The sequence below is a fragment of the Burkholderia mycopellens genome, assembly GCF_964265025.1.
Lineage (GTDB): Bacteria > Pseudomonadota > Gammaproteobacteria > Burkholderiales > Burkholderiaceae > Burkholderia.
This window is the reverse complement of sequence record NZ_OZ183804.1, coordinates 628,075-684,996: the sequence shown is the minus strand read 5'-3', so window position 1 is coordinate 684,996 and position 56,922 is coordinate 628,075. Positions and strand designations below refer to the sequence as shown.

52 protein-coding genes and 2 pseudogenes (2 of these 54 cut by a window edge) are annotated in these 56,922 nt (G+C 62.8%); 22 read left to right on the top strand and 32 right to left on the bottom strand.

Annotated features, from left to right (window positions below; translation table 11 throughout):
* The 8 genes from catA to ACPTTC_RS37020 all read left to right on the top strand — a co-directional run.
* Window positions 1-346, top strand: the end of a protein-coding gene (catA, locus tag ACPTTC_RS37055; protein WP_423396246.1) for a catechol 1,2-dioxygenase. Its footprint begins 599 nt before the window's first position; only the last 346 of its 945 coding nucleotides appear in the window; its start codon lies beyond the left edge, outside the window; its stop codon occupies window positions 344-346.
* A 113-nt stretch (window positions 347-459) separates the two neighbouring features.
* Entirely contained in the window at window positions 460-1,818 is a 1,359-nt protein-coding gene (locus ACPTTC_RS37050; RefSeq protein WP_423396245.1) for a Rieske 2Fe-2S domain-containing protein, read from the top strand.
* A complete protein-coding gene (gene benB / locus ACPTTC_RS37045) occupies window positions 1,815-2,303 on the top strand; it encodes a benzoate 1,2-dioxygenase small subunit (protein ID WP_423396244.1) in 489 nt (162 codons plus the stop codon). Before ACPTTC_RS37050 ends, benB begins: the two co-directional genes overlap by 4 nt.
* A gap of 40 nt (window positions 2,304-2,343) precedes the next feature.
* Window positions 2,344-3,366, top strand: a complete 1,023-nt coding sequence (gene benC, locus ACPTTC_RS37040) for a benzoate 1,2-dioxygenase electron transfer component BenC (protein WP_423396243.1) — start codon at window positions 2,344-2,346, stop codon at window positions 3,364-3,366.
* A 2-nt stretch (window positions 3,367-3,368) separates the two neighbouring features.
* Window positions 3,369-4,139 (top strand): benzoate diol dehydrogenase BenD, encoded by a 771-nt coding sequence (gene benD, locus ACPTTC_RS37035; RefSeq protein WP_423396242.1) that lies wholly within the window; start codon window positions 3,369-3,371, stop codon window positions 4,137-4,139.
* A 91-nt stretch (window positions 4,140-4,230) separates the two neighbouring features.
* Entirely contained in the window at window positions 4,231-4,629 is a 399-nt protein-coding gene (locus ACPTTC_RS37030; RefSeq protein ID WP_423396241.1) for a RidA family protein, read from the top strand.
* 230 nt (window positions 4,630-4,859) lie between these two features.
* Entirely contained in the window at window positions 4,860-5,672 is an 813-nt protein-coding gene (locus ACPTTC_RS37025) for a creatininase family protein (protein ID WP_175970524.1), read from the top strand.
* A 61-nt stretch (window positions 5,673-5,733) separates the two neighbouring features.
* The gene (locus tag ACPTTC_RS37020) at window positions 5,734-6,912 is read left to right on the top strand and encodes a hypothetical protein (RefSeq protein WP_423396240.1); all 1,179 of its coding nucleotides are present in this window, start codon (window positions 5,734-5,736) and stop codon (window positions 6,910-6,912) included.
* Window positions 6,913-6,974: 62 nt separating this feature from the next.
* On the opposite strand, the gene ACPTTC_RS37015 is transcribed toward ACPTTC_RS37020, so the two are convergent.
* Window positions 6,975-7,685: a response regulator gene (locus tag ACPTTC_RS37015; protein ID WP_423396571.1), complete on the bottom strand. Its 711-nt coding sequence runs from the start codon at window positions 7,683-7,685 to the stop codon at window positions 6,975-6,977.
* A 626-nt stretch (window positions 7,686-8,311) separates the two neighbouring features.
* On the opposite strand from ACPTTC_RS37015, the gene ACPTTC_RS37010 reads away from it, so the two are divergent.
* Entirely contained in the window at window positions 8,312-8,650 is a 339-nt protein-coding gene (locus ACPTTC_RS37010; RefSeq protein WP_423396239.1) for a hypothetical protein, read from the top strand.
* A 95-nt stretch (window positions 8,651-8,745) separates the two neighbouring features.
* Window positions 8,746-8,967 carry a hypothetical protein gene (locus tag ACPTTC_RS37005; RefSeq protein WP_175952133.1) on the top strand — a complete coding sequence of 74 codons (222 nt, stop codon included), beginning with the start codon at window positions 8,746-8,748 and terminating at the stop codon, window positions 8,965-8,967.
* Between the two features lie 67 nt (window positions 8,968-9,034).
* Here the strand turns inward: ACPTTC_RS37005 and ACPTTC_RS37000 are convergent, their stop codons facing one another.
* The 3 genes from ACPTTC_RS37000 to ACPTTC_RS36990 form a co-directional block, all read right to left on the bottom strand.
* On the bottom strand, window positions 9,035-9,574 hold the full coding sequence (locus tag ACPTTC_RS37000) for a GNAT family N-acetyltransferase (RefSeq protein WP_226201417.1): 540 nt from the start codon (window positions 9,572-9,574) through the stop codon (window positions 9,035-9,037).
* A gap of 354 nt (window positions 9,575-9,928) precedes the next feature.
* A complete protein-coding gene (locus ACPTTC_RS36995) occupies window positions 9,929-10,150 on the bottom strand; it encodes a hypothetical protein (protein ID WP_175952135.1) in 222 nt (73 codons plus the stop codon).
* A 63-nt stretch (window positions 10,151-10,213) separates the two neighbouring features.
* On the bottom strand, window positions 10,214-10,465 hold the full coding sequence (locus ACPTTC_RS36990) for an HPr family phosphocarrier protein (protein WP_423396238.1): 252 nt from the start codon (window positions 10,463-10,465) through the stop codon (window positions 10,214-10,216).
* A gap of 372 nt (window positions 10,466-10,837) precedes the next feature.
* Here ACPTTC_RS36990 and ACPTTC_RS36985 point away from each other — a divergent pair, with 372 nt between their 5' ends.
* Window positions 10,838-11,182 carry a zinc ribbon domain-containing protein YjdM gene (locus ACPTTC_RS36985; protein ID WP_423396237.1) on the top strand — a complete coding sequence of 115 codons (345 nt, stop codon included), beginning with the start codon at window positions 10,838-10,840 and terminating at the stop codon, window positions 11,180-11,182.
* A gap of 43 nt (window positions 11,183-11,225) precedes the next feature.
* Window positions 11,226-12,062 carry a spermidine synthase gene (locus ACPTTC_RS36980; protein ID WP_423396236.1) on the top strand — a complete coding sequence of 279 codons (837 nt, stop codon included), beginning with the start codon at window positions 11,226-11,228 and terminating at the stop codon, window positions 12,060-12,062.
* 32 nt (window positions 12,063-12,094) lie between these two features.
* Here the strand turns inward: ACPTTC_RS36980 and ACPTTC_RS36975 are convergent, their stop codons facing one another.
* Window positions 12,095-12,280, bottom strand: a complete 186-nt coding sequence (locus ACPTTC_RS36975; RefSeq protein ID WP_021158209.1) for a ribbon-helix-helix protein, CopG family — start codon at window positions 12,278-12,280, stop codon at window positions 12,095-12,097.
* A gap of 87 nt (window positions 12,281-12,367) precedes the next feature.
* Entirely contained in the window at window positions 12,368-13,126 is a 759-nt protein-coding gene (locus tag ACPTTC_RS36970; protein ID WP_423396235.1) for a YoaK family protein, read from the bottom strand.
* Between the two features lie 258 nt (window positions 13,127-13,384).
* Here ACPTTC_RS36970 and ACPTTC_RS36965 point away from each other — a divergent pair, with 258 nt between their 5' ends.
* Together ACPTTC_RS36965 and ACPTTC_RS36960 are read left to right on the top strand one after the other, a co-directional pair.
* On the top strand, window positions 13,385-13,735 hold the full coding sequence (locus tag ACPTTC_RS36965; protein ID WP_041492597.1) for a hypothetical protein: 351 nt from the start codon (window positions 13,385-13,387) through the stop codon (window positions 13,733-13,735).
* On the top strand, window positions 13,732-13,944 hold the full coding sequence (locus ACPTTC_RS36960; protein ID WP_006489184.1) for a twin transmembrane helix small protein: 213 nt from the start codon (window positions 13,732-13,734) through the stop codon (window positions 13,942-13,944). The genes ACPTTC_RS36965 and ACPTTC_RS36960 overlap by 4 nt, the downstream gene beginning before the upstream one ends.
* A gap of 193 nt (window positions 13,945-14,137) precedes the next feature.
* On the opposite strand, the gene ACPTTC_RS36955 is transcribed toward ACPTTC_RS36960, so the two are convergent.
* On the bottom strand, window positions 14,138-15,058 hold the full coding sequence (locus ACPTTC_RS36955) for an AraC family transcriptional regulator (RefSeq protein WP_423396234.1): 921 nt from the start codon (window positions 15,056-15,058) through the stop codon (window positions 14,138-14,140).
* A 139-nt stretch (window positions 15,059-15,197) separates the two neighbouring features.
* Between ACPTTC_RS36955 and ACPTTC_RS36950 the strand changes: the two genes are divergently transcribed.
* Window positions 15,198-16,163, top strand: coding sequence for an SDR family NAD(P)-dependent oxidoreductase (locus ACPTTC_RS36950; RefSeq protein WP_423396233.1), 966 nt, complete (start codon window positions 15,198-15,200; stop codon window positions 16,161-16,163).
* A gap of 266 nt (window positions 16,164-16,429) precedes the next feature.
* Window positions 16,430-17,647, top strand: a complete 1,218-nt coding sequence (locus ACPTTC_RS36945) for an acyl-CoA dehydrogenase family protein (RefSeq protein ID WP_423396232.1) — start codon at window positions 16,430-16,432, stop codon at window positions 17,645-17,647.
* A gap of 62 nt (window positions 17,648-17,709) precedes the next feature.
* Here ACPTTC_RS36945 and ACPTTC_RS36940 read toward each other — a convergent pair whose 3' ends face one another.
* From ACPTTC_RS36940 to ACPTTC_RS36930, 3 genes are all read right to left on the bottom strand, one after another.
* Window positions 17,710-18,897, bottom strand: a complete 1,188-nt coding sequence (locus tag ACPTTC_RS36940) for an LLM class flavin-dependent oxidoreductase (RefSeq protein ID WP_423396231.1) — start codon at window positions 18,895-18,897, stop codon at window positions 17,710-17,712.
* The gene (locus ACPTTC_RS36935; protein WP_423396230.1) at window positions 18,894-19,184 is read right to left on the bottom strand and encodes a hypothetical protein; all 291 of its coding nucleotides are present in this window, start codon (window positions 19,182-19,184) and stop codon (window positions 18,894-18,896) included. The genes ACPTTC_RS36940 and ACPTTC_RS36935 overlap by 4 nt, the downstream gene beginning before the upstream one ends.
* Window positions 19,185-19,299: 115 nt before the next feature.
* Window positions 19,300-20,484 (bottom strand): porin, encoded by a 1,185-nt coding sequence (locus ACPTTC_RS36930; RefSeq protein ID WP_423396229.1) that lies wholly within the window; start codon window positions 20,482-20,484, stop codon window positions 19,300-19,302.
* A 486-nt stretch (window positions 20,485-20,970) separates the two neighbouring features.
* On the opposite strand from ACPTTC_RS36930, the gene ACPTTC_RS36925 reads away from it, so the two are divergent.
* A complete protein-coding gene (locus ACPTTC_RS36925) occupies window positions 20,971-21,315 on the top strand; it encodes a DUF3088 domain-containing protein (protein WP_175220519.1) in 345 nt (114 codons plus the stop codon).
* A gap of 46 nt (window positions 21,316-21,361) precedes the next feature.
* Window positions 21,362-22,360, top strand: a complete 999-nt coding sequence (locus ACPTTC_RS36920; RefSeq protein WP_423396228.1) for an ABC transporter substrate-binding protein — start codon at window positions 21,362-21,364, stop codon at window positions 22,358-22,360.
* A 134-nt stretch (window positions 22,361-22,494) separates the two neighbouring features.
* Here ACPTTC_RS36920 and ACPTTC_RS36915 read toward each other — a convergent pair whose 3' ends face one another.
* A complete protein-coding gene (locus ACPTTC_RS36915; protein ID WP_423396227.1) occupies window positions 22,495-22,968 on the bottom strand; it encodes a hypothetical protein in 474 nt (157 codons plus the stop codon).
* Between the two features lie 272 nt (window positions 22,969-23,240).
* On the opposite strand from ACPTTC_RS36915, the gene ACPTTC_RS36910 reads away from it, so the two are divergent.
* Both ACPTTC_RS36910 and ACPTTC_RS36905 read left to right on the top strand, forming a co-directional pair.
* Entirely contained in the window at window positions 23,241-25,127 is a 1,887-nt protein-coding gene (locus ACPTTC_RS36910; RefSeq protein ID WP_423396226.1) for a tetratricopeptide repeat protein, read from the top strand.
* Between the two features lie 371 nt (window positions 25,128-25,498).
* Window positions 25,499-26,620 carry a DUF2827 domain-containing protein gene (locus tag ACPTTC_RS36905; RefSeq protein WP_423396225.1) on the top strand — a complete coding sequence of 374 codons (1,122 nt, stop codon included), beginning with the start codon at window positions 25,499-25,501 and terminating at the stop codon, window positions 26,618-26,620.
* 459 nt (window positions 26,621-27,079) lie between these two features.
* Here ACPTTC_RS36905 and ACPTTC_RS36900 read toward each other — a convergent pair whose 3' ends face one another.
* Complete coding sequence (locus tag ACPTTC_RS36900) at window positions 27,080-28,525, bottom strand: glycosyltransferase family 9 protein (RefSeq protein WP_423396224.1); 1,446 nt, start codon at window positions 28,523-28,525, stop codon at window positions 27,080-27,082.
* 617 nt (window positions 28,526-29,142) lie between these two features.
* Here ACPTTC_RS36900 and ACPTTC_RS36895 point away from each other — a divergent pair.
* Entirely contained in the window at window positions 29,143-30,627 is a 1,485-nt protein-coding gene (locus ACPTTC_RS36895; RefSeq protein WP_423392344.1) for an ISNCY family transposase, read from the top strand.
* Window positions 30,628-30,905: 278 nt separating this feature from the next.
* On the opposite strand, the gene icmH is transcribed toward ACPTTC_RS36895, so the two are convergent.
* From icmH to tssH, 20 genes and pseudogenes are all read right to left on the bottom strand, one after another.
* The gene (gene icmH, locus ACPTTC_RS36890) at window positions 30,906-32,171 is read right to left on the bottom strand and encodes a type IVB secretion system protein IcmH/DotU (RefSeq protein ID WP_423396223.1); all 1,266 of its coding nucleotides are present in this window, start codon (window positions 32,169-32,171) and stop codon (window positions 30,906-30,908) included.
* Window positions 32,172-32,189: 18 nt separating this feature from the next.
* Complete coding sequence (gene tssM / locus ACPTTC_RS36885) at window positions 32,190-36,254, bottom strand: type VI secretion system membrane subunit TssM (RefSeq protein ID WP_423396222.1); 4,065 nt, start codon at window positions 36,252-36,254, stop codon at window positions 32,190-32,192.
* A gap of 25 nt (window positions 36,255-36,279) precedes the next feature.
* The gene (gene tssL, locus ACPTTC_RS36880) at window positions 36,280-37,569 is read right to left on the bottom strand and encodes a type VI secretion system protein TssL, long form (RefSeq protein WP_423396221.1); all 1,290 of its coding nucleotides are present in this window, start codon (window positions 37,567-37,569) and stop codon (window positions 36,280-36,282) included.
* 2 nt (window positions 37,570-37,571) lie between these two features.
* Window positions 37,572-37,853, bottom strand: coding sequence for a PAAR domain-containing protein (locus ACPTTC_RS36875; protein ID WP_423396220.1), 282 nt, complete (start codon window positions 37,851-37,853; stop codon window positions 37,572-37,574).
* Between the two features lie 23 nt (window positions 37,854-37,876).
* Window positions 37,877-40,252, bottom strand: a complete 2,376-nt coding sequence (locus tag ACPTTC_RS36870) for a T6SS phospholipase effector Tle1-like catalytic domain-containing protein (RefSeq protein ID WP_423396219.1) — start codon at window positions 40,250-40,252, stop codon at window positions 37,877-37,879.
* Window positions 40,249-40,956 carry a DUF3304 domain-containing protein gene (locus ACPTTC_RS36865; RefSeq protein ID WP_423396218.1) on the bottom strand — a complete coding sequence of 236 codons (708 nt, stop codon included), beginning with the start codon at window positions 40,954-40,956 and terminating at the stop codon, window positions 40,249-40,251. The genes ACPTTC_RS36870 and ACPTTC_RS36865 overlap by 4 nt, the downstream gene beginning before the upstream one ends.
* Window positions 40,953-41,654 (bottom strand): DUF3304 domain-containing protein, encoded by a 702-nt coding sequence (locus tag ACPTTC_RS36860; protein WP_423396217.1) that lies wholly within the window; start codon window positions 41,652-41,654, stop codon window positions 40,953-40,955. The genes ACPTTC_RS36865 and ACPTTC_RS36860 overlap by 4 nt, the downstream gene beginning before the upstream one ends.
* Window positions 41,651-42,193: a DUF3304 domain-containing protein gene (locus tag ACPTTC_RS36855; protein ID WP_423396216.1), complete on the bottom strand. Its 543-nt coding sequence runs from the start codon at window positions 42,191-42,193 to the stop codon at window positions 41,651-41,653. The genes ACPTTC_RS36860 and ACPTTC_RS36855 overlap by 4 nt, the downstream gene beginning before the upstream one ends.
* Before the next feature lie 53 nt (window positions 42,194-42,246).
* Window positions 42,247-43,131 carry a DUF4123 domain-containing protein gene (locus ACPTTC_RS36850; protein ID WP_423396215.1) on the bottom strand — a complete coding sequence of 295 codons (885 nt, stop codon included), beginning with the start codon at window positions 43,129-43,131 and terminating at the stop codon, window positions 42,247-42,249.
* 9 nt (window positions 43,132-43,140) lie between these two features.
* On the bottom strand, window positions 43,141-45,675 hold the full coding sequence (locus tag ACPTTC_RS36845; RefSeq protein WP_423396214.1) for a type VI secretion system Vgr family protein: 2,535 nt from the start codon (window positions 45,673-45,675) through the stop codon (window positions 43,141-43,143).
* Between the two features lie 72 nt (window positions 45,676-45,747).
* A complete protein-coding gene (locus ACPTTC_RS36840) occupies window positions 45,748-46,083 on the bottom strand; it encodes a hypothetical protein (protein WP_423396213.1) in 336 nt (111 codons plus the stop codon).
* 70 nt (window positions 46,084-46,153) lie between these two features.
* A pseudogene (tssK, locus tag ACPTTC_RS36835) lies at window positions 46,154-47,125 on the bottom strand (type VI secretion system baseplate subunit TssK); the annotation flags it as partial.
* Between the two features lie 60 nt (window positions 47,126-47,185).
* Window positions 47,186-48,052 (bottom strand): IS21-like element ISBcen28 family helper ATPase IstB, encoded by an 867-nt coding sequence (gene istB, locus ACPTTC_RS36830; protein ID WP_124681121.1) that lies wholly within the window; start codon window positions 48,050-48,052, stop codon window positions 47,186-47,188.
* Complete coding sequence (gene istA, locus ACPTTC_RS36825) at window positions 48,049-49,305, bottom strand: IS21-like element ISBcen28 family transposase (RefSeq protein WP_423391356.1); 1,257 nt, start codon at window positions 49,303-49,305, stop codon at window positions 48,049-48,051. The genes istB and istA overlap by 4 nt, the downstream gene beginning before the upstream one ends.
* Window positions 49,306-49,429: 124 nt before the next feature.
* Window positions 49,430-49,816 (bottom strand): annotated as a pseudogene (tssK, locus tag ACPTTC_RS36820) (type VI secretion system baseplate subunit TssK); the annotation flags it as partial.
* Between the two features lie 31 nt (window positions 49,817-49,847).
* The gene (gene tssJ / locus ACPTTC_RS36815) at window positions 49,848-50,351 is read right to left on the bottom strand and encodes a type VI secretion system lipoprotein TssJ (RefSeq protein WP_226198164.1); all 504 of its coding nucleotides are present in this window, start codon (window positions 50,349-50,351) and stop codon (window positions 49,848-49,850) included.
* A gap of 80 nt (window positions 50,352-50,431) precedes the next feature.
* Window positions 50,432-50,917: an Hcp family type VI secretion system effector gene (locus tag ACPTTC_RS36810; RefSeq protein WP_204421213.1), complete on the bottom strand. Its 486-nt coding sequence runs from the start codon at window positions 50,915-50,917 to the stop codon at window positions 50,432-50,434.
* Between the two features lie 90 nt (window positions 50,918-51,007).
* Complete coding sequence (tssC, locus tag ACPTTC_RS36805; RefSeq protein ID WP_423396212.1) at window positions 51,008-52,501, bottom strand: type VI secretion system contractile sheath large subunit; 1,494 nt, start codon at window positions 52,499-52,501, stop codon at window positions 51,008-51,010.
* Window positions 52,502-52,528: 27 nt separating this feature from the next.
* A complete protein-coding gene (gene tssB / locus ACPTTC_RS36800) occupies window positions 52,529-53,071 on the bottom strand; it encodes a type VI secretion system contractile sheath small subunit (protein WP_423396211.1) in 543 nt (180 codons plus the stop codon).
* Window positions 53,072-53,110: 39 nt separating this feature from the next.
* Window positions 53,111-55,792, bottom strand: coding sequence for a type VI secretion system ATPase TssH (gene tssH / locus ACPTTC_RS36795; RefSeq protein WP_423396210.1), 2,682 nt, complete (start codon window positions 55,790-55,792; stop codon window positions 53,111-53,113).
* Between the two features lie 548 nt (window positions 55,793-56,340).
* Between tssH and ACPTTC_RS36790 the strand changes: the two genes are divergently transcribed.
* Window positions 56,341-56,922, top strand: the 5' portion of a protein-coding gene (locus ACPTTC_RS36790) for a TagK domain-containing protein (RefSeq protein ID WP_423396209.1). Its footprint extends 81 nt past the window's final position; 582 of the gene's 663 nt are visible here — the first part of the coding sequence; the start codon lies at window positions 56,341-56,343; the stop codon falls past the right edge of the window.

Genomic DNA, 56,922 nt, shown 5'->3' with positions numbered 1-56,922 from the left:
GGTCGGCTACGGCTGCCCGCCGCAGGGCGCGACGCAACAACTGCTGAACGGCCTCGGCCGCCACGGCAACCGCCCGGCGCACGTGCACTTCTTCGTCGACAGCCGCGACCACCGCAAGCTGACGACGCAGTTCAACATCGCCGGCGATCCGCTGATCTGGGATGACTTCGCGTACGCGACGCGCGAGGAGCTGATCCCGCCCGTGGTCGACAAGACCGGCGGCACGGCGCTCGGCTTGAAGGCCGACGCATACCAGGACATCGAGTTCAACTTCGTGCTGACGCCGCTGGTGCAGGGCAAGGACAACCAGATCGTCCACCGCCCGCGCGCAGCCGCGACGGCGTAACCGCCCGCCGGCGCGGTGCGAGTGCGCCGCCGCCGGCCGGGTTCCCCGAGATTCAACCGATTACCGATGCGAGCGTGCTTGCAGGACGCGGCACGCGCATGGGAGGAGCCAACATGTCCGCCACGATCGACCAGCCCACCGACCTGGATCACCTGCTCGCCACCGCCGTGCAGGACGACAAGGAAGCCGGCGTATTCCGCTGCCGTCGCGACATCTTCACGAACGCCGAGCTGTACGAACTCGAGATGAAGCACATCTTCGAGGGCAACTGGGTGTACCTGGCGCACGAAAGCCAGATCCCGGACAACAACGATTACTACACGACGTGGATCGGCCGCCAGCCGATCGTGATCACGCGCGACAAGACCGGTGAGCTGCACGCGGTGATCAATGCCTGCGCGCACAAGGGCGCGATGCTGTGCCGCCGCAAGCACGGCAACAAGGGCAGCTTCACGTGCCCGTTCCACGGCTGGACCTTCTCGAACACCGGCAAGCTGCTGAAGGTGAAGGACGAGAAGACGACCGAATATCCGGTGCAGTTCAACACGCACGGCTCGCACGACCTGAAGAAGGTCGCGCGCTTCGCGAACTATCGCGGCTTCCTGTTCGGCAGCCTCAGCGCCGACGTGCTGCCGCTCGAGGACTACCTCGGCGAAGCGCGCGTGATCATCGACCAGATCGTCGACCAGGCGCCGAACGGGCTCGAAGTGCTGCGCGGCAACTCGTCCTACATCTACGAAGGCAACTGGAAGATGCAGATGGAGAACGGCTGCGACGGCTACCACGTCAGCACCGTGCACTGGAACTACGCGGCGACGATGGGCCGCCGCAAGCAAGACGGCACCAAGGCCGTCGATGCGAACAGCTGGAGCAAGTCGGTCGCGGGCGTGTACGGCTTCGACAACGGCCACATCCTGCTGTGGACGCAGACGATGAACCCGGAAGTGCGGCCGGTGTATCGGCACCGTGAAGAGATCAAGGCACGTGTCGGCGACGTGCAGGCCGACTTCATCGTCAACCAGACCCGCAACCTGTGCGTGTACCCGAACGTGTTCCTGATGGACCAGTTCAGCACGCAGATCCGCGTGGTGCGGCCGCTGGGCGTCGACAAGACCGAAGTCACGATCTTCTGCTTCGCGCCGAAGGGCGAGAGCGAAGCCGACCGCACGACGCGCATTCGCCAGTACGAGGATTTCTTCAACGTGACCGGCATGGGTACCGCCGACGACCTCGAGGAATTCCGCGCGTGCCAGGCCGGCTACGCGGGCATCACGGCGATGTGGAACGACCTGTCGCGCGGCGCGCCGCTGTGGGTCGACGGGCCGGACGAGAACGCGCGGAAGATGGGGCTGAACCCGCGCATTTCCGGTGAGCGCAGCGAGGACGAAGGGCTGTTCGTGTGCCAGCACGAACACTGGGTGAACGTGATGCGCGATGCGCTGAAGAAGGAACGCGGGGAGGTGGCGGCATGAGCTTCGATTACCGGACCATTTGCGCCGCGCTGTATCGCGAAGCGCGCCTGCTCGACGATCGCCGGTGGGACGAGTGGCTCACCTGCTACACGGAAGACGTCACGTACTGGATGCCCGCGTGGGACGACGACGATCGGCTGACCGAGGATCACCAGAGCCAGATCTCGCTGATGTACTACCCGGACCGCGGCGGCCTCGAGGATCGCGTGTTCCGGATCAAGACCGAGCGCAGCGGCGCATCGACGCCCGAGCCGCGTACCAGCCACAACGTGACGAACGTCGAGGTGCTGGCCGAACGCGACGACGAGGTGGACGTGCGCTACAACTTTCACACGCTGAACCACCGCTACCGCGTGACCGATCACTTCTTCGGCACGATGTTCGTCACGTTGCGCCGTGCGGGCGACGCACTGCTGATCTCGTACAAGAAGATCGTGCTGAAGAACGACTACATCCGGCAGGTGCTCGACGTCTATCACGTCTGACACCCGTTGCTTTGTCATGAAAGGAAGGGGAGGTGACGCCATGTCCAGCTACAAGATTGCACTGAACTTCGAGGACGGGGTAACCCGCTTCATCGACTGCAAGGCCGGCGAGAAGGTGCTCGACGCGGCCTTCCGCGCGAAGATCAACCTGCCGATGGATTGCTCCGACGGCGTGTGCGGCACCTGCAAGTGCCGCGCCGAAAGCGGCCGCTACGATCTCGGTGACGACTACATCGACGATGCGCTCACCGAAGACGAAAGGGACAGCGGCCTCGTGCTGACCTGCCAGATGGTGCCGCAAGGCGATTGCGTGATCGCGGTGCCGACGTCGTCGGTCGCATGCAAGACGGGCCAGAGCGGCTTTGCCGCCACGGTGACGAAGGTCGAGCAGCACAACGACGCAGCCGTCGTGCTCGAACTCGACGTCGGCGCGGCCGCACCCGTGTTCCTGCCAGGCCAGTACGTGAACATCGTCGTGCCCGCGAGCGGGCAGCACCGGTCCTACTCGTTTTCGTCGGCGCCGGCCGATGCGAAGGTCAGCTTCCTGATCAAGAAGATCCCCGGCGGCGTGATGAGTACGTGGCTCGAATCGGCGCAGCCCGGCGACAAGCTGGAACTGCACGGGCCGCTCGGCAGCTTCTACCTGCGCGACGTGCAGCGGCCGCTGCTGTTCCTCGCGGGCGGCACCGGGCTTGCGCCATTCCTGTCGATGCTCGAGGTGCTGGCGCGCACCGGGTCGCGGCAGAAGGTGCACCTGATCTACGGCGTGACGCGCGATCTCGACCTGGTGCTGGTCGACGCGATCGAAGCCTACGCGGCGAAGTTGCCGAACTTCAGCTTCGCGACGGTCGTCGCGGATGCGGCGTCGAGCCATGCGCGCAAGGGCTGGGTCACGCAGCACATCCCGGCCGATGCGCTGAACGACGGCGACGTCGACGTGTATCTGTGCGGGCCGCCGCCGATGGTCGACGCGGTGCGCAAGTACTTCGACGACGAAGGCGTGAAGCCGCGCAGCTTCCACTACGAGAAGTTCACCCCCAACGTCACGGCAAAGGCGGCGTGATCATGCAACGATTCTCTGGCAAGGTCATCGTCGTCACGGGCGCCGCACAAGGCATCGGCCGCGGCGTCGCGCTGCGCGCGGCGGCCGAAGGCGGCAGGGTGCTGTTCGTCGATCGCGCGGATTTCGTCGCCGAGGTCGCGGCCGAAGCGATCGGTGGCGAGACGGCCGGCTTCGTCGCCGATCTCGAGACGTATGACGGCGCGCATGCGGCGATCGCGCACGCCGTGCAGACGTTCGGCGGCATCGACATCCTGATCAACGGCGTCGGCGGCGCGATTCGCATGCGCCCGTTCGCCGAATTCGAGCCCGCGCAGATCGATGCGGAAATCCGCCGTTCGCTGATGCCGACGCTCTATACGTGTCACGCGGTACTGCCGCACCTGCTCGCGCGCGGCGGCGGCACGATCGTCAACGTCTCGTCGAACGCGACGCGCGGCATCCGCCGCGTGCCGTACTCGGCGGCGAAGGGCGGCGTCAATGCGCTGACGGCGGCGCTCGCGATGGAATACGCGGCACACAACATCCGGGTCGTCGCCACCGCGCCGGGCGGCACCAGCGCGCCGCCGCGCCGCGTGCCGCGTAACGCGGCCGGCGACAGCGAACAGGAACAGGCATGGATGGGCGAGGCCGTGCGCCAGGTCACGGAATCGACGTTTTTCAAGCGCTACGGCAGCCTCGACGAGCAGATCGCACCGATCCTGTTCCTCGCGTCCGACGAGGCGAGCTACATCACCGGCACGGTGCTGCCGGTCGCGGGCGGCGATACGGGTTGAGCGACGTGTCGTGACGCCGCTTGCACGTGTTCAACCTGTGTTCATCGACAACCCACCGGCCGGCGCGAAGACGCCGGCCACGGAGACCTCCATGCTTGATCGCCAAGCCATCGTTCCGGCGGGAATGGAAGCGGTGTACGAGACAATCGGCTACGCACCGGGCCTGAAAGTCGGCGATACGCTGTACGTATCCGGGCAGATCGGCCGCGATGCGGCGATGCAACTGGTCGAAGGCCGTGAAGCGCAGATCGTGCAGGCGTTCGAAAATTTGAAGCACGTGCTGGAAGCCGCCGGCGCATCGTTCGACGACGTGGTCGACCTGACGACCTTCCATACCGACATGCGCGACCTGCCGTTGTTCATGCAGGTGCGCGACCGCTACCTCGATGCGCACCCGAGGCCGGCGTGGACGGCCGTCGGTGCGCACATGCTGGGCGGCGCGCCTGGCTATATCGTCGAGATCAAGGCGGTGGCCGTGTTGCCGGCGTGATGTGTGTCGACGGGAGGTTGGCGCGAGGCGCCGCAGCCCGTGCATCGAATCGGCTCGTCGTGTGCCGGCCCGGCGCGAGAGGCTTCGCGACGCAAGACGGAATCCTGACGAATTGCTTGCGCGCGAGCGCCGTCGTGAATCGTTGCGCGGCGTCAGCGACAAGTCGGGCGAGTTCGTTTATGGTGCGAGGGAACGCCGCGTCGTTTCTTTTCTTCCGTCGAGAATCCGCGATGAAATGCCTGCCACGCGCCATCTTCGCCGCCCTCGCTTTCACCGTCGCGCAAGCCGCGCTCGCTCAGGCGCCGGGAACGGTGCAACTCGAGGACATGACCTGGACCGAACTGCGCGACAGCATCCGGGCCGGCAGGACCACCGTCCTGATTCCGATCGGCGGGACCGAGCAAAGCGGCCCGTACGTCGCGCTCGGCAAGCACAACGCGCGGGTCAGGGTACTGTCCGAGCGGATCGCGGAAGGCCTCGGCAACGCGATCGTCGCGCCCGTCATCGCCTATGTGCCCGAGGGCGGCTATGCGCCGCCGACGTCGCACATGCGCTTCCCGGGCACGATTACCGTGCCTGACGACGTCTTCGAAAAGACCCTCGAATCCGCGGCCAACAGTTTCCGCGTCCATGGCTTCACGAACATCGTGTTTCTCGGCGACCACGGCGGCTACCAGAATGACATCAGGCAGGCGGTAGCGCGGCTCAACAAGTCGTGGGCCGGCACGGGCGCGCGTGCGTTCGTGCCGGCCGAGTACTACGGCACCAGTTCCGACGGTTATGACCAGATCCTGCGCGAGCACGGCGTGCCGGCCACGGATATCGGCACGCATGCGGGGCTGGCCGACACGTCGTTGCTGCTGGCGGTCGCACCGCGCATGGTCAGGGTCGACAAGCTGCGCAACGCCGCGAAGCCCGGCGCCGTCGACGGCGTCTACGGCGGCGATCCGCGTCATGCGAGCGTCGAACTCGGCCGGCTCGGCACCGACGCCATCGTGTCGCGCACCGTCGATGCGATCAGAAAGGAAATCGCCGGCCGCTGACGCAGCCGCGCCGTCGCGCTACCTTTGTCGTCGTTCCATTCAATCGGACAGGGACATCGTCATGCAGCCGCGCTTTCGTCGTCATATCCGCTTCTCCCGTTCCGCGATCGTCATCATGGCAGCGCTGGCCGGCTTCGGTGCCCACGGTGCGATCGCGGCGTCGGCCATCGCGGTCGTACCCGGCATGCCGCCCGTCATCCACCCCGACAACCTGTACAGCGAGGCGCAGGCCGGCCACATGAGCGCGGCGGTGGCGGGCGCGTTGCCGCGCATCTATGTGCCGAACCTGAGATCGAACGACGTCTACGTGATCGACCCGGCCACGTACAAGGTCGTCGACCGGTTCGCGGTCGGCCGCAGTCCGCAGCACGTCGTGCCGGCATGGGACCTGCAGACGCTGTGGGTCGCGAACAATGCGGAAGGGCGAACCGACGGCAGCCTGACGCCGATCGATCCGAAGACGGGCAAGCCGGGCCAGGAAGTGAGTGTCGACGACCCGTACAACATGTATTTCATGCCCGACGGCAAGGCGGCGATCGTGGTGGCCGAGGCGCATGCGCGGCTCGACTTCCGCGACCCGAAGACGATGGCGCTGAAGTCGAGCCTCGATGTGCCGCAATGCAAGGGCATCAACCACGCCGACTTTTCGATCGACGGCCGGTATGCGCTCTTCACGTGCGAGTTCGGCGGCAAGCTCGCGAAGATCGACCTGGTGAATCGCAAGGTGATCGGCTACCTTGAACTCGACCGGAAGGGGATGCCGCAGGACATCCGCGTGTCGCCGGACGGCAAGGTGTTCTATGTCGCCGACATGATGGCGGACGGTGTGTACGTCGTCGATGGCGACCGCTTCACGAAGATCGGCTTCATCCCGACCGGCGTCGGAACGCACGGGCTGTATCCGAGCCGCGACGGCACGAAGCTCTATATCGCGAATCGCGGCTCCAATCGCGTCCACGGGCCGCCGCACGGCAAGGGCAGCGTATCGGTGCTCGATTTCGCGACCCGCAAGGTGGTCGCAACCTGGCCGATTCCCGGTGGCGGCAGCCCCGACATGGGCAACGTCAGCGCGGACGGCAAGACGCTGTGGCTGTCGGGCCGCTTCGATGATGTCGTCTATGCGATCGACACCACGAGCGGCGCGGTCCGGTCGATTCCCGTCGGCATGGAGCCGCACGGCCTGACGGTGTGGCCGCAGCCGGGGCGCTATTCGCTGGGCCATACGGGGAACATGCGGTAGGGCGTCGGCCGGTCGGCGCGTACCGGCCCGGCGAGCAGGCGAAGGGCACGTGACTGCCCCCGTCACTCCCACGCGTGCTTGCTGAACTGATAGCCCTTGCAGCGGATCGTCTTGATTCGCTTCGGTTCCGTCAGGTCATCGCGCAGCTTGCGGCGCAGCTTCGAGATGCGGCCGTCGATCGAGCGGTCGAAGCCGTCGAACTCGATGCCGCGTAGCAGCTGCGTCAGCTCTTCCCGGCTGACCACTTCACCGGCACGGCAGACGAGGGCCCACAGCAGGTCGAATTCGGTCGAAGTCAGGCGAGGCGCGCTCCCGTCCGGAAGGCGAACCTTGCGATCCGCCCGGTCGATCGAAAACTTGCCGAACTCGAATCGATGAGGCGACGCCGGCGCGACGTCGTCCGGGCGCATGCGTATCCGTCTCAGGTGGGCCTTGATCCGCGCGAGCAGAATGCGCGGCTCGACCGGCTTGTGGAGAAAGTCGTCCGCGCCGAATTCCAGGCCGAGCAACTCGTCGAACTGGTCGTCGCGGGCCGTGATCATGATGACGATGCCGTCATACCGCATGCGTGCCTCGCGGCAAATCTCGAAGCCGTCCTTGCCCGGCAGGTTGATGTCGAGAAGCACCACGTCGGGGCGACGCGAGACGATGGTGGATACGGCGTCGGTGCCGTCGAACAGTGTGTCCACGTCGTACTGATGCATGCGCAGATAGTCTGCGATCAGTGCGGACAGATGGACGTCGTCTTCGACGAGCAGGATTCGGATGGGCATCGCTAAACGAAGGGGTGAAACGGGAAAGTGGCGAGCGCTCAGGCCCATTCCGAACAGGGGGGAGCCGAAGAGAGGCGCATGATACTGCGAAACATTCTGGCGGAATGTGGCGAAATCTGAATCGTTCGGCCACGCCTTCCGCGCGCCAATCATCGCCGCTGTGAACGGGCGAACGTGTGGAATCGTGTCGTCGCCGAACGGGACGATGTCCGGACGAAAAGGTTCGGCGTAACGTCCGGCGCGTCGCCGGCACGGGTGCCGGACGAGGTGTCGTTCGCAAGAAAACGTTTGCGAAACATGGCCGCGCGTACGAAGTACCCACGCCCGGATCGAATCCCGGTAAAGATTGCTCGACATATCATTACAAAATATTACGAACCGGATGCAATGCGGCTCCTTACAATCGTGGCAATTCGGTGGCGGGCATGACCCACACCCGCTTCCGGTTGGTCGCCAAAGAGCATGCAAGCGCGAAGGCGATGATCGATAGCGTGTCGTGGCTCCGTTGATTGCGTGCCTTCGGCGAGCCGCAGCCGGTGCTCGACGCGTGCGGATCGGTGTCGGCGTGTCCCTGGCCTTCGGCGGGTAAAGGTCCGGCCACCACGATGTTCTGATAGGAATGCGAAATGACGCCGCTTCAAATCATCCAGAGTCTCGATTCACTGACGAACGCGATCGAAGTCGCGGTCGCCCGCGCCGACTGGAACGAGGCCGTCCGGGCCGCCGACACACGCTCGATGTTCCTGATGACGCTTGTGCCCGATCAACCCGACGAGGTTCACGCGGCGATCGGGAGAATGCGGGAGATCGATATCCGGATCTCCATTGCTGCACGGGAAACGCTGGAAGCCCTCGTTGCCGAGAGCCGGAAGGCGTTGCAAGAAGTCCAGTTGGCGACGCAGGCGTTGACGGCGCAGCCGCTGTCGCCGGGGGCGGATGCCATGGCCTCCCGACTCCCTTCGTGACGCCCGTGAGTTTCACGGCCCCTCGCGACGCACATGCTCAATCCGCGGAAAGCTCTTTGGACAGGCCCGTCAGGTCTCAACGTTTCGGTGGCGGTATGCGATTTCGAAAACGCATCAGTTATGTCGATGCAACTCGGTGGTTCGTCGATGGCGACCACGATCGGGTGGAAACCCGTGACGGCGGCCGGGCAGTCGCCACGCCGGAAGGCTGGCGTGCGGTGAAGCCGGGTGACTGGATATTGCTCGACGAGCGCGGCAACTGTTGGCCGATGGACAACGGGCTCTTTACGAGTCTTTATGAACCGGCGGTGGGGTGAGCGCCGAGCGTGCGCCGACGCCGCAAGCTCCCGCGGCGCGCCCGCGATAGCCGGTACGCCATCCAGCTTACCGGCTCGCGCGCGAAAACAGCAATGAGTCGGCGTCGTTGAACCGGATCCGGATCGGCTCGCCGTAACCGGCTTTTTCCGCCACGCGGATCGACGCGACGTTGGTCGGCGCGATCACGCACACGCTGCGCTCGAACCGCTGTTGCCCGTCGAGCCATCCCAGCGCGGCCGCGAGCGCCTCGGTCGCGTAACCCTTGCCGTGCGCCCACGTCGCCAGTGCCCAGCCGGCTTCCGGCACGCCGCGAATCGACGGCTCGATGAGCCGGTGGAAATCGGCGAAACCGAGATCGCCGACATAGCGGCCCGATGCCTTCTCGCGAATTGCCCAGTAGCCATAGCCGAGCAGCGGCCACAGCCCGCGATACGCGAGCATGCGCATCCACGAGTCACGCGGCGCCGACGGCTCGCCGTTGAAGATGTGTTCGACAACCTCGGGCTCGGTCCACATCGCGGCGAGCGCATCGAAGTCGCCGAGCGGGTGGCCTTCGAGGATGAGGCGCGGCGTGTCGAGAACGGGCGGGGAGGAGACGGGCGGCATCGTGGTTTCCGGATACGAGAGGAGCATGAGACGGCCTGGCCGTCAGCACGTCGATGCCGCGCTGGCTGGGTCCCGTTCACGCACCCGCTGGCAGATCGGGCGGCGATGTTGCTTGGCGAGCGGCGGCGTACGATCGACGGCAGGCGACGGCGGCACTCTGCGAGCGGGTATGTCCAGTTCGGCAAGACAGGGAGCCGAAATGATAGCAAAACCCTTGCCCGCATTGGCGGCGCGGCGGCCGGCCGGAGGTGACGTCGTCGCATCGACGATAGAAGCGCGGAACGATCCTCATCAGTCGAAAAATCGCCAAATTGATGCGCAAAAGGATCAATATGATTCGCCGCCGCTGACGATCTACTTCCGGCTTTTCAGGAAAGTGCGCCCTTCGGCCGTGATCGACGCGCCCGAGCGGCCGTGTGCGGAATGGCTGACGAAGCCGGCGCTGACGAGCTCCCTGGCGATCGACCAGCCGAGCGCCGGCGCGTCGCGCCCGTAGCGGACATCGGCGAGGCGCTCGAGCGCCCAGATGGCGGAGGCCGACAGGTTCGGGGTGTTGGGCGTGAAGTTGTCGCTCATCGCTTCCTCGTGAAAAGGGGATTCGGGGTGGGCGGGATGCCGTGACATCGGGTGGTGCGCGGGTCAGCGCGCTTGCAGCGCAGGCAGCAGCGCCTGCAGTGCCGCTTCCTCGTCGGGGCCGGTGGCCAGCACTTGCGCGGACGTGCCGCCGTGCACCCGCAGCGCCGCGATGGCGGCGCTGTCCTTCGCGTTGCTGCTGATCCCGTTCGCGATCAGCAGGATGTCGCTTTCGAAGCCGCGCGCTGCCGCGACGGCTGCTTCGCGTGCGCAGCCGCCGCGGTTGCGGTTCCACGCGGGGCCGATTTCAACGTACACAACGGTTGCCACAATGTCGGAAAGCCTCTGGACGGAACGTCGGAATCGGTGTGCGGCGCTGGGCCAGTGGTGCGCCAGTCGGGCGTGAAACGGGCTTTCCCGTACGACTCGGGGAAGCTGGCAGCGCGGCCGGGGTGTGCACATCCTGCGTGGATGTGCCGGCATTCTCGGTGAAACGGGCCGCAAATCCGGCGAACGGCACGAGAACGTTGATTATAATACGGCAATCAAGACATGTGTATTGCATTATAATATTGTGTGCGCCAAAGGCAGCCCGTCGACTCATCGGCCGGTACCTGCAGGCCCACCGGGCGACGCTGCCAGCGCGCCCGATATTTTTATCGACGACTCACCCCCTGAATGGAAGCTGCAATGAACGCCGCCCCTGCCTGCCCGCAATGCGCGATGGAAAACACTTACCCGGACGGCCCGCTGACCGTATGCGCGGACTGCGGCCATGAATGGTCGGCCGACGCTGGCGCCGACGCGGGCGACGAGCCGGCGGGCGATGTCGTCAAGGACGCCAACGGCAACGTGCTGTCGGATGGCGACTCGGTCGTGCTGATCAAGGACTTGCGCGTGAAGGGTTCGTCGATCACGCTGAAGATGGGCACCAAGGTCAAGAGCATCCGGCTCGTCGGTGGCGATCACGAGGTCGATTGCAAGACCGACATGGGCGGCTTCATGCTGAAGGCCTGTTACCTGAAGAAAGTCTGAGCGCGCACGCTCCAATCGACCGTTTGCAATCGACTGCCCGTTCATGGCCGAAGATCGAATTTCCTACGACGCGTTCATCAGGTTCCTGGCGACGCCGCTGAACGACGGCCGGCCGTTCGTGCTGGAGACGGAGCACGCGCTTTCGCTGCACTTCGACCATTTCGGCACGCAGAGCTTCATGTCGCGCCGGGATCCGGGCCGGCTCGAGCTCGGCTATACACGCGTGATGATGGGCTTTCTGCTGCTGCAGCCCGAGCCCGCGCACATCTGCATGCTCGGGCTCGGCGGCGGCTCGCTGGCGAAGTACTGCTACCGGCACTTGCCCGGCGCGGCGATCGACGCGGTCGAGATCAATCCGAACGTGATCGCGCTGCGGGATGTATTCAGGATTCCTGCTGATGACGGCCGGTTCACGGTGGTGTGCGCCGACGGCGCGGATCATCTGGAAAGGGCGGATGTCAGGACGGACGTGATCCTGCACGATGCGTTCGTCGCCGACGGCATGCGGGGCCGGTGTACGGGCGCGGCATTCCTCGCTGCATGCCGCGAGCGCCTGAGCGAAACCGGCGTGCTGGCGATCAACTTCATGGACGACGATCCGGCGCTGCCGGAGCATCTCGAGCACCTTCGGGCCGTGTTCGGTGCGTCGTATACGCTGGTGCCGTGCGGCGACGACAACAACTTCATCGCGTTCGCGTGGAAGGGCGGCAACCGGCTGCCGTCGCTGCGTATCCTGCTTGAACGCGCACTCGCGTGTGCGCGGGCCGGCGAGCTCAAGCTGGCGGCTACGGCGAGGCGCATGAAGGCTGGAGAGCGTGTCGACCCGCAACGGCTGGTGATGCGTGCGCAGCCGCACGGGCGCTGGGAAATCGGCGAGTAGGCGCGCTGCCCGCGCGGCCTGTACGGCCGCGCTTACTTCACGCGCTTGCCGAGCGCGCTCTTGGTCTTGTACGTCACGCCGTGGCGGTCGAGATACTCGCGGATCAGTTGCCGCACGACTTGCGAAGGCGTGAGATCCTGCTCCGCGCAGAGCATCTCGAAGGCTTCTTTCTTCGCGGGGTCGATCAGGACGGTCAGGCGGGCGGTTTTTGTTTCCATTGCAGGGCGAGGGTGGTCGGTATGTTAATCAAATTATAATCGATCCGCCTTCGGCGCCACCGCCGAAAGCGCGCTCCCGATGCGCGATCAGCCCCTGCTGCGGAGCAACGCGAGCAGGTCGTCGATCACCGGGACGATCGCGAGCGTGACGAGCATCGCGGCAAGCGGCACGGTCGATACGTAGCCGACATGCTTGAAGCCGATCGCGCCGGCCAGGCCGCCGATGAAGAACGACGTGAGCATCGTCGCGTGAATCCGCAGTTTCGAGCGGTTGGCGATGACCGCATGCGCGTCGACGTCGACCGCCGAGCGGTTCCAGTAGAACAGCTTCCCGAGTTCGATGCCGAGGTCGGTCACGATGCCGGTCATGTGCGTCGTGCGGATCTCCGCGCCCGACAGCTTCGTGATGGTCGCGTTCTGCAGCCCCATGATGAAGCACAGCAGCGTCACGGTCACGGGCACGAAGAAGGTCTCCCACAGCGCGAGGTGGCTGCCGAGCAGGCCGAACAGGAGCAGCAGCGCGGCCTCGAGCAGCAGCGGCAGCATGAACTGGCTGTGCAGGCCGCGGCGGCGGCCCCAGTTGACGAGGATCGCCGAGCAACTGGCGCCGATCAGGAACGACCCGAGCGAGCTGATGCCGGCCAGCGCGAGCCGCACGTCGCCGAGCGCCGTCTGGTCGGCGATCGCCGACACGATGCCGCTCATGTGCGACGTATATTGCTTGACCGCGAGAAAGCCGCCGGCATTGGCCGCGCCGGCGACGAACGCCAGCGAAAACCCGAGCTGACGGTTCGCGGTCGCGCTGCGGTGTTTTCCGGCCAGGTTTCGAAAGTACTGCGCTGGCATAGGGGCTGGGGGCTTCGCTCAATCGCCGCGGATCGCGGGCACGGACTGTAAGACGGGCGCCGGACGGCAGGGCGGGCAAGCCGCCTGCGCACGGGTACCGCGTCTCTCGAATGATGTGACGAACATGATAATGACATTATCATACTCTGTTAGTCTCATGGGGGCGGCAGTACAATGTCGTCCAGTGCGGCCTGACCGCGGCTCCGCTGCCGCATGGCCGCGCCGCCCGCCTTCGCGATCACTTCTGCCTACCGCTTCATGACCCCGATCAAGTTCATTCTTCGCTACACGGCGATCCCGTTCACGGCCATCGTGGCCGTGGTGATCTGGACTGTCATACCATCGTCGAAAGAGATCGATGCGAGACAATATGCGGCGCTGTCGCGCGCGTACGCGAGTTTTCCGCTGCCGTTCCGGCGCGAGATCTCCGAAACGATGGACCACGGCCGGATCAACGACCGCCGCTACCAGGCGCTCGTGCGCGATTCGCTGGGCAATGGCGTCGCGCTGGACTGGCCGGCGTCGGGCGTCGGCGAGCTCGCCGACGAGCGGCAAAAACTGGCCGAACTGATTCAGGCCGATTCCGATCTTCAAGGGCATCACCAATGAAAACTCTGCTGGTTTCCGTGGCATTCGCGATGATCATCGCGAGCCTGATCTTCGCGCTGTATTTCATGAATCACGATCGCGGCAAGTCCAAGCGGATGGCATGGTCGCTCGCGGCACGCGTCGGGCTGTCGGTCACGCTGTTCCTGTCGCTGCTGATCGCGTACAAGCTGGGCTGGATCGAGCCGACCGGGTTGCCGATCGGTCGCTGAACGATGGACGCCCCGTTGCATGCGGGGCGTTCGCAAGAATGCGAGTTTGAGTTTATGATCGTGCTATTGTGATAATTATACTTATCCTGATGGCCGTGATAGAAATGAATCCTGTCGAGGAATGGCAGCATCGCGTGCGTAACTGAAACGGGTTTGGCGCGCCAACAGAAGCGGTAGCGTCCCGAGGATGACGCTAATCGCCCGATTCGCTCGCGAAGTCATGGCGATACGCGCGGGGCGAGCAACCCACGATGCGCTTGAACGCGTGTCCGAAAGCGCTATCCGAGTCGTAGCCAAGCATCTGCGCGATCGCCGATATCGACGCGTTCGAGCGTCGTAGTTCCCGCATCGCGAGCTGCACGCGCCAGCGCAGTACGTACTCGAGCGGCCCGAACCCCAGCCGCCGCTTGAAATGCAGCGCGAACGTCGAACGCGATACGTGGCAGCAGGTCGCGAGTTCATCGACCGTCCAGCGTCGCGCGGGCTCCGCATGAATGGCGACGAGTGCCGTGCTCACCCGGGAATCCGCGAACCCGGCAAGCCACCCGACATCGCTGTTCGCGCCGTCGTCCACATAGCGCCGCAGGATCTCGACCAGCATCATGTGACCGAGATGTCGAACCATCAGCGACGCCCCCGGCGATGGCTTGCCGAATTCATGCGCGAGCCGCTGCAGCGCCCAGCGCAACACCGCCGCCTGCTCGGAGTCGCCGCTCACGATGACCACGGGCGGCAGGCTGCCCAGCAGCAGCGGCATGCCTTCCTCGTACGAGAAGCGGCCACCGATCAGAAAGCAGTTCACCGGTTCGCCATAGTGCGCGATACCGCGTTCGACGTTCAGGTACACGTTGGCGGCAGGCACCGGCGTAACCGAGGGATCGCTCGCCAGCGAAAATGCCCGCGGCGATGCGAGCAGGAAGCAGTCTCCCGTGCGCAGCTGGATCGGCGATCCGGCGCCGTCGACGGTCAGCCAGCAACTTCCTTCGACAATCGCGTTGAACTTGATTCCTTCGGGTGGCGGAATCGCCACCGCCCACTCGCCGCCTGCTCTCAGGCCGGTGAAATACGAATCGCGGGTTTCCAGCAGCGACAGCACTTCCGATAGGGGATCCACGCTCAAGCTCCGGACGATCTCGACGAAAAACCGGATTCTATTGCATTCACAGTCCGGGGGCGTCGCCGGAGAATGACCTCGTGCAGTAACGCGGCCGACAGGCGGGCGCGTGCTTCACACATCGTTCCAGGAGCTTTCAATGACGAGCAGGCAACATCCCCTTCATTCCGGATTCGGCGCTGCATCGACGGCAGGCGACGTACTGGCCGATCTCGACCTTCACGGCAAGACCGCGATCGTTACGGGCGGCCATTCGGGTCTCGGCCTGGAAACGACGCGCGCGCTGGCGGAAGCCGGTGCGACCGTCGTCGTCGGCGCACGGAGCGCCGATGCCGCGCGCGAAGCAACGCGCGGCATCGACGGTGTGGAGATCGCGGCGCTCGACCTCACCGATCTCGCGAGCGTGGCGGCATTCGCGGCGCGGTTCGTCGCGGCGCGCCGCGACGTGGACATCGTCATCAACAGCGCGGGCATCATGGCGTGCCCGGAGACGCGGGTCGGCGACGGCCTGGAAGCGCAGATGGCGGTCAATCATCTTGGCCATTACGCGCTCGTCAACGGGCTGTGGCCCGTTCTCGCGCAAGGCGACGGCGCCCGCGTGGTCGCGGTGTCGTCGCTTGGGCACCGGCTGTCACCGATTCGCTGGGATGACGTCCAGTTCGCACACGGCTATGACAAATGGCTGGCGTACGGGCAGTCGAAGACCGCCAACGCGCTGTTCGCGGTGCAGCTCGACAGGCTCGGCGCCCCGTTCGGTGTCCGCGCCTATTCGCTGCATCCGGGCAAGATCGCGACACCGCTGCAGCGTCATCTGACACGCGAAGAGATGATGGCGCAAGGGTGGGTGGACGAACACGGCGTGCCAATCGATCCGACCTTCAAGACGCCTGCCCAGGGCGCGGCAACCCAGGTATGGGCGGCGACGTCGCCGCGCCTGGCCGGGATCGGCGGTGTCTATTGCGAGGATTGCGACGTCGCGGTTGTCACGTCCGGAAGCGAGGAATCGGGCGTGCGGCCGCATGCGATCGATCCGGAGGAAGCGGCGCGTCTGTGGGCGTGGTCCGCGGCGCTGACAGGAATCGACGCCTTTGCGGCGCGCCGTTGACACCCGAGCGCGCATGGCGGATGCACCGGCAGCGACAGGGTCGTGCGGCCGGTGCGGGCCCCCGTGTGGCTGCGTATCCGCGGGGCGGGCGAAGCGCGCGGCGCATTTCCGCGATCAATCCCGGCGCACGTATAACGTAAGCTGAAATCGGTTTTTCCCGCGTGCCAGGTGCGTCCCTATACTTTGCGATGCTGCGCAAGCAGCGATTCGCGCATCCCGCGATCGCGCGACGCAGCGCCCGCTCTTCTCGTACAAGGACCTGCCGAATGACTGCCCGTGATGCCGTCGATCCGCGCGACACGTTGCGCGACGCGCTTGCCGCGCTACCCGATCTCGCCAACGCGATCGGGCAGGATGCGGCGCAACGCGAGGCGCGCCGCGAACTGCCATTCGAGGGTTTCGCGATCTTCCGTCGCTCGGCGCTGGGCGTATTGCGGATTCCGGTTGGGCGCGGCGGCCTCGGTGGCACGCTGGTCGATCTGTTCGACACGATCACGACGCTGGCCGCCGCCGATTCGAATCTCGCGCACGCGCTGCGGATCCACTACGACCAGATCGAGACGCTGCGGCTGTCGCCGCGCACGCCGTTCAACGACGTGCAGCTGGAGCGTGCGCGGGCCGGCGCGATATTCGGCGGTGCATCGACCGAGCGCGGCACGTCGCGGCCCGGCGAGAACACCACCGTGCTGCGCCGCGATGGCGATCACTATCGCGTGACGGGCCGCAAATACTATTCGACCGGCACCGCGTTTGCCGAATTCGCGCGCATCAACGTCGAGAACGAGCAGGGCGACGCAGTCGCCGTGATCATTCCCGTCGCGCGGGACGGCGTGCAGGTGCTCGACGACTGGGACGGCATGGGCCAGCGCATGACTGCGAGCGGCAGCCTGCTGCTCGACGACGTGCAGGTATTCGCGGATGAAGTGGCCGTGCGCGACGGTTCGACGCTGGTCGGCCGCCATTGCGGCGCGCTGCGGCAACTGCATCTCGTCGCGACGGGCGCGGGCATCGTGCGCAACGTGGTTGCCGATGCACGCCGCTATGTGCTCGCGCACGGCCGCCCGGTGCTGCACAGCCCGGCGCCCACCGCACGAGACGATCATTTCATCCAGCAGGTCGTCGGCGAGCTGTCCGCGCACAGCCACGCGATCGACGGGCTCGTGCGCGAAAACGCGCGGGCGCTCGACCGTTCCGCCGACGCGATCGAAGCCGGCGACGCCGATGCGCATGCCCTTGTGCTCGACAGCGCGCTTGCAACGGCACGCACGCAACTCGTCGTCAGCAAGCTTGCGCTGCATGCGGCGGAGCGGCTGTTCGAAGTCGGCGGCGCGTCGGCGACGGCGCGCGAACACAACCTCGACCGGCACTGGCGCAACCTGCGCACGATCTTCAGCCACAACCCGTTGCTGCACAAGGCGCGCGTGATCGGCGACTACGAGCTGAACGGCGTGACGACGCACCTCACCGAAGGCCGCGTGTTCTGACGCGGCCGTGTCATTTCGGCGAGCACGCGCGCCACGGTACGCGACACCTCCACTGCCTCACGTCAGCGCCGCAGGCCGGCGTCGCGCAGTAGCGGCAGCACGCGTGCGCCGAAGAAGTCGAGATCGGGCTTGAAGTCGTAGAAGCTCAACTGGATGCCGTCGATGCCGGCGCGGTGCAGCCGCACGATGGTATCGGCGACTTCTTCCGGCGAGCCGGTGATCGAGATATTGCCGCCGATGGCCCGCGCGGCCGCCTGTGAGCGCTGTTCGAAGCCGCCTCGCCACGCATGCGCGTCACTGTCGAAACGGTGGAAGCTGCCTTCGTCCGCATGCGCGACGATCGCGTCGCGGTACGCACGCGCTTCGGCCGCCGTCTCGCGGCAGATCACGAGCGGGTTGAGCAGCGTGCGGATCGCCCGGCCGCGCGCCGTGGCAGCTGCCTTCACGCGTGCGGTATGCGCGGGCAGCGCATCGATCGCCCGTTCGGCATCCGGGCCGGCCGGGCTCGTGACGAACACGATGTCCGAATAGCGTGCGGCGAAATCGATGCCAGCATCGGAGCCCGTCGCGTTGATCAGCAGCGGGCGGCCGTAGCGCGGCTTCGGCGTGACGAATGCGCCGCCCAACCGCCAGCTCGACAGCGCGGGCGTGTAGCTGAAATTGTCCGGTTGCGCCCACAACTGCTGAACCGCATCGAGGAATTCGGCCGCCATTTCGTAGCGCCTGTCGTGTTCGATCCGGTTCCAGCCGAACATCTCGTGCTCGACTGCGCGGTGGCCGGTCACGACGTTGATGCCCCAGCGCCCGCGCGAGATGTGATCGAGCGTGGCGGTGAACTTTGCGAAATGCAGCGGATGCCACGGCCCGTAGAGCACGTGACTCGTCGCGACGAGGATGATCCGTTCGGTGCGCGCGGTCAGCGCGGCCAGCGTCATGAACGAGTCGAGCGCGTGGCCGTCGAACACGCCGCCGTAGCCGCCTTTCGGCAGCCACTGCGACAGCGCGAACACGAGATCGAAGCCGAGCGCCTCCGCGCGCGCGACCAGGTCGGCGTTGTAGTCGAACGTCCAGTCCGTCGTGCGCGGCAGCGTCGACGCACTCCAGCCGCCGGCCTGGATCGGCAGGAACAGCCCGAGCATCAGTGGCTGCGCGAGGACGCGTGACACAGGGCTGTCGGGGAAATCCGCCGGCGAGCGCACGTCGACGAACGACGATGGCGCGACCGGGGTGGCGAGGGCGGTGTCGCTCATGAGGGCTTCCTTGCGGGTTGGGTACGCACCGCACGGCAACGGCGGGTGCTGAGGCGAACCACATCGCGTTCGTGCGGCCCGGGTGCGCCGTCGGGCGGCGACAGCAAGGGCGCGCCCGACGCGCGCGTCCGCAGCCGCACGTCGAATGGATCGAGCAGGGTGAGCGGCCGGCTCGCCAGCGTGCCGCCGACGGGCAACCTCACCGCCGCCCATCCGCTGCCGAGCTGGCGCAGAGTTGCGCGCCGGCTGCTGCGCGGCACGCGGTGACGGAAACGGAAGTCGGTCACGGTCGAACGCGTATCGCGCGCGGGGAAACGCCCATTCTCGGCAACCGGGCACGGCACGGCAAACAACGAATCCCGCTTTGCTTATCACGTGGCGCCGCGCCCGGTGCGCGCGCCGTCAGAACTTCACGCGCAGCCCGCTGACGAGCGCGACCTGACGGTTCGTCGACGATGCGCTGCCGATGTTCGAGATCGCCGCGATCGCACGATAGCCGCCCGCCGTTGCCGTGCTCGGATCGCCGGCCGCGAGCTGGTAGATGCCGGACAGGTAGAGATCGGTGCGTTTCGACAGCGCATAGTCGAAACCGAGCGTGAACTGGTGCCAGCGCGGCTTCAGCGTCTGGCCGCCGGTGCCCGGCAGGCCGCTCGCGCGCCCGTCGGTGAACGTATAGACGCCGATCAGCGTGGCCGCCGGTGTGATCTGGTAACGCGCGTTCACGTCGTAGTTGTTGAACTTGCGCGACGAACCGTCGAGATAGTCGAGCTGCGTGTGGCTCCACGCGAAGCCGAGCGTTGCACGGCCGAGCGCGTAATTCGCGCCTGCCACGCCGATCTGCTGCTTGAGTACGCCGCCGTTCAGCCCGTAGAAGAATGCGCCGCTGTAGTCGTTGCCGGTGGTGGTGGTCGCACCGCCCACCGCGCCGCTCGTATTCGACGTCGAATTCGGATGATTGATGCGCACATAGCCGGCGCCCACCGACAACGGGCCGTTCACGTAGTTCGCCGACGCGCCCCATGCGTTGTTGTTCGAGAACCCGGTGCCCGCGCCACCGTTGGCCTGGTTGCTGAACGCATAGAGCAGGTCGGCCGTGAAGCCGGCGATCGTGTCGCTGCGGAACTTCACCGCGTTGTTCAGCCGGAAGCTCTGGTTCATGTTGTCGTTGTCGCCCACGTGCGTGGCCGGCGACCAGAAGCCGGACCCCGAGTACTGCGCGACGAGGTCGGTGATCGGCTCGTACTGGCGGCCGAAGGTCAGCGTGCCGATGCCCGACTTGGCAAGGCCCACGTACGCGGAGCGGCCGAACAGGCGGCCGCCCTGGCCGAGCCCGCCGTCGCTGGGCCGGAACCCGCTTTCGAGCGTGAAGACCGCCTGCAGGCCGCCGCCGAGATCTTCCACGCCTTTCAGGCCCCAGCGGCTGCCGCTCAGCTTGCCGCTCGTCTGCTGGATGTTGCTCGCGCCACCCTGGTTGTTCGTATAAGCGAAACCGGCATCGACGACGCCGTACAACGTGACCGAACTCTGCGCATGCGCGCCGACCGAACCGATCGAAACCAAACCCAGGACTACCGATTTTTTGATCATGACTATCCTCTGTTTTTATGGGTACCTCTGTGAGGATTACGATGCTATTGACGACGGTCGTGCCAATGAACGGTCGATCCGTGGTTTGTAAATCGCTGCGCGGCCGATTTGCAATGTGTGTTGCCGCAAGTCCGGCATGTGTGCCGCGATCGCGTCCGCTACCCATGCTGCGGCGAACGCATCGCGCGAACGGCGAACGTCGAGCGCCGGATAGTTGCGGGCGCCGTCATATCGATCGATGAAATCGTTCGATATGCGCAATACAGGCGGCCCGGCGCGCGATGTTTTTTTGCAACGCCCGCTGTGCGGCGGGCGGCCGATGCGCTACATGCGCCCGCATATCGATTCCGCAAAACGTTGGTAGGGCCGCGCGACGCATGACGGTAGAGTCGGGCATCCGGCCTCGGGCCGGCATGCTCCGGGAACGGAAGGGCGCGCAAGTGTGCGTTCGTCCCGGCTGAACAACGAACACGGGAGTCGTTTGTCATGAGTCGCGATGTGCTGTTTCTGCTGGAGCCAGGCTTTGCCGATCCGAAGCATCCGGGCCAGCGCTTCGTCTGCCCCCATGGACTGTCGATCGAAGGGCTGCTGGCAAGCGCGCCCGATCGCGCGGGTCGAATCGACGTGAAACGCGTCGGCTTCGAGCGGCCGCGGCACGCGGTGATCGACGCGCTCGACGATGCGCACCAGGGGCTGCCGGTGCTCGTGCTCGGTCGCGACCAGCCAGCGCCGGACGACGCACGGACGCTCGGCGACGTGCGCTTCGTCACCGACGCACGCCGCATCCTCGAACTGCTGGCCGAGCGCCACGGATTTCCGGTGCTGCATTGACGCGACGGTTTTCACTTCCCGGTTGATCGACCGACAGGAGCATCCGATGTCTTCAATTTCGGCGGCGCGGCGCCGTTTGTTGCTCGCCGGCGCCGCAGTCGTGGCGGCGCCATGGGCCACGAACGCAGCGTTCGCCGCCCCCGCTGTCAGCACCGATTTCACCGGCACCACGTTGCGCGTCGCGACCTACAAGGGCGGCTGGCGCGCGCTGTTGCAGGCGGCCGGGCTGGCCGACACACCGTACCGGATCGACTGGCGCGAGTTGAACAACGGCGTGCTGCACATCGAGGCGCTCAACGCGGACGCGCTCGACATCGGCTCGGGCAGCGAAATACCGGCCGTGTTCGCCGCGCGACAGAAGGCCAACGTGCGGCTCATCACTCGTGTGCGCGAAGACCTGAATAACCAGGTCACGCTCGCGCGCAAGGACACGCCGATCCGCAGCATCGCGGATCTGAAGGGCAAGCGCGTCGGGTACGTGCGTGCGACGACGTCGCACTACTTCCTGTATCGCCAGCTCACGGAGGCGGGCCTGGGCTTCGACGACATCCAGCCGATCAACCTGTCGCCGACCGATGGCTTGTCTGCATACGATCGCGGTGACATCGACGCATGGGCGATCTACGGCTACAACGGCCAGCTTGCGCGCAATCGCTACGGCGCGCGCGTGCTGAAGACGGGGAAGGGCTATCTGTCGGGCAACTTTCCGGTCTATGCGAACCCGCGCACGCTCGACGATGCGCGCCGTCGCGCGGCGACGGGTGATCTGCTGCTGAGATTCCGGCGCGCGTATGCGTGGGCGAACGGGCATTTCCGCGACTATGCGCTTGCGCAGAACCGCGAGACGCGCGTGCCGGTTGCCGATCTCGTCGCGATGTTCGACCAGCGCAGCGAAGACTATGCGCTGCTGCCGGTGACGCCCGATGTGGTGGCGCAGCATCAGCAGGTCGCGGATGTGTTCGCGCGGATCGGTGTGCTGGATGGTCCGGCCAATGTTGCGCCGCTCTGGGATACGTCGTTCAACGCGCTGGTGGCGGCGACGTGATCGGAGGCAATGAGAAGGCGGCCGAGTGATTGGGCGAATCAGGCGAACACGCGCTTTCGAAAGCGCTGTTTTCCATGCGTGAACCAGGCATCACGCCAGCCGCGAATCTCGTCGGGCGATCCTGTGTGACCGGATCAGGCGAACGTCGTCGCGACCATGATGCCGAACACGACGCCGATTGCAATCCCGCAGAGCCGGCCGTAAATCGATGCGCGCACATTGTCGTCGAGCAGGAACGGCGAGCGTTTGTGCTTCCATACCGTGCTGAAGGCGACCGGGCGGGTCAGCAGGGCGATGCATGCGATCAGCACCGGCGTGGCGATGAGCATTGCGATGCGCTGTCCGTTCCAGTCGACGCCGTGCATCGCCAGCGAAACGATCGCGGCAAGCGGAACCTCGACGCACAAGCCGAGCAATGAACCGTTGACGAATGAATCTCCGGGGGACTGAAACATGATCGGTCCTGGCGTTCGAATGAAATCGGTGCCCGGCTCGAGCGCCCGAAAATAAAAAACCACGGCCGTTGCCCACGGTTGGTCGACCGCGTCCGACATTGGCCAGAATGACGGCCGGATGGTACGGCAAATCGTTGGCCCGTTGGCGGTCATTCAAGCTATTTAACAAATGTCCCGGGTGGGACTGCATTTTTATGCTGCATCGGGATATCGCGCCGTGATAAAAATCGGGCAATCTCGTCGATGTCGGCAACGAGTTGAGGCTGCGCGACCGGCATGGCTGCATGCGTCGCCGTTCCGGCACGAAATATGACCCTGGTCGGTTTCCGGGCCTGCCGGGCGGGTTCCGGAGCGGGGCACGGGTTTAATGAACCGATGGCAATGGCGACGCGTCACCCATCGAATCGAACATGAGCGAACACAACGTGACGGGCCGTGACGCACAATGCGTCGGCGCGGCAAACGCGGAATTTTCAGCAGGCGTCGCCGCGCATCACGCCGGGCGGGTGGCGGATGCCGCGCGGCATTACCGGGCGGTGATTTCGCTCTGCCCCGATCACACCGAGGCGCTGAACAATCTCGGTATTCTGCTCGAAGCGGAAGGCAATGCAGGCGAGGCGGAACATTGCTACCGAAGGGCCCTCGAGATTCGTCCCGACAATGTGGACGCCTGTTTCAATCTCGGCCTGCTGCTTCACGACGGACAACGCCTCGATGAGGCGGAGGCCTGCTACCGCAGCGTATTGGCGTCGAATCCGGGGCATGGTCCGGCGCTGCGCAGGCTCGGCCTGCTGCTGCGGTTCACGGGCCGCGACGCCGAAGCCGAACGCACCTTGCGCGATGCCGTGATCGCTCGCCCGGGCGATGCCGTGGTTCATGCCGATCTGGCCATGCTGCTTCAGGCGCTCGGGCGATCCGACGAAGCGGAGCAGCAGTATCGGGCATCGCTTGCGCACGAACCGAACGACGCAGCGACGCTCAACAGTTTCGGTGCGTTGCTTCACCAGCTCGAACGGTTGCCGGAGGCCGAGACTTGTTTCCGGCGCGCGGTTTCGCTGCAACACGGCTCCCGCGAAGCGCGAGGCAATCTCGGCAACGTGCTGTTCGCGCAGCGACGATACGCTGAAGCCGAATCGTGTTACCGCGAAGTGCTCGCATACGATCCGTCGTTCGCGGAGGTGTGGAACAACCTGGGCCGTCTGCTGCATGAGGTCGGCAGGCTGGATGAGGCCGCCGCCGCTTTGAGACACGCACTGACGCTCGATCATGACCGCGTGCCGACCACGTTCAACCTGAGCCTGGTGTTGCTGGCGATGGGGCAGTACGAAGAAGGATGGCGCCACTACGAGGCGCGCTTTCAGCCTTCCTCGCACTGGGGCGACGCGTCGTCGAATCGCGTTCTGGCAAGCTTGCCCGCGCCGCTCTGGCAGGGCGAACCGCTCGACGGGAAATCGCTTGTCGTCTGGCCCGAGCAGGGGTTCGGCGATGTCGTGCAGTTCGCGCGCTATCTGCCGCTGCTCAAGCAGCGCGGATTGTCGACGCTGACGGTGGTGTGTCCGGCCGCATTGACGCGCCTGATCGCAACGGCCGACGGCGTGGATCGTTGTGTCGGGCTCGACGAGGCGGCGGCGCTTCCTGCACACGATTACGCGGTCCCGATCATGAGTCTGCCGTTGCATTGCGGAACGACGCTCGACACGATACCCGCGACGGTGCCCTATCTGCATGTGCCGGCAGCGCTCGTCGAGCGCTGGCGGAGCAGCGTGCCGTCAGCCGCCTTGAAGGTCGGGTTGGTCTGGGCCGGCGATCCGCGACCCGACCAGGCGCAGGCACACGCGACGGACCGCCGCCGCTCGCTTCCGGCAAGCGCGTATCTGCCCCTGCTGCGGATTCCGGGTGTGAGTTTCGTGAGCTTGCAGAAGGGCGAAACGACCCGCCGGCAGATCGACACGATTCCGTCGCCGCTTCGCCCTGTCGACCCGATGGAGCATGTGCGCGACTTCGCGGACACGGCGGCGATCATCTCCCATCTGGATCTCGTGATCACCGTCGATACGTCGGTCGCACATGTGGCAGGTGCATTGGGCACGCCGGTCTGGATCCTGTCGCGCTTCGACGGTTGCTGGCGCTGGCTCGCGGATCGGGACGATTCGCCGTGGTATCCGCGGGCGCGGCTGTTCCGCCAATCGGAGCCGGGGCGGTGGAGCGATGTCGTCGAGCGTGTCGCGGGTGCCCTCGAGCACCTTCGTGCCGAACGAGATGCATTGCGCGTATCCGCGGTACCTCGGGAAGAACTGGATCGGCGGTTCTAGGCGGACCTGCAGTCGTTTCGGCAGTACCGTCTGGCGAGGGCCGCCGCATTCCATGATGATGCGCTCCCGAGCGCAGCGGAACCGTCTGTTCGAGCGTACCGGCTGGGCTATCGGGCGCCGTCGCTCAGCGGTCCCGGCCGGCCAGAGCACGCCAATCGTCAAGACGGCGCGTCATAAGGCTATTGCAATCGACTGCGCACTCCCTCGAATACGAAACCCTACGCGCCACTGCAAGACATGCTGTAGGTGAAAACGAGGGAGGGTCAACCGTCCCGAGTCGCCTGCCGTATTTTGACAGTTCTTGACAGCTCGAAACAAGTGGAGAGCTATGATCTAGCTCTTTATTGAATGTGCATACTGGAGAACCTCTCATGAGTTCGGCACGCTCACTCAGTATCGGCATTACAATTGGCCTACATCATGCGGCAGAGAGTCTTTGGGTCAACGGCATCAAGCAGAACGCCTTGTATCTAATGAGGCTTTTTCAACACTCGCCTCTTGGCCATCAGGTCACCCTCGTCAACACGACGAACGTCAAGATCACGTCGGAACTTCCATGGGACACCACGCAGTTTCCAATACGCTCGTTCGACGATGCGAAAGACTCGCTTGATGTCCTGATCGAACTCGGTGGGCAGATTGATTCGGCGCAAACCGCGTATCTGCAGGCGCGCGGCGCAAAAGTCGTGAGCTACTGTTGCGGTCCGGAATACGTGCACATGATGCAGGCCATGATTTTTGGCAGACGGCATGCGGAAACGGTATTCATCAATCAACGTTATGATCAAGTATGGATCATCCCGCAAGTTGCCGAGACCAGCGCAGGCTTCTTCAGCGTATTGCGACGCCAGCCTGTTCGCGAGGTACCGTTCGTTTGGGATCCGATGTGCGTTGAAGAGCGATCGGCCGCTCTCCCGCATCGCGGGGAATATCGTCCAACCGGGCAACCCAAAAGGTTATCCATCATGGAGCCGAATATCGACGTTACCAAGTTTTGCCTCTATCCACTCTTGATCGCTGAGTTGGGATATCGGAAATGTGGTGCACGGATATCCTACGTGCATGCGACGAACACGGAACATCTTGCAAATGGCAGCCCGGAATTTATCGGAATTGCGCACCACCTGGATCTTGTGAGGGATTCGAAAATAAGCTTTGTCGGCTATCATAATACCCCTCAATTTCTTTCTGAATTTACCGATATTGTGATATCCCATCAATGGGGGCTTGCATTGAATTATTTCTATTTCGATGTTTGCTGGAACGGTTATGCGATGGTCCATAACGCCGGCCTCTGTCGTGAGCTCGGTTATTTTTATAATGGAAATGATGTGGAAGAGGGCGGCCTTCGACTCCGGCAGGCGATAGAATCTCACGATGAAAATTGGCAGGATTATAAGAATCGGCAGCGTGAAGTAATCGGGAGATTTTTGTCAACAAATCCTAGGCAAATCGAGGCGTATGACAGGTTGCTCGTCGGTCTTTTTGAATGAAATAAATGGGTTGTCGTGGTGGAATGAGTACGTCGTTGATTGACGCGAATGGACCGCGACGCAGACACGCTGGCCGAAGCGTTGGCGCAGGCGGAGACCCTGAGTGTTGTTCAACCGGCGATCGCGTTCCGGTTGTAGCAGGCCGCATTCCTGGATGCCGTATTTGCGGCACAGCGCTGCCGGCTTCAGTTCGGTCTAGGTTTCCTTCAAGAAGCCGATGATCTGTTCTTCGGTGAATCGTTTTTTCATCGTGTTTCTCTCTGGAGCGGACGCTCCACTGTCACCGCACGAAACGCGGGGAGCAGGTCAGTCGCACCGTAGCAGGTCCTGTTTGCGTTGGACGAGTCGTTTTGGCGCCAACTGCTTGCGGCTGCAGGATCACTGACGTCACATCCGCACCATTGGACGATCCCGAGGCGGATTGATCCTCGCGGGCCTCTACACACAAGCCCGCGACCTTCACGACAGCCTTCCGGTTCGCGCCCATCTCTCGAGTATCCACTGTGCGTCGGCGACGGTTGCATCCCAGGCGCCGATGACGGGTTGTCGAACGACGCGGATTCCCGGGTACCACGGCGTCGAGGTCGGGGATCGTTCGAAACGCCAGTCTCCGTGGAGCGGCGACAGTAGGAGGGTCGGCAAGTCGAGGCTGGCGGCGAGGTGCAGCGGCCCACTGTCGACGCTGATGACCAGGTCCGCCGCAGCCGACAGCAGCGCTGCAAGCCCACGCAGGTCGGTCGTCGCGTCGAGGTTGGTGGTCGTGTGGGACAGATCGTCGGCGAGCCATCGCTGCATTTCGAGACCGCGCTGGAATACGATCCAGTGTACGTCCTGGTTTTCCAGCAACGGACGTATCTGCTGCAGGCGCAGACTCCGCCACGCGAAATCCCCGTGAGCGGATTCGTTCGACGACCAGAACAACGCGCAGCATGGGCGTCCGCGCGCGGCGCGGCGAATGCGTGCCACCTGTTCGGACATCTCGGGCGAGGGTGCTGCCTCATACATTGCCCGGCGCGCCGGCAGGTAGCCGGCCAGCGGGAACATCGCGGTGAACAGGGAGAACGGTGTTGCCCACATTGCATCGAACGGAGCGTTGCCGGCGAATGGCGCCAGCAGTTGATCGGCACGGATGTCGCGATAGTCGTTCAACCAGGCTTGATTGACGTCCGGACACGGCCAGGGCTCGTGACAGACGAGTTCGGTGCCGGCCTGAGCGAGCAGGGTGCGATAGCGGATGAACTGGAGCCAGTCGCCGAAACCGCCGCCACGGACGTAGCGCAGCACGCGCGGCAATGGTGTGTCGCCACACCAGTAGCCGGGATCCTTGATTCCGTATATCTCCGCTACGGCCGATCGGCTCGTATAAGCCGACGCATATTCGCCGATTCCCGCGGCGATTCCGTGAGCCCGCATCAGCGAGGTGCTGCGGATTTTTCTCAACTGGATGCCGGTCGCCTGCGGAATCGCGCCAGCGTGGTGCGCAGCCTCGTACGACACGGATCTCGCAATGATGTCGTCGTCGCGGCCGAACAGATACAGGATTTCGAGCTTTACCTGCTCGCGCTCCCATTCATTGAGGCCGTGTACGAGCGTTTCGAATTGCGTGTCGAGAACGTCCAGCCGGCCGAGATGGGCGCACGCATGGAAAAAGATGGAACGATGGTTCGTATAGCCTGGCTCGCGCTGCGTAAGCTCGATGGATCGGTCGACCGCGTGTTCGAATTCCCCAAGGAAATAATGGTACTGAACGCATGCATGGAGGTATCGTGCGGTGCCGCCGTCGGTGGCCTTCAGGTCGTCGAGCAGGCGTCGAGCGTCATCAATGGCACCGCGCTGTACGAGCTGCTGCACAACGAAAACCGGATTGTCTTGGGTCATTGGCTGGGCTAGGGTGAGAAGCTTCAAGGTGTCCGAGTCGTGGCGCCACGCGGACGGTCCTATTTCGCGCTCGTGCAATGAAGGTCAACGGCAGGTCATGCGCGAGCGCGTCGTTGGCCCGCGTGATCGGCGAACCTGCATCGAATCGGGTGGCGAGTGCTGCCACGTCGACGATCAGCGGGCCGCGCCCCGAACACAGCGTAACCGAGCCCGCATCCGAACCGTCCGGATCGAGCATTATGGCGCTGACGTCAGCGGCCGGGGCGGCAGCGTTACAAAGAGCCTCCACAGAAGCTGTCGCGCGACGCGTTGACGGAGCAGGACGCGGCGAAGTGCGTTCATGGCGTGCGATTTTACAAGGGTTGACTGGCAGGGAAAGACTGCCGAGCCGATGGGCGGTATCAGTCGCTATTCGATTGGACCAGACGGCGACGAGGTCAAGCGCGCATACGGTCCCGGCTGCTTGTAATGCTTCTAAGGACATTGAGACACATAACCGGGCTATGGATAAATTTGACATAAGCTAAATTATCGATAGTTTTGGTGTAGTAGCTTTTTAGAAATGTCGTGTTCTAGCCATTTAGAAATGTCGCGTTTGGACCTCGGTAAGCTTGCCGGCTCCCCGTCAGATCATGGAGCCGGCGATGCACCGAACAGCACTGGTGACATTGAACATGCGAGAACTCGACCGTCTGAAGGTAATCCAGGCTGTGGTGGATTTGGGCCTGAAGCCTGGCCGCGCGGCCGAACGACTGGGCCTAACGGTCCGGCAGATCGAACGGCTAGTGATTCGGTACCGGGAATCTGGTGCGGCTGGACTGACGTCGCTCAAACGTGGTCGTCCGGGGAACCGGCGATTGGACGAGGAACTGGCTCGGCGAGCGCTGGCGATCATTCTCGAGCGCTACGCGGATTTTGGCCCGACGCTGGCCTGCGAGAAGTTGTCCGAGTGCCATGGCATCCAGTTGGCCAAGGAGACGGTCCGGAAGCTGATGACGGATGCCGGTTTGTGGGTGCCACGCCGGCAGCGGCCGCCGAAGGTCTATCAGCCGCGGGCCCGGCGCGCCTGCTTGGGTGAACTGATCCAGATCGACGGCAGCGATCATCGATGGTTCGAGGAACGGGCGCCGGCCTGCACGCTGCTGGTGTACGTCGACGACGCGACGAGTCGGTTGATGCATCTGCACTTCACGCAGACCGAATCGACCTTCAGCTACTTCGAAGCGACGCGGGCGTATCTGGAGCGTTACGGCAAACCTGGAGCGCTCTACAGCGACAAGTACAGCGTGTTCCGCAGCCCAACCGCGAGCAAGACCGGAAGCAGCGTGACGCAGTTTGGCCGGGCCATGTATGAGTTGAACATCGATACGTTTTGCGCGAACAGCAGCTCGGCCAAGGGCCGTGTCGAGCGAGCGCATCTGACCTTGCAAGACCGGCTCGTGAAGGAACTGCGGCTGCGCGGGATCAGCACGGTAGCCGAGGCCAATGCGTATGCGCCCTCCTTCATGGCAGCCTACAACACACGCTTCGCGAAGCCGCCGCGCAGCGACTTCAATGCGCATCGGCCACTGCGAGACGACGAGGATCTGGATACGTTATTGACGTGGCGTGAAACACGTCGGGTATCGAAATCGCTGACCGTGCTCCACGACCGAGTGCTTTACTTGCTGGACGACACGCCGGTCAACCGGAAGCTGATTCACCGCTACATCGATGTATGGGAGTACCCCGACGGGCGGATCGAAATCCGAGCCGATGGCAAGGTTCTGTCTTGCCGTCTTTACGACAAGCTGGCGGAAGTCGATCAAGGTGCAGTGATCGAGCAAAAGCGATTGAGTCACGTGCTACAAGTTTCGCAAGCGCTTCAGGCTCAGCGCGACAACCGTCGAACCTCCGGATCGCCGTCGCGAACCAATCAAGGTCAGGCCGTCCGCGGTTCAAAGCAACCCGTTGGCACGAAGAAGCAACGTGCATTTACGCAGGCCGACGTCGAGCAGGTAATCGTGGATCTCGCCGAACGCAGACAGCCGCAACAGCCCGCGCGCAAACCTAGCCGTCGGTCTGCAAGGGGCAATGACGCAAGCGTAAGCACCCTGCCCGTTCAGGACCAGCTCTTCGACACGGCGTGATCTGCAGCCCATGAGAAACAAATCATGAACCCCTGAAAACACGACATTTCTATTTAGCTGGCGCCCCGACATCTTGAAATGGCTATGACATTTGATTGTAGTGGCTAGATTGAAATGTCCGCTTTGGGGGTGCGGCGGAATTCTTGAACTCATCCGTTTACCGCTTTCCGCTCATACTGACCTCCTCGGTTGCCGCAAATTATGGCTAGAAGATGTCTACGAAAGGCTGGCCGGTCAATATCCCGCTCCGGTGTAAATAGGTGATTCAGTTACATGCATCAATTCGACACGGTCACTTCGACCCGACGGTTTCTCGACCGCCCTTCCTTCGACACGTTATCGGCCAGCGGATCGGCATCGCTCTGTCCCACCGCGCTGATGCGCTCCTTCGGCACACCGGCCGCCGCGAGAATCTGCGCGACCTGCTCGGCACGGGCTTTGGACAGCGCGTAATTCGAACCCTGACGGACGGAGCTCGCCGGCACGTTGTCGGTGTATCCGGTGACGAGTACGTGCGTCGCGGCCGGCGAGGCCGCGATGGCCCGTCCGACCGATGCCATCATGGACGCCCACCACGGGGCCACCGTCACATCACCTGGCGCGTACATTCCGTTGAATCTGAGCGTCAGCGCGTTGGCCATCGGGTCCTGGATCAGCTCGGCATTCCCGGCGGAGATTTCGTCGCGCAGTTGCTTGCGCAACACCTCCCCCAACCGATCGATCGGTAACGGCGCCTGCGTGAACGGTTCCGTGTGCAACCATCCGCTGACTGCGGCGTAGCCTCCCGCACCCACCAGCAGCGCTACCGCGGCGCCGACGACAATCCACCAGCGTGACCGACGCGCGCGAGCCGGGCGCACCCATGGATCGACCACCCGTCGCGACCATGCGACCGACTGGCCGCCTCGATGGTAGGGGGCAATGCGAGCCACCGTTGCATTTGGCGCATCGACGGGTTCCGCGCCCTGTTCTCCTGCCATCACCACGCCGTGCACGCGCTCGCGAATGTTCAGCAGCCGTCGCGCACCATCGTGCTCAAAGCGATATCGCCCCCGAAAGCCGAGATCGAGAACGTTCTGGAACAGTTCAAGCAGGTCGAGTTGACCGCGCGGGTCGTTTAGCACCTCGTCGATCACATGGAAGACGCGATCGCCGCCTTGTCGATCATGGCCCATCGCCACGGCGAGGCTGCTGGCCTGCCACTCAGCGCCGGTCCCCTCGCCTCTGCCCCAGCGGGTTTGCATCGCGGCCTCGTCAAGCGCGGCGCTCAAGCAATAGCTCGCCCGCACAACCTGGTCCGACGGCAACTGCAGCTCACGACAAACCCGCAAAAACATCCGCAGTTCCTGCTCGAGCCATTTGCGCCGCTGCAAGACGGCATCAGGTCCCAGTGCGGCTGGCGTATCCGCCAGCGCGAGCAGCAAGACGCGCGCAGATTCAAGCAACGGATTGACCGATTGCATCGATGCCTTGAGTCGCGCGTTGAGCGGCGGCGACGCCGGAACGCCGGCGTAGTTTTGCGAGTCGACTGTCGAAATCGTCACCGTGCCTGTCCCTCGCCGTCATTGAGTGACATTTGCCGGGCTCGCCGGCGTCGTACCGCGCGGCAGCCCAGGGGGCGGACCGCTATCCGACAGGTTGAACACCGGCATCGAACTCGGACAGCGGAAGGTCTTCAGCACGTCGCTCGTCAACGGGTTCGCCACGCTCCCGGTACTCGCAACGTCGAGCACTGCCTTGCGCCCATCAAAATCAAAGACGACGCGGGTACGGCCGGGCGTAGCGGTTTCAATCACCTGCCCCTTCTGGAGCAAGCGCATCAGCGCCCATGGTCCATCGGCCGCGCTCGTCGACGTGTCAGGGCGGATGCGGGGATTGGCAGTGACTTCCGTATGAACACCACCACGCGGCCCGGGCCATGTCACCGCAAACGGCGCAACCGGACCGTGCTGATAGAGCGTCGTTTGCCCATCGATGTCGAGCGACAGGCTGGTAATCGTCGGATCCAGTTCGGGAATGCGGATATCGGCCTTCCACGTCAGCTGCTTATGGCCCGGATCGTTGAAGAAGACATCGCGGATCGCTTTCGCATGCTCGAACGGCTCAAGATCCGGCCCCTGGACGGGTTCCGTTGCGCCCGCCAGTGTCTTGTAACGCCACGGCTTCGCGGACGTATCGACGAACGGCGCCAACGTCTTCGCGAAGAAGTCATCAATCACGCCACCCTGCGCAAACACACGGGTGAAGTCGTCGATGCCGACATCGCGCTTGCTGTCGGGCGAGAACGGATAGTTACCTTCGATGGCGAGCCGGCACGTGTCACCAATGACCGCCTGCATCTGGCGCGACAGTAGCTGACCGATCCCCTGATTGACCTCGTGCGAACCGTCCGCGGCAAGTTGCAGCAGCACCGCACGGAACGGCGCCGGCATCGTGTCGGCCGTCATCTTGAGCTTCGCGGCCGTGTCACTCGCCGGCGGCATGCTGTTATTCGACAGCGCGTTGTCGGAGACCGTGAGCGCCGTGTAGTAGTCGTTCAACAAGTTCGTCACGCCGTCGAGACCGGTCTTTCCGGCCTGGGCGGCCACCGCTTGGGAGCCGGCCTGAGCATCGGCATTGCCCGTCACGACCTCGCGCAGCGCGGCGAAATGGTTGTCGACGAGTTCGCGTTCAACACGCTCCGACGCACGGATGCCAAGCGCCTTGTCGGCCTTCTGGTTGAGCTGGTCGGCCGCCTTCTGGAGAAAAGACCCGTCTGATCCGGTGTCCGTTGCCGTCAGCGTCGTTTCATGCACGGCCGCGCGGGCAAGTCGGCCGAGCGGCGAGTCGGGCGCCGCGAAGCTGCGCAGCACCTGAAGGTTGAACGCAAGGCTCGTGCCGCTCACCGTCCGGATATCGTTGAGAAACGCGTCCCATTGTTGCGCGTACTCCATCAGATACTCGCGGCGGACCGCGTCCGTCAGTGCATCATCCGCGCCGGTTACCGTGCTCACAATCTCAGCCGTTTTTTTTTGAGCCTCGCCCAGATACGAGCGCCCCATCACCCATGCATCATCGTCGCGTGCGATCTGGACGAACTCGGGCAGCCGCTTGTCGAACAGGTTGCGATAACCATCGAACGAGAAGAGACCTGGCACGCCGCGCGAGAGTGGCTGGCCGCTCGCCCGCGTGAACACGGTGCCGGCCTGCGGCCCGACCGCGCGCAGCAACGTGAACTCGTCGGGCGCCTCTTTCAGCATCGCGGCCTTCGCGCGCTGATACAGTCGATCCGTCGCGTTGCTGCCGTCGAGAAAAGCCCGTGCCTGCTGGATCATTGCATCGTTACGGATAAGGGGCGATTTCACGACACGGTCGCCCGAAAAGAGCTGCTGCACGTGATCGATCATCGACGCACGACCGCCAAAAATCGCGGCGCTGTCGTTTTTCGCCCAGTCGTCGAGCACCCAGGTCTTCACGTCGCCGGCATTAAATTTCGCCTTGTCGTAAAGCATCAGGTACACGCGCAGCGCATCGTATGCCGCCTTCGGGTCCTTGTTGGCGATCGCACCGGACATCACGTCTTCCATCCGATGAACGATTTCCGGCACCAGCAGGTTGTCCTCAAGCGCATCGTAGGTGTGACCACTCTCCGTCACGATGATCGGCGGCGTATAGAGGCCATAACGCCATGCACTACCGGGATCGGACAGGTCGAGATTCGGAAAGGTCGGCAAATAGCGCGCTTCGGTCAGCGTGTCGGGCACGGCTTCCGGCTTGGGCTCCTTGTACAGCTGCGTCACGCGGGCCGCCAATGCCTGGACCTTGCGGCCGATGACGTCGAGATAGTCGCTGTTGTTGCCAAAGCTCACGCGCAATCCGAGTGCGAGCCAGACGAATAGCAGCAAGGCGAGCGCATGGCCAATCAGACGCAGCAGCCGATAGCGGTATTCCCAGCGCAGGTTGGGACTGACGAGATGCGATTCCGGAAACACGACCCGCGTCAGGACATCGTGCAGGAAAAAGCTCCGGTTGCTCTCATTGTCGGCGGCGGCAACTGCCTGCCCTTGCTTCGGCGCAAGGCGTTGCACAACCGTGTCGCGCTCGGCAACGACCGGCCCGCCGCCTTGCTGCGCACTCGTGAAATAGACGCCGCGCAGAGTCGAATGGAGCTGCGTATCGTCGTAACGGGAATCGAGAAACACCCGGTCGATCAGTTCGACAAGCGGCCCGACCAGCGCGGAGAACTCCTCCGGCAACGCGGCGAGCTGCCGACGCTTGTCCGTCTCGTCCTCATCCTGCAGGCGCGTGTGAATCATGCCGGATAACCGACCCGCCATCTGCATCAGCTCATCGCGGCAACGCGCGCGCAAGCCTTCCTTCGCAACCGTTTCCTTGCCGTAAGGCAACGTGAAACCCCATGCTTGGGCGCGGCTCTCGGCCGTCAGGCCGCTGAAATACTCGGCAAACCCCGCCAGGCGGTCCATTTTCGTGACGAGCACATAGACCGGGAAACGGATGCCGAGCTCACTGCGCAGTTCGCCCAGTCGCGCACGCAGCGCCGACGCCTCCGCGAGGCGTTTCTGCTCGTCGGCTCCGACCAGCGACTCAAGATCGACCGCCAGCAGCGCGCCATTGATGGGGGCACGGGGGCGGTGGCGGCGCAGCATGCCGAGGAAACCCAGCCATTCCGCGCGATCCAGCGCCTCGCGTTGCTCAGCCGAGTCGGTACGAATCGGCACAATGTTGGCGCTCGACTTTGCGACGTCCGCTGGCTGGGTATCGCCGGACGCCTCCGCCTTTGCTGCCTCGCTGCCCGTCTTACCTTCGCCCGATCCGACCGCTGTCGGCCGGTCCGACAGTGGGGCCAGCCCTTCACCTTCCTTTGCCGTCGAGGTGCCGTGACGTGTGTAATAGCCGGCCGTGTCGATCAGCACCGCATCGTTGGTCAGCCACCAGTCCACGGCCGCGGTGTCACCCGCGGAATTCCCGGCCGCCCGCTGCATTTGCTCGGCAATCGGAAACGCCAGGCCACCGTTGAGCAGCGCGCTCGTCTTGCCTGTCCCTCGCGAACCGAGTGTGATGTACCACGGCAATTCGTACAGGTAGCGCTTGCCCTGGAACAACTTGCCCGGTCCGCGCGCGCCCGTGCGCATCGACTTCAGCCGCGCCAGTGCGCTCGCGACGATTGCTTCGACCTTTTTCAGACGCGGTGCAGCGGGGGATTCCTCCGTCTTGCCACCGAATCGCAGCACTTTTTTCAGGAATGCCTCGTCCTCGCGCATCTTCTGCCAAAGCCGAAACATCCAGAACAGAGCGAACACCACTACCACCAGCGCAATCGCGCCGACCCGAGCCGACACCGGTTCGAACGGCGAGGTGCGGCCAAACGACAGCAAGGGCGCCGCATACCAGATCAGCAGACACAACAGCGCGACGAACACGATGCTCGTCGACCAGCCCCCGAGCCAGAGCAACGTACCGACGAGCACCAGCGCGATCAGCAGCACGCGCATGCCGGCTCCGGCCAGCGGCTTGAGTCCACCAAACGCGAAGAACGGTCCGACGAACCAGATCACCAGCGCGACAACGATCAGCGCGAGAAACGCGAGAAACTGGCGCGACGCGAGAAATGACAAAAACTTCTTCATGGTCTATTCCGGAAGCGGATCTGGCCTATTGCGCGACGACAATCTCGACGCGCCGGTTCTGCGCGCGGCCCTGGGTGGTGCGGTTATCGCCAATCGGATCGGCATCGCCCTTGCCGACGGCTTCAAGACGGTTGGCCGGCACACCGGCTGCTTGCAGCATCTGCAGCACCTGCGTCGCCCGCTCCTCCGACAGCGCTTCATTTGACGGAAACTGCCGGCTGCGGATCGGCAGGTTGTCCGTATACCCCAGGACGGTGACCTTGCCCGGCACCTTCACGATCTCCCCCGCGATTTTTGCGACGAGCGGCGCCATCGCACTCTTGATCGTGACACCGCCTGGCGGGAACATCGCATCGCCCCGGAACGTCACTGCGCTGTGACGTGCATCCTCGTCGACGCTGACGGTGCCCGCTGCGATTTCGTCCTTGAGCAACTGCTTCAAATGCAATTGCGGCGGTGCGGGTGGGGGCGTCATCCGGCCGACGTCGGCGATCTGCCTCTGGACAGCGGCACTCCGGGTCACCAGTTCGTATTTGAACCAGCCGAAGATTCCCAGCAGAACGATCGACAGTACCGTAGCGGTTACCCACACCGGAAACTCGAACAACGACATGTGGCGCTTCCGGTCGTAAGGCTTCCAGTTCGGCGACAACGCCTGGGGCGCGGGCTCACGGCCGCGCAAGATCTCGTTGTAGAGGCGCTGGCGCACGGCGGCGTGTTGCCGGGGAACGCCACGATACTGGCCTTCAAATCCGAGGCTCAATATCCGATAAACGACTTCCAGCAGGTCGCGATGCTCTTCGGCATCCTGCAGCAAACGCCCGATCAGCAGATAAATCTTCGTCCCCCCCTCGACATCCCGATGAAAGGTCGACGCCAGGCTCTTCTGCACCCACACGGCCTCGAGCGAGTTACCGCGCGCCCAGGCCGTCTGCATGGCAGACTCGTCCAACGCCGTGCAGAGACAATAGCTTGCGCCAAGCGCATGATCGCGGCGGATATTCGCTTGCGTACAGAGTTTCTCGAACGCGTGGATTTCGCTCGCCAGCAGGTCATGCAAGCGCGCCACCTCACTGGCCGAAAGCATGTAAGGCATATCGGCCTGGGCCCGCAACAATACGCGAGACGCTTCCAGCAACGGATTTCGTGCGGCCTTGATCTTTTCCAGACGCTGGGCGAAGCTTTCTCGTGGCTCGGCAGGTCGATCCAAGGGCGTTTCGTCCTTCCTGTTCAGTGCCTCTGTCAACGCCTCCTGATCTTCGGGGGATGCATGCGTGCCATCTACAGGCCCGTTGGACTTTCTCACGGTAGACATGGTCAGCGCCCCACCTTGACTGTCGACGCAGCAATCAGCCTGCATCCGCATTCGGTGCGGTGGCCATGCAACGCGACATGACGCCCCCCCATGCTCAGCGTCGGGTGCGCCTCGATAATCCTGTTGACGCCATGCGGACGCCCGTCCGGGTAAATCGCCGGACAATCGACCAGGTCGTACAGGCGCGCGACTTTCTTGCCTCGAATTTTGTGCGTTTCTGAACCGGTGATGATCTGGCCGCCATGGTCGGTCGCGTCACCGACGACTGCAATGCTAGTGGACATGATATTTCTTCGAAAATGCACGCTTACATGCGCGGAAAACTGCTGAAGTCGACCTTGACAGGGGGCGGCAATGTTCTGGATTCCTCTGCGATGTAATTGCCGCGATCCGCCGCCGCCGTCCTTGCACGTTCGGCGGCAATGCCCGCGGCATTGTCTTTCAGGCCGAGCGCCCGAACACGCCTGTCGTTGCCGACAAAGAACGTCCGCGCCCAACCGTAACCACCCGGCGCATATTCATGAAAATAAGGCACGCGGAACCACGCACGGCTGTCGTGAACGTAATCGTCCAGCAACCGGATCGCGGCAGGTGGCAACTTTCGTACTGCCTCGTCGGACGTGTGTTCAAGCAGGAATGGCAGCATCTCCGGCTGCGGCGCGAGGACAAAATCCAGTATCGGCTGATACGGGGCGATCGCACCGAACAGTTGTATCACCCGGTCGCGCTCCCCCATCCAGACGATCTTCGACCCCTGCCTGCGTTTTGAGGAGACATCCTTCCGGTCGACCGTCAGGTAATAGGCCATGACGTTCTGCTCCAGAGCAACCGCCGTCCCGATCGGTCCCAACTTCACCTTCACGGCTTCTCCCGGTGTCCGCGACCAGTACACCTGCCAGCGCGATCGTCGATCGGGATACAAGTACGCGAGCAAGAGCCGGAATTCCTCCGCGGCTTCCAGAAGGTCGGTCTTGTCGTTGGTCATGACGTCCGTCGTGCCCTCGCCGGGCCGAGGCGGTTTTCCCGCCGCAGTTGCCAGGATCTCGGCATCCTTTTTCTTGATCTGTTCGCCGAGTTCGGCTGCCCTCTTCTTGAATGGATTCGCAAGTGCCGGAATTGCCGGCATGCTCAGCGCCGCTGCGTCGAGGCCGGCCTTTTGCTCCTCGAGCCGGCTCTTCTCGCGCTTGAGGTTGTCGAGCCGCGAGGACGACACTGCCTTGCTTGCGATTCGTCTTTCGAGTCCATAGGGCGTGACATCGTCTTCGGGCGCACTGCGGAAGAATTCCTGCGACGTGACGTATGCCAGTGGATTGCCATAGTCCGCGCGCAAGGTACGCCATGCGAGCGACTGCCCCATGCCTGCACGTATTGCCGTTTCAACGCTGTCGAGGGGTTTTTGATTGACGGTTGAGAGCCAGTCGTTGAAGGTGCGGACAAGCGCTTGAGACACCGGAAAGTCTTGCTCAACGATCTTTGGAAGGGGGGTTTTGTCTGTTTTCGTAAATAACGGCACACCCGCCTTCAACGCTTCGATATACATGTTGTGCAAGGCAATCTGACTGAGCTTGCTGCCTTCGGCATCTCGGGATTTGCCTTCTTCGCCCACCCGATAGCCGCCGCCAACGTCCGAATGCACGCCCGGATACGCGACCTCGATTCTGCGCGACTCACCGCCCGGATAGATTTGCTTCTCCCGAATGGAGTCGAGCGGGAAACTCATCCGCTGTTCGTGAATGGAGAAGAAGTGCACGCACTTCCTGACCGACTCGGGTACGTTGAGTGCTCCGTCCGCCGTCCACGCCCAGTGCCCGTCAAGGTCGTCAAGGTTGAGCGCAGCCGTTGCGGTGTCGGGAATGCCAACCGACGCGACGGTATCGAACAACCCCAGGAAGCTGACCTCGTAGGGAATCGCACCTGCAATCATGCCGCCCTTCGCCCACGTGTTGATAAGCCGGTTGACGAATACTCGTGCGCCGGCCGCACCACGCGAAAAGCCGATAACGTTTACCCAGACTTTCTTGATCGACCGATTGAGTTGACCACCGGGGCCACTGTGCTTCTTCTGAAGCGCCGACAGTTCGCCATGCAGACGTTCCAGTTTGGCCTGTGACTGGTAGCGGTAGTACAGCCGGGTAGTCGTTGCCAACGTGCCGACCGCACGGCGCACCGGGGACACCGTGTGGGTCGCGCGGACCAGATTGCTATTGGAAACCATGACTTCATCGTCAATTAGCGAGCCCAAAGCGCGGGCGTCGGGGTCATCCAGCAGGACGTCCCCCATCATCGCGTCATACAGTGCATTCAGCACACGGGTATAACCCCATGCCACGCGCATGCCGAAGCCATATGCCATTGCCTTACCAATCGAGGTAAATTCATTTTCACCTATTTCTCGAAATGGAGTGCCTACGCCGGGTACGTAGAACGCATACGTACCCGGCTTGCGTTCGGTGCTACATGCGTTGTATAACCTTGCGACGTTCGTATGCGTTGGCTTCTCTTCGTTCTTGGTGTCCCATTCCCGGTTGTTGTTCGTACCGTCAAAAAACAGATTAACGTACAGCGTCTGCGGACAGCCGGACGGCTCACCTGCCAGTGCACTTTTACCCATCAGTCTGGCAGCCTCACCTTCGGCTAAACGCCCTTTCTCATTGAATGGCTCTGGCCAACGAATGACGCTCATTGCGCGTTCTCCTTATTCTTGTTCAGCTCAGGATCCAGTACGCCCTGCGCGATGTACGGATCATGGTCACCGATCCTTTCGAGAAACCTCCCCTTATTCCTAACCTGCACGCGAATCCGGTCACCAGGAAGAAAATGCACCACGAGTCCAGCAGTGCGAGGATCGTATTGAGGGACTGCCGCCGTTGCCGTAAGCCATTGATCGCCGCTTCGATCATCATCATAGGGATGTGTATCTCGCCTCCACTTGACCACAAGTTTCATGCCGGAACGCCAGTGGCTCGGGATGCCGATACAACACATGAACTTCCCGCCCCCCGACCGCTGCTCTCCTTGCTGTTTCGGAAAAATGTTCGGGCCACCTGCCCAGAGATCCTGACCTTCATTGGCAACGCGAAACCGTGCAATGTAGTAATCGGTGTAGTTGTAGCCGCTTACGTCTCCGGGATTGCTCTCGTTTGCATCCGAGCAACCAACCATCGATAGCAACAGCCCCGTCACGAACAAGGCAACGAGACGATGCAGAATTAGAGTTTTCATCGCAAAGATTCCACTTGCTGTACCGTTAGGAACGTAACCGAGCAATGTCTGCGGACAGCCGGACGGCTCACCCGCCAGTGCACTTTTACCCATCAGCCTGGCAGCCTCACCTTCGGCTAAACGCCCTTTCTCATTGAATGGCTCCGGCCAACGAATGACGCTCATTGCGCGTTCTCCTTATTCTTGTTCAGCTCAGGATCCAGTACGCCCTGCGCGATGTACGGATCATGGTCACCGATCCTTTCGAGAACTCCGGACTTGTCCAACACCTGCACACGAATTCGATCATCTGGCAGAAAATGTGCAACAAAGCCGAATGTGCCCGGATCGTACCGGGGGACTTCTGCCGTTGCCGTGTACCAGACACTTGGCGTTCTGCCATCTTGAATCTTGTCAACTTTCCACTTGACCACAAGCTTCATGCCGGGGCGCCAGTGGCTTGGAATGCTGATACAACACATGAACTTCCCCCCTCCCGACCGCTGCTCCCCTTGCTTCCTCGGAAGAATGTTCGGGCCACCTGCCCAGAGATCTTGACCTTCATTAGCAACGCGAAACCGTGCAATGTAGTAATCGGTGTAGTTGTAGCCGCTTACGTCTCCGGGATTGCTCTCGTTTGCATCCGAGCAACCAACCATCGATAGCAACAGCCCCGTCGCGAACAAGGTAACGAGACGATTCAGAATTAGAGTTTTCATCGCAAAGATTCCACTTGCTGTACCGTTAGGAACGTAACCAAGCAATGTCTGCGGACGGCCGGACCGCTCACCTGCCGGCGCACTTTTACCCATCAGGCGGACAGCATCAGCCTCATCTAAACACCCTTTCTCATTGAATGGCTCCGGCCAGCGAATGACGCTCATTGCGCGTTCTCCTTATTCTCGTTCAGCTCAGGATCCAGTACGCCCTGCGCGATGTACGGATCATGGTCACCGATCCTTTCGAGAACTCCGGACTTGTCCAACACCTGCACACGAATCCGATCATCTGGCAGAAAATGCACTACAAATCCATATGTCCCCGGATCGTATGGGGGAACTTCTGTCGTTGCCGTAAGCCATTGATCGCCGCTTCGATCATCATCATAGGGATGTGTATCTCGCCTCCACTTGACAACGACCTTCATGCTAGGACGCCTGTGACTGGGAATGCTGATACAACACATGAACCCCCCTCCTCCCGACCGCTGCTCCCCTTGCTTCTTCGGAAAAATGTTCGGGCCACCTGCCCAGAGATCCTGACCTTCATTAGCAACGCGAAACCGTGCAATGTAGTAATCGGTGTAGTTGTAGCCGCTTACGTCTCCTGGATTGCTCTCGTTTGCATCCGAGCAACCAACCATCGATAGCAACAGCCCCGTCGCGAACAAGGCAACGAGACGATTCAGAATCGAGATTTTCATCGCGATATTTCGTCTTTTTGTCGATTGAATGGAATTTCCAAAGCTTTTCACTCTCATTCCCCGGCCATCCCCACGTCAAGTCCGCTCACGCGCTTCCCGAAGGCATCCGCCAGCTCCCGCCAAACGTATCCAGGAACCCGTTCAAACTGCTGCACCAATGGTGTCTTGCCCGTTACACCCGCCCGAATCGCAAATCGAATCTCGTCTTGCTGATCGAACGACTCTCCGTACTGGTACGAAGCCACACAAAACGCATGGCGATCGGCCCGAGACGCAAGGCCCCAGTCAACTGCCCGGTTGTATCTGCGCAAGAAATCCTGATAACCCACCGCGTACGGCTGTGTCTCGTCGATCAGACCAAGATCGACCATCTCGCCCACTAGCGCGTAGGGCTCGTCACGTCGTTCCAGTTCATCGAGCTGTTGCTGCCCAAGCGAAACATTCACCTGCTCGATATCGACACCGCGTTCATGCTCGTCGATTTCGATGCGCTGCCATTCCATATGGCCGCCTCGGTACATCCACATGGACATCGGATATGTAATCCCGGCTCTCACTTCCCTGCCGCAAACATCCAGAATCGATGGAAGCGACCGTGGATCGAACAGGCGCAGCAGCACTTGCATGCCATCGCCGATGTCCGCAAAGAGAAAACGCTGAAGATGCCCGTTGAGCTCATCGATGCGCAGCGCGCTACGTATCACGGTGAGGCAGGGCCGATACCGATCCATGTGATCGATCTGGCGCGCCCATTCGCTATCGGCATCATCGATCTCGAACAGGATCGGGGCTGCGTTGCCGGCTTCTTCCTCCGGCAACCCTTCGAACAATGAACGCACTTCGGGCGAATATTCGAGCACCCACGGAGCGAGCGCCTCCGGGTACTGGGCGCCGTCCACCAGGCCGTAAAGTTTTTCGCGGTGCTGCACTGTAGACATGATCCGACCTCAGAGTCTCGGCACGACCGAAGCGCCCGTCTTCGCGGCCTTCATCAGGCACTCGACACATACCTTGGGAACGTACAGCTCGACGGGCACCTCGTCCGGCTGCGGGAAGAAATGGTTGGCCGCATGCGCAAGCCAGACGCCACTGGTTCCGCTCTTGATGCTGCCTTGCTCGAGTTCGATATAGCTACCGCCCCCGTCCAGCACCAGTTTCTTTTTCGCCTTGATATGGATCGTGTCGCTGGTCACGTTGATCTCGAGCAAAGCCAGCAGATTGATCGCCTTCTGAAGCGCATGAATATCGATGTCGCCATCTGCCGCCACGGCTTTCATGCCGCCGCGAGCCGAGAACAAGCGCATTGCATCCCGTGCACTGACAAGAACGCTGCCGTTCGCGGATGCTGCGATATGCTCCCCGCTGGTGAAGGCAATATGCTGCCCGCTCGCGATATGCGTCGTCGCGGGAGTCGTAGCCTGAATGCCGGCGGCACCCGCAACGACGATCTGCGGCGTCTCCAGCTCGGTAAAGCCGTCCTCGTCGACCTCACCGCGCGTGCCGCGTATTGCGGCGTTCTGTCGGGCCAACGCTTTCGCGACGGATTCCTGATGGTTCTCTGCCTCTTGCGCAGTTGCTTGCTGCGCCAGTTGAGCGAGCACGGACTGCCAGCGTTCGGCCTCCTCCAGCCGAGCGGTCGTTTCGCCCATGTCCGTCATATGGGCTTGCGCGTTCGGCCGAGCCTCGGTCGTGAGCAGCATGCCCTGCCCGGCACGAAACACGCCGTGCCCGTCCGTACGCAGTTCGGCACCCCGGCCACGCGCGTCCTGCCTGCCGGCATTGCCCGCGATGCGCGTGACATGACCGAGGTTCAGTTGCGAACCGCCTTCGTCACTCGACAGATGCGCCTGGATTTTTCCGTTCGTATCGTCGAAAACCAGGGTGTTCGCCCGCCGACCATCGATCTCGCGGCTGCGATAACCGGCCAGTGCCTGATTGCCCGGCAGTTCGAACGGCGGCATGTTGAATGCATTCGTGGCACTTCCGACAACGATCGGCAAGTCCGGATCACCGTTGACGAACGCAACTTCGACCTCGTGCCCGCGACGCGGCAAGAATATCCCGCCGAACTGATCGCCACGCCACGCCCCCGCAACACGTACCCAGCAGCTCGAACGCTCGTCGTTCTTTCCGAGGCGGTCCCACAGGAACTGGAGTTTTATGCGACCGTATGCGTCGGTCCAGATTTCCTGATTCTCCGGGCACGTCACCACCGCATATTCGACACCGGCAACGCGCGGCTTCGCGATCGTGCGAAGCAACCGGAAGGGTTCATTGGACGGCTGCAACGTAAAGTGCGCTTCGCAACGGTAGCGCTGACCTGATCCTGACGCCTCTCCGATCTCCTCGATCGTCAGCGTGCAGGCAATAACCGCGTACTCGCGATTGGCTGCAGTCCGCGGGTAGTGCGACAACACGAACGTTTGCCCGGTCACGACACCGCGCAGATTTCCTTTGCCCGACGCCCTGAGCCCTTGGCATCGGTAAGCCTCCATCTGCACGATCGTCAGGTATTCCGCCTCGGTGCGCGGATCGTTGTGGTCGCCGGACAGACCCGCCGCACCCGCCTGGGGCTGCGCGTGGTCGCCCCACGTGTAATGCTCCTGACGGCCAAGCCCCGTTTCGCGGGGATCCTCACGCCCGACCTGCAGATCCGCTTTCGGCCAGGTGTAGTCATAGTCGACGCTGGTCACACCACCGGCTGTCAGCGCATTCGACACCGACAGATCGTGAATGTGTTCTTCATCGATGCGCCGGGAGCTCGGTGCCTGGTAGCGAATCGTGGCGTAGGCGTCGCCGAGAGGCTGAAGTGCGCTCAGCGAATCGACAAGCACGAGCCGATGCTTGCCATCGCTGTGCTCGAAAAAGTAGAAGATGCCCCACTCTTCCCAGATCCGCTGCAGGAACGTCCAATCGCTTTCGAAGTGCTGCCGCTGAATATCGCGCTTTGGCCACGCCTTGTTCGGGCGTGGAGTGGTAAGTCGTTTGTCGACAGGAAACGGATAAGCCGATAGCACCGCATCCGTAATCTCGATCACCGACATATCCTGAAAGATGCGGCAATCACAATTCTTGGTTGCGTGCCAGAGCCACGGCCGCAGCGTGAGCGCGTAAACAATCGACCGCCCGTCCTCGCGCAAGAGTTCGGCTTCACTCACAATACCGGTGATTTCGCGCGCGCCTGCTCCGATGTTGGCCAGCCCTGCGTCACCGGCAAGGCCGGGAATGAAGTGCCCCTTGCCCTCGAGCTCGATTGAAACCGTTACTTCGGTACCGATCATTCTGTCGAGCTGGACATTAGCCGCGATGCTCTGCGAGAACGCGATCGCATCCGGCGTTTTCAACTCGAGCACGTACTCGAACAGCTCACCGATCGTTTCTCTGCCGGTGAGCTTCACCGGCGTAAGGATCGGCTGATCGCCGTATACCGGCAAGGCCGCGCCCGAAACCGAGAGTGTTCGTGGTACGTCGAATAAAGCCATTCCGATGCCCCTTTGAATCGATCAGGTCACTGATCATCCACAATACGTTCAACCTGCAACGCCTACCCTCTCCTATTTCCAACCGTTAACAAGGGGATAAGAGTTATCAAATAGACCATTAATTAAAAAAGCCACCAGCGCAATAATCACGCATAGCATAGAGGCAAGACCAGAAAATATTCCGCCAGCAATATCCTTGCCTCCACGCACAATAAATACAATGGCAACCAGAACGGCTGAACCCGGTGGCACCAGAAAGAAATATCCGCGCCAAAACAAGTTACGTACTGGATCGATAGATGTAACCACCCAATACCCTGCGATTACAATCAGCCAAGCGAGACCAAAACCGAGAAGCACGGGATGTCTGCGAGGCATTTTTGGTGTACGTTCAGTTATATTTTTCATATCAAATTCGAGCCAATCAAAACCTGGGATTGAATCACTTCGTTATCCAGCTTCTTTCTAACCGACGCGCCTACGCACGCACGCCCCAAAGCTCCAGCTTCAACGACGGAAAATCTCCCGCCACGTGCAGCGCAACGCCACCGTGGCGCACGACTTCCTCCCACAGCAGCCCGCCCTGAGTCAACTCGTAGTAGATGTATCCAGCATTGAACGGAATCTGCCGCGGCGGCACCGGAAGTGCCTGCAGACCGATACCCGGCAGGTGGCCACGCACAAGGCTCGGCAGCTTGTCCGGTGGACCTGCTTTCGCCTGTGCCAGAAACTGCTGCTTCAACACGTCCGGCGGCATGGCCGCATGCACGGCCAGCACGACGGCGGCAAACCCCTGCATGTCGACCGGATCGACCACGGCGTTTCGCATGCCGTGGCCGCGGTCTTCGAGTGCAATGCTTTGCGCGCTGCGCACCAGCACGGCGTTGAGCAGTCGATGCGTATCGTCGACAATCGGCTTCAGGCAAGTGTGCGGCGTCGTGTGCTGATAAGGCGGATGCGTGTCGAGCGGCCGCCGCGTATCCGTACGCAGATGTGTCGACAGCTCGCCTGCCATGCCGATCAACAGCGCATAGACGTCGGCCGGCGACGTGGTCGGCACGCGCAGCATATGCTGCAGCAGCGGCTCATACCGGTTCAGGATCTGCAGCAGCAGGTAGTCGGTGACCGTCGCGGCGCTCGCGGTGGTGTCATCGGTGCCCGCCAGCCGCTGCGCAAGCGCATTCGCGCGCAGCCGTGCGAGATCGTGAATCTTCGTGACCCAGCTCGTCAGCAAGCCGCTCGCGCCATAGCCCGACACCGGCGGCACGAGCGTGTCGTCGAGCTCGATACTGCCGTCCGCGCGCATGGTCTTCACGCGCGTGAGCGCAAGGCCGATCCATGCATCGCCGAGCTCCTTTTCCGGCAGCAGGCGCAAGCGCAGGTTCGACAGCTGCACCGGTTCGGGCGCGAGGCCGATCGAATTCGTATCACGCAACTCGGTATTGTCAACGTCGGACGTAATTTCCCCAGAAGTGTCGAAGTAAAATTCCCCACCCTGTTCGGACGGTGATCAGCCGGCGATGTGATCGGATGAGCTCCTTCGCGGACGGCCCGGGCGCCGACGAACCGGTTCAGCGGACGGGTGATTCAGGGAAGATGGTCGGTTGCGCAGATGGTCGGGCAGCAGATCGGCGTGTTCTCGTAGGCGGTACGATGTGCCTTCAATCTGCACGACGATCGCGTGGTGCAGCAGCCGGTCGAGCAGCGCCGCGGCGACCACGCTGTCGCCGAACACTTCGCCCCATTCGCCGAAGCTGCGATTGGACGTCAGGATGATCGCGCAGCGCTCGTAGCAGGCGTTGACGAGCTGGAAGAACAGATTGCCGCCGTTGGAGCCGATCGGCAGGTAACCGATCTCGTCGACGATGAGCAGGCTGTTGCGTGCAAGGAAGCGCACGCGCTGCGCCAGGTTGCCCTCCCGCTCGGCCTTGGCCATCGAGTTCACGATCTCGGCCAGCGAGCCGAAGTAGACGCTCTTGCCGGCGCGCACGGCTTCCACGCCCAGCGCAATGGACAGGTGCGATTTGCCCGTGCCGGGCGGCCCAAGGAAGTGCACGGTCTGCCGTCGTTCGATGAACTCAAGTTGCGCAAGCGTCATGATGCGATCTCGGTCGAGGCTCGGCTGGAAGCTGAAGTCGTAACCGGCCAGCGTCTTGATCGTGCCGAGCCGCGCGGTCTGCAGCGCCATCCGGATGCGGCGGGTCTCGCGCGTCGTGAACTCCTCGCCCAGCAGCGTTTCCAACACTTCCAGCATCGAGCTGTCGCCTTGCTCGAAGCGATTCAGGGTGGCGTCCAGCGTTTCGAGCGCGCGCGGCATGCGCAAGCCGACGAGATAGCGCCGGATGCGTTCCAGTGTCGAGGCAGGCATGCCGCTCATGCGGTCCTCCCAGCATCTGCGAGGCGTCTTGCGACCTGGTCATAGAACGACAGAGGCCGGCGAGCTACGGCTACCGTTACCGATGGTGATGGGTGTCGTGCTGGCTGCTTGCGCTGATTTGCGCGCCGATGGCCGGGCAACAGCGAGGTTCGTCGCCGGCCTTCGAGCACGGGATGAACCGCCAGCAGTTCACCGTCTTCGTAGATGCGGATCTCGTGGGCCAGACTGTGGACGTCGAGCGTGCGCTTGCGTGTTCGATCGGGCACGCTGTAGTAGTTGCCGCCGACCGAGACGAGGCCTTCGTGACTCACGCGACGCTCGAGCCGGATCACGCCGTTGAAGGTGCCGGCCGGCAACGCCTGCAGTGCGGGACGCTCCTCACCGAAGTGCTGGGCGACGACGCGGTGCGTCGTGCCGTGCACGCGCACATTGGCCACCGTGTCGAGCCACTCGCGCAACTGTCGGTTCAAGTCGGCGAGATTCTGGAAACGACGCGCCAGGAAGAAGTCCTGCCGGATATAGCGGTACGGCCGCTCGACCTTGCCCTTGGTCTTGGCGCGATATGCCTTGCAGGCGCGCGGCGCGAAGCCGTAGTGCTGCGCAAACGCGACCAGCTTCGCGTTGTAGACGATGTGCTTCTCGACTTCGCCCAGCACGGCCGCCTTCATCCGGTCGTACAGAATCTCGCGCGGAGCGCCGCCGAGGTGCTCGAACGCATCCATGTGGCAGCGCAGGACGGTCTGCAGGTCCTGATGCTCGACGAAACGTCCCCAGAGATAGCGGCTGTGCCCAAGCACGATCGAGAATAGCCAGATCGAGCGTCGCTGGCCAGGCGCGTCGCCGAACTCGACATTGAAGTGGGCGAAATCCACCTGCGCTTGATGCCCGGCAGGCGTCTCGAAGCGCACCTCGAAGCCACGTTGGCGGGGCGGCCGGACCTCCCGAACCAGGTCGCCCAGTGCCGTGCGGCCACCGGTGTACCCCATGGCCCGAATCTCGCGCAGCAGTCGCTCGACGCTCAGGTCGGGAAACTCGCGCACACGTTCGGTGACGTAGTGGACGAACGGATCGACCACGCACGGTCGCGGTGCGCGCGGACCGTAACGCGGCGCCTGAACGCCATTCCTGATGTATTTACGAACGGTCTTGCGGTCCATACCCAGTCGAGTAGCGATGGCCGAAATACTCAGCCCTTGCCGATGCAATTCCAGAATCGTCATCACTTCCTCCAGCTCGACCACCGACACCCCCACGACGGATCTCCAGGGCGATATGGTCGGCGATCGACAGGACGGCGCCGCTACCGCGGCGCCATCAGATAAAAAACTGGGGAAAATTACTTCGACGAAAGTGGGGAGTATCTATCCGACGCTGACAGGTATCGAACACGAGGTAGCGCGCCAACGAATCCGGCGTGTTCTCGAACGTCGTCTCCTCGCAGTTCGGCAGACGGACCGGCACCGCCAGATAGATCACCTGATCGAGGTGCTCCGGACGGATCGTCAGCGGCGGCGGCAACGGCGTGTTGCCCGGCGCATCGAACGGCGAGCCGTCGGCGAACACGCCAGCGGCGGACTTGACGATCACTTTCCCCAGCGCCAACGACTCCACGTCGAGCGCGTAGTGTGCAAAGCCAAAGAAGAACGGCGACAGCGGCGCCGCACGCATGTGCGCGTACTTCTCGAAGTAACGATCCTGTTGCTGGAACAGTTGCGGACGGAAAAACAGCCCTTCCTGCCAGGCGACCTTGGCGTACCAGCTCATGCGTATCGTCCGTTTCGTTGAGCGACGTGATTCATTTCTTGGCTTCCTCGATCTTGACGGCCTTGGCCTCAAGATCGATAGTGAGTTTCAGCTTCGGCGTGGAGATGCGGTACCACGCCTTGTCGGGCGGCGCAGGCATCGTGTAGACCGTTCGCCAGACGGAATTCGGCAGGTCGCGATACGCCGCAATCACGCCAATGGCAGTCGTGTCCGCCGCGGTTCGCCGCACAATCGTCTGGTGCTCGCCGGGACGCAGCTGCAGCTCGTCACGCTTGACGACATCGTCGGCCAGCACCGTCTTGTCCTGCATCTGCAACGTAAAGAAATCTGCTGCCTTGAAGGCGTTATCGTTCTTCAGTTCATAGAGGCGTACGACTATCGGCGCTGCCCGGCCGCGATCATCCGGGTTGACGTCGGCCCGGGCGCTGACGGTCAGCTCAAGCCGGATCGGTTCCTTGGGCTTCGGCTCGCCGCTCGCGCAGGCCGAGAGAATCGTCAAGCTGGCGAGCGAGGCGGCAGTCAGAATGGAACGCATGCAGATTTCACCTTGGGATACGGAGGCAGGCGCTGCGCGTGCGGCAAGACAAGTGTGCCGACGCGCAGCGCGACGCCTGCTTACGCTTCCTTGTTGCCCTTGATGTCGAAGCTGGCCGTGACGGCACCGCCGCTGCCGCCCTGCGCGTTCTGCACGACATACTCCTGCTTCACCTTCGCGAACGACAGCGACACCGTCTCGCGGCTCTTTTCGGCGTCCAGCTTGCTGCCCGACGGCTTCACGCGCGTGACGATCACGTCGCTCATCGTGAGCTTCAGGTACTCGAGCGGGTTGCCGCCGGCCTTGCGCATCACGAGCGTGGCCTGGTCGATATGCTTGCCCGTCAGCGCGTACTTCATCAGGTTCGGGCTCGCGCGATCGATGTTGTGCTCGAACGTCAGATCCTTGACCGTCGCCTTGCCTGCGCCGCCGCCGCTGCCGGCGTGCATCGTCGACTCCTGCAGGATTTCCCAGTCCCAGCTCAGGACTTCGATTTCGTCCTTGTGCTTGTCGTCGAGCGATTCGCCGTTGATGCCGTCGATCTTCAGAAAAATATCCTGCGCCATCTGTAGTACTCCTTTTTTCAGTGAATAGAAATCGGCCGCGCACCATGAGAGTGATGGCTTAACGCGCGACCAAACAGGCCAGCTTCACTCTCAAGCAGCCTCTTTGATCGACGGCAGCTTCGTCACAAGTCGCAGCGAAACCGTCAGACCTTCAAGCTGGAAGTGCGGACGCAGGAAGAATTTCGCCTGGTAATACCCGGGATTACCCTCGACGTCCTCGACGAGCACTTCGGCAGCCGCGAGCGGACGGCGCGCCTTGGTGTCCTGCGACGAATTCGCCGGATCGGCATCGACGTAATGCATGACCCACTCGTTCAGCCAGCGCTGCATGTCTTCGCGTTCCTTGAACGCACCGATCTTGTCGCGCACGATGCACTTCAGGTAATGCGCGAAGCGCGAGCATGCGAACAGGTATGGCAGACGCGCCGACAGGTTCGCGTTGGCCGTCGCATCCGGATCGTGATACTCGGTCGGCTTTTGCAGCGACTGCGCACCAATGAAGGTTGCGTGATCGGTGTTCTTGCGATGCACGAGCGGAATGAAACCGTTCTTCGACAGTTCGGCCTCACGGCGATCCGAGATGGCGATCTCGGTGGGGCACTTCATGTCGACGCCACCGTCGTCGGTCGGGAACGTATGGCACGGCAGGTTCTCGACCGTGCCGCCGGACTCGACGCCGCGGATCAACGAGCACCAGCCGTACTGCTTGAACGAGCGGTTGATGTTGACGCCCATCGCGTACGCTGCGTTCGCCCAACCGTAGCGGCTATGGTTCGAGCCGTTCGTGTCTTCTTCGAAATCGAACTCGTCAACTGGATTGGTCTTCGCACCATAGGGCAGGCGCGCGAGGAACCGCGGCATTGCGAGACCGACGTAACGCGCATCCTCGGTGTGACGCAGCGAATTCCACGCGGCATATTCGAGGTTCTGCGTGAAGATCTTCGTCAGGTCGCGCGGGTTCGCCAACTCCTGCCACGACTCCATCTGCAGCACGGACGGCGCCGCACCCGTGATGAACGGCGTATGCGACGCCGCGGCGACCTTCGCGATCGAGCCCAGCAGGTCGACATCGGGCGGCGTATGGTCGAAATAATAGTCGGCGACGAGACACCCGTACGGTTCGCCGCCAAGCTGGCCATACTCTTGCTCGTAGATTTGCTTGAAGAGCGGGCTTTGATCCCACGCCAGTCCCTTGTACCGGCGCATCGTGCGATGCAGTTCGGTCTTCGAAACGTCCAGAACGCGGATCTTCAGGTGCTCATCGGTCTCCGTGTTCGAGACAAGATGGTTCAGACCGCGCCATGCCGACTCCAGCGCCTGGTAGTCCTCGTGATGCAGAATCAGATTGATCTGCTCGGAGAGCTTGTGATCGATCTGCGCGATGATGGCCGCAATGCTCTTGTACGCATCGTCACTGATCGTGATCGACTGGCTTAGCGCCTGTTCGGCGAGCGTCTGAACCGCAAATTCAACTGCTTCACGTGCCTGCTCGGTCTTCGGGCGGAATTCCTTCTCGAGCAGTTGCGTAAAATCGGACTGGGTGGCCACTTGCGCCTGGGCGGCTTGTGCTTGCTGTTTCGCCATGATGGTCTTCCTCGATCGGTTCGTCGGTCAGTTCGCTTCGCTGTGGTCGGCTGCGCCGTCGTCGTGACGCCCGGGCTTCGGTGCCTCGGCCAGCGACTTGAGCAGCGCCGGATCCTGCAGCAATTGCGTAACGAGCGCTTCGGCGCCCGACTTGCCGTCCATGTAGGTCTGCAGGTTCGCGAGTTGCGTGCGCGCCTCGAGCAGTTGGCGCAGCGGCTCGACCTTGCGTGCGATCGCGGCAGGCGAGAAGTCCTCCATGCTCTCGAAGGTCATGTCGACCATCATCTGGCCTTCGCCCGTCAGGGTGTTCGGCACCGCGAACGCGACGCGCGGTCGGAGGGCCTTCATGCGCTCATCGAAATTGTCGATATCGATTTCCAGGAATCGTCGATCCGTCACGGCCGGCAGTGGCTCGGACGGATGCTTGCCGGACAGGTCGGCGAGCACGCCCATCACGAACGGCAGCTCGACCTTCTTCTCCGACCCGTAGACCTCGACGTCGTACTCGATTTGCACGCGCGGCGCACGATTGCGTGCGATGAATTTCTGCGAACTGCTGGAAGCGGACATGGTCAGGCTCTCCTGGATGGTGGGAAGTGGAATGGGCGCTCAACTGAGCAACGCGTCCAAATGGATAGGCAAGGCATCGAACGTCAGCGCCCGCAGCGGAGCTGCAGCGGGATCGGCAACGCCGATCGAAATGCGCGCGATCGCAGCCTTCGACGTGAAGGCGTCGAGCCAGACGGCGGACAGGCGCGGCAGGATGTGTTGCTCGATAAACCCGATCAGAACGCGTGCACCGGTCTCCTGTACGAGACAGCGGCCGACGATGTAGTCGACCACCGCGTCATCGAAGGTCAACGCGATATCGTGGCTGTCGGCCATGCGCTTCACGACGCGACCCAGATGCAATCGGACAATGCGGGCGAGCCCGTCGTCGGCCAGCGGCCGGTATGGCACCACGGCCACCCGACCGAGAAAGGCCGCCGGAAAGGCTTTGAGCAGTTCGGGCGCAAGCGCGTCCCGCAACCCGTCCATATCCGGCGCGAGCGCCGGATCGGCGCACAGGCTCGCAGTCAGGTCGGCGCCGACATTGCTGGTCAGCAGGATGGTGGTGTTGCGGAAATCGATGTGGCGACCGTCGCCGTCTTCCATGTAGCCCTTGTCGAACACCTGGAAGAACATTTCATGGACGTCGCGATGGGCCTTCTCAACCTCGTCGAGAAGGACGACCGAGTACGGACGACGGCGCACGGCTTCGGTCAGCACCCCGCCCTCGCCGTAACCGACGTATCCCGGTGGAGCGCCCTTCAGGCCCGATACGGTGTGGGCTTCCTGATACTCGCTCATGTTGATCGTGATCAGGTTTTGCTCACCGCCGTACAACGCTTCGGCCAACGCCAGTGCGGTTTCGGTCTTGCCCACGCCCGACGGTCCTGCAAGCAGGAACACGCCGAGCGGCTTCTTCGGGTCGGTCAGGCCGGCACGCGCGGTCTGCACGCGCTCGCCGATAACGCGCAGCGCATTGGGCTGGCCGATCACACGGGCTTCCAGCGTTTCGGGCAGCCGGCGCACAGCGGCAACCTCGTCCGTGACCATGCGACCGACGGGAATGCCGGTCCAATCCGAAACGATCTCTGCCACGATCGCCTCGTCGACCTCCGGAAACACGAGCGGCGCATCGCCCTGCAGGTTAGCCAGCGTGCGTTCGAGCTCGCGGAGCCGCTCAAGTCGCATCGGCAAATCGTCGGGCTCTCCCTCAGTGCCCTCACGCGCGGCAAGCAGCGCTTGCGCGGCCGTGGCTTGCTCACGCCAACGCATCTCGACCGCGGCCTCGTCCGTCGCCAGCGTGTCGATACGCGTGCGTACGCTGGCCAACGCTGTGTCCGCCTCCAGACCGATACGTGCCTCCTGCACGAGCAGCGCCTCTTCAGTGCGCGCGGCAGCAAGCCGCTGACGCACGTCGTCGAGCTCGCGCGGGGTCGCGTGTTGCGACAACGCCACCCGCGCGCAAGCGGTATCGAGCAGGCTGATCGCCTTGTCCGGCAACTGGCGCGCCGGAATGTAGCGATGCGACAACGTCACGGCGCCGCGGATCGCCTCATCACGTACCAACACACCGTGATGCGTCGAAAACGTTTGCACGAGCCCCCGGACCATATCGATGGCGGCGGCCTCGGACGGCTCCGCGACCTGCAGTACCTGAAAGCGCCGGGTTAATGCGGGGTCTTTCTCGATATGCCGCTTGTACTCGGCCCATGTGGTCGCGCCGATCGTGCGGATCGTGCCGCGTGCCAAGGCCGGCTTCAGCAGGTTGGCGGCGTCGCCCGTGCCGGCCTGGCCACCCGCGCCGATCAGCGTGTGAATCTCGTCTATGAACAGGATCACCGGCAATGGCGACTTGGCAGCCGCTTCGAGCAGCCCCTTCAAGCGGGCTTCGAATTCCCCCTTCATGCTGGCGCCGGCGAGCAGCGCACCAACGTCGAGGCTCAGCAGGCGCACATCAGCGAGGTTCGGCGGCACGTTGCCCGACGCGATCGCCCGGGCAAGGCCCTCTACCACGGCCGTCTTGCCGACACCGGCTTCGCCGGTCAGCAGGGGATTGTTCTGCCGGCGGCGCAGCAGCACATCGATCATCGTGCGGATCTCGAGTTCGCGGCCGACGACCGGATCGATCTCGCCCGCTCGAGCGCGCGCGGTCAGATCCGTGCAGTACTGCTCGAGCGACCCGTTTCTTTGCGCGCCCGGCAACGCACCAGACGCCTCACCCGGCGTGGCGGGCGACAAATCGCTATGGTCGTAAGGAGCGTCGGCCGCTTCCGGTGAGCCGGCGATCCACGCAGGCAGCACGTCGTCGAGGGCGTCGACCGGGATCTTGCCGAACGCGGGAGAGATGGAAAGCAGCACACGCCGCAGGTCGGGGGTGGACACGAGGGCCGCGATCAACCACCCGCCGCGCACACGACGGTCATCGTATTCGAGCGTCGCAAGCACCCAAGCGCGCTCGATTGCCGCTTCGATATGCCATGAAAAATCGCTGATCGAGCTTGCGCCGGCGGGCAATGCGGCCAGTGCCCGCGCGAAATCGCGCTCAAGCGCATCCCGGTCGATGTCCGCGTGGCGCACGATCCGGTGGAGGTCGCCATCCGGCTGCTGCAGTAGCTGGTGCAGCCAGTGGATGAGCTCGACGAACGGGTTTCCGCGCAACTTGCAGAAGTTCGTTGCGGATTCGATGCCGCGGTAAAGCTGGACCCCGAGCTTACCGAACAGTGCTTGCCGTGAAATGGTCATGATGGTCTTTTTTGTTGGCTACGATGCCCCGAGCACCCCGTCAGACCTATCAGGACTACTATGCAGAAGCCTTACCTGATGGAACCGAAAACACTCGATATATCGCTCTCTCTTCGATCCAAGTCAAACGGCCTGCTCGGATCAGTTCCGCATTATTTACACGAAACCGGAGCGACGTCAATGCATTATCGATACCAATAACACTAACAGTGGATCGCGATCAATCCGCTCACTGCTCTTCCTGCAGATGCCGCAACACCGCACACCAAGTCGAGCAATCACGACGACCAATTATGAGATTTTAGATAATCCAAGTCATTGTTTTTTTGAGATAATTTTAGAATTGAATGTTTAAATATTTTCACAAATTTTCGCAACACATTGATTTTCAATGAACTCCACATTGACAATTTACAGTCCGTGACATTTTCCGACGAAACATTTAATCCGCTTGCCGTCCCACTCACACACTGGATTATCGATGCTGCGATGGACGAGCCACCGGCACTCGTGTTTAAAATGCGTAATTCTCGTCATCGGACACCAAGATGCGCTCCCTTCGCCTACCCTGGCACCGCCAACCGGACCTCTCGCAGACCGAACCCGTGCTTGGCGACGGTCTGGCCTGGCGCAGTCCCGACGTGGTCGACTCCGACCTTGCAGCAGACGAAATGGGCGGAGATCTGCGCATCGGCGACGACGTACTTGAACAGCTCGGCATCGGGGGCATCGACAGTGCCTCGGCGCATATGCGCACTTCGGCTCGCGCGCCCACTGCCGCCGCTGACAGTCCCGACGCCCTGGTTGATACATTGCACGCCCAATATTGGCGCGCGCTGACCGATCCCCATGCGGCGGTCAGCACCGAGTGGGCGCAAATGGCAGACGAACCAGCCGCGCATACCGCCAGCCCGGACCCGCAGGACGCCCTTCACGCGCATGGCAACCTCGGAGGTTCAGATTCGATCGAAACGTTGCTGTTTGGCAATCGCACGCTAAAGGACGTGTTCGAGCAACTGGATGGGCACGCCGAAACCGCGCTCGACGATGAACCCATTCCGGAAATCCTGCGGCTCTTTGCTCCGCCCGAATATCAAGCAGCCGCCGCACGGCGCGGGCCGGCTCTACCG

Bases quoted from the DNA above. Each gene is read 5' to 3' on its own strand.
- ACPTTC_RS36940 (WP_423396231.1), bottom strand. From the start codon at position 18,897: ATGAGCGACACCGCCCTCGCCACCCCGGTCGCGCCATCGTCGTTCGTC.
- ACPTTC_RS36950 (WP_423396233.1), top strand. From the start codon at position 15,198: ATGACGAGCAGGCAACATCCCCTTCATTCCGGATTCGGCGCTGCATCG.
- ACPTTC_RS36855 (WP_423396216.1), bottom strand. From the start codon at position 42,193: ATGAAAATCTCGATTCTGAATCGTCTCGTTGCCTTGTTCGCGACGGGG.
- ACPTTC_RS36960 (WP_006489184.1), top strand. From the start codon at position 13,732: ATGAAAACTCTGCTGGTTTCCGTGGCATTCGCGATGATCATCGCGAGC.
- ACPTTC_RS36870 (WP_423396219.1), bottom strand. From the start codon at position 40,252: ATGAGCGTCATTCGTTGGCCAGAGCCATTCAATGAGAAAGGGCGTTTA.
- ACPTTC_RS36915 (WP_423396227.1), bottom strand. From the start codon at position 22,968: ATGACCGCCAACGGGCCAACGATTTGCCGTACCATCCGGCCGTCATTC.
- benB (WP_423396244.1), top strand. From the start codon at position 1,815: ATGAGCTTCGATTACCGGACCATTTGCGCCGCGCTGTATCGCGAAGCG.
- ACPTTC_RS36865 (WP_423396218.1), bottom strand. From the start codon at position 40,956: ATGAGCGTCATTCGTTGGCCGGAGCCATTCAATGAGAAAGGGCGTTTA.
- tssH (WP_423396210.1), bottom strand. From the start codon at position 55,792: ATGACCATTTCACGGCAAGCACTGTTCGGTAAGCTCGGGGTCCAGCTT.
- ACPTTC_RS37005 (WP_175952133.1), top strand. From the start codon at position 8,746: ATGCGATTTCGAAAACGCATCAGTTATGTCGATGCAACTCGGTGGTTC.
- ACPTTC_RS37010 (WP_423396239.1), top strand. From the start codon at position 8,312: ATGACGCCGCTTCAAATCATCCAGAGTCTCGATTCACTGACGAACGCG.
- ACPTTC_RS36845 (WP_423396214.1), bottom strand. From the start codon at position 45,675: ATGGCTTTATTCGACGTACCACGAACACTCTCGGTTTCGGGCGCGGCC.
- ACPTTC_RS36985 (WP_423396237.1), top strand. From the start codon at position 10,838: ATGAACGCCGCCCCTGCCTGCCCGCAATGCGCGATGGAAAACACTTAC.
- ACPTTC_RS36925 (WP_175220519.1), top strand. From the start codon at position 20,971: ATGAGTCGCGATGTGCTGTTTCTGCTGGAGCCAGGCTTTGCCGATCCG.
- ACPTTC_RS36980 (WP_423396236.1), top strand. From the start codon at position 11,226: ATGGCCGAAGATCGAATTTCCTACGACGCGTTCATCAGGTTCCTGGCG.
- tssJ (WP_226198164.1), bottom strand. From the start codon at position 50,351: ATGCGTTCCATTCTGACTGCCGCCTCGCTCGCCAGCTTGACGATTCTC.
- ACPTTC_RS36920 (WP_423396228.1), top strand. From the start codon at position 21,362: ATGTCTTCAATTTCGGCGGCGCGGCGCCGTTTGTTGCTCGCCGGCGCC.
- ACPTTC_RS36930 (WP_423396229.1), bottom strand. From the start codon at position 20,484: ATGATCAAAAAATCGGTAGTCCTGGGTTTGGTTTCGATCGGTTCGGTC.
- ACPTTC_RS37020 (WP_423396240.1), top strand. From the start codon at position 5,734: ATGCAGCCGCGCTTTCGTCGTCATATCCGCTTCTCCCGTTCCGCGATC.
- ACPTTC_RS36840 (WP_423396213.1), bottom strand. From the start codon at position 46,083: ATGAAAAATATAACTGAACGTACACCAAAAATGCCTCGCAGACATCCC.
- ACPTTC_RS36875 (WP_423396220.1), bottom strand. From the start codon at position 37,853: ATGTCCACTAGCATTGCAGTCGTCGGTGACGCGACCGACCATGGCGGC.
- ACPTTC_RS36945 (WP_423396232.1), top strand. From the start codon at position 16,430: ATGACTGCCCGTGATGCCGTCGATCCGCGCGACACGTTGCGCGACGCG.
- ACPTTC_RS36975 (WP_021158209.1), bottom strand. From the start codon at position 12,280: ATGGAAACAAAAACCGCCCGCCTGACCGTCCTGATCGACCCCGCGAAG.
- tssM (WP_423396222.1), bottom strand. From the start codon at position 36,254: ATGAAGAAGTTTTTGTCATTTCTCGCGTCGCGCCAGTTTCTCGCGTTT.
- ACPTTC_RS37050 (WP_423396245.1), top strand. From the start codon at position 460: ATGTCCGCCACGATCGACCAGCCCACCGACCTGGATCACCTGCTCGCC.
- ACPTTC_RS37015 (WP_423396571.1), bottom strand. From the start codon at position 7,685: ATGCCCATCCGAATCCTGCTCGTCGAAGACGACGTCCATCTGTCCGCA.
- tssC (WP_423396212.1), bottom strand. From the start codon at position 52,501: ATGGCGAAACAGCAAGCACAAGCCGCCCAGGCGCAAGTGGCCACCCAG.
- ACPTTC_RS36970 (WP_423396235.1), bottom strand. From the start codon at position 13,126: ATGCCAGCGCAGTACTTTCGAAACCTGGCCGGAAAACACCGCAGCGCG.
- ACPTTC_RS37030 (WP_423396241.1), top strand. From the start codon at position 4,231: ATGCTTGATCGCCAAGCCATCGTTCCGGCGGGAATGGAAGCGGTGTAC.
- ACPTTC_RS37000 (WP_226201417.1), bottom strand. From the start codon at position 9,574: ATGCCGCCCGTCTCCTCCCCGCCCGTTCTCGACACGCCGCGCCTCATC.
- tssB (WP_423396211.1), bottom strand. From the start codon at position 53,071: ATGTCCGCTTCCAGCAGTTCGCAGAAATTCATCGCACGCAATCGTGCG.
- benD (WP_423396242.1), top strand. From the start codon at position 3,369: ATGCAACGATTCTCTGGCAAGGTCATCGTCGTCACGGGCGCCGCACAA.
- ACPTTC_RS37025 (WP_175970524.1), top strand. From the start codon at position 4,860: ATGAAATGCCTGCCACGCGCCATCTTCGCCGCCCTCGCTTTCACCGTC.
- ACPTTC_RS36850 (WP_423396215.1), bottom strand. From the start codon at position 43,131: ATGTCTACAGTGCAGCACCGCGAAAAACTTTACGGCCTGGTGGACGGC.
- tssL (WP_423396221.1), bottom strand. From the start codon at position 37,569: ATGTCTACCGTGAGAAAGTCCAACGGGCCTGTAGATGGCACGCATGCA.
- ACPTTC_RS36965 (WP_041492597.1), top strand. From the start codon at position 13,385: ATGACCCCGATCAAGTTCATTCTTCGCTACACGGCGATCCCGTTCACG.
- ACPTTC_RS36860 (WP_423396217.1), bottom strand. From the start codon at position 41,654: ATGAGCGTCATTCGCTGGCCGGAGCCATTCAATGAGAAAGGGTGTTTA.
- ACPTTC_RS36810 (WP_204421213.1), bottom strand. From the start codon at position 50,917: ATGGCGCAGGATATTTTTCTGAAGATCGACGGCATCAACGGCGAATCG.
- ACPTTC_RS36995 (WP_175952135.1), bottom strand. From the start codon at position 10,150: ATGAGCGACAACTTCACGCCCAACACCCCGAACCTGTCGGCCTCCGCC.
- ACPTTC_RS36895 (WP_423392344.1), top strand. From the start codon at position 29,143: ATGCACCGAACAGCACTGGTGACATTGAACATGCGAGAACTCGACCGT.
- ACPTTC_RS36905 (WP_423396225.1), top strand. From the start codon at position 25,499: ATGAGTTCGGCACGCTCACTCAGTATCGGCATTACAATTGGCCTACAT.
- istB (WP_124681121.1), bottom strand. From the start codon at position 48,052: ATGAGCGGCATGCCTGCCTCGACACTGGAACGCATCCGGCGCTATCTC.
- benC (WP_423396243.1), top strand. From the start codon at position 2,344: ATGTCCAGCTACAAGATTGCACTGAACTTCGAGGACGGGGTAACCCGC.